This is a genomic window from Paractinoplanes tereljensis (genome assembly GCF_016862435.1).
Classification (GTDB): domain Bacteria; phylum Actinomycetota; class Actinomycetes; order Mycobacteriales; family Micromonosporaceae; genus Actinoplanes; species Actinoplanes tereljensis.
Genome location: NZ_BOMY01000046.1, coordinates 113,542 through 169,909, shown reverse-complemented (window position 1 = coordinate 169,909; position 56,368 = coordinate 113,542). Strand labels below are relative to the sequence as shown.

Sequence of the window (56,368 nt, the reverse complement as noted above, 5' to 3'; positions counted from 1 at the left end):
TGTAGGTATTGGTCCCGTCGCTGGTCAGCTGGTTCTGTTCGTTGTAGGTCGAGGTCACCGACCCGGCTTTGGTGCGGTTCCCGGCGTCGTCGAAGTCGTAGTCGACGGTTCCGGTCGGTGACGTCCACGTCGCAAGACGACCAAGACCGTCATACGTGTACGCGTTGGCCGTACTCCCGGATGCCGTGTAATGCGTCTTGCCGGTGACGTTGTCGTCGCCGTCGTAGGTGTACGCGTCACCGAGCAGCACCCGCGGCGGCAGCCCGACGGTGACCGTCTGCTCCACCCGGTCGGCGGCGAGCCGGTCCAGGTCGTCGTAGGTCAGCACCCGCTTGACCGTCTTGCTGGCCGCCCGGTCGATGACCGAGCCGAGCCGCCCGGCCGTGTCGTAGCCGTAGTCCACGGTCCGCCCGGTGACCGGGTCGCTGAAGCTCAGCGCCCGCCCGGCGTCGTCGTAGGTGAACGACGCGGCGCCGGCCGCATCCGTACGCGTCATCAGATGGCCGTCGCCGGAGAAGCTCTGCGACGTGGTGCCGGCCGGTCCGGAGCTGCCGATCAGGTCGCCGCGGTCGTCATAGGAGTAGTTGATGTCGCTGACCTTGACCGTCCGCCCGTCGGCGTCGTAGCCGAGCGTCCGGTCGGTGGTGCCGACCTCGGCCCCGGTTCCGGACTCCCCGGTGAGCCGCCCCTGCGCGTCGTAGGTCGCGGTGCGGACCACCCCGCCGGGCAGCCGCTGGGTGATCGACTGCCCGGCCTTGTCGTAGGCGAAGGTCCAGGTGCGCTGGGCCGGGTCGGGCGCGGCCGTGGTGGCCGGCTCGATCGTCGACTCGAGCAGGCCCCAGACGTTGTACGTGTAGTCGGTGGCGTGGCTGTTCCCGTCGACGTACCGGGTGGTGTGGCCGGCCGCGTCGTAGCCGGTCTGCACCTTCACGTCGTGTCCGGCCTCGGACGCCGAGGTCTGCGTGACGACGCGGTCGAAGGCGTCGTAGTCGTACGTCGTCTTCCGGCCGGCGCCGGTGGTCGCGGTCCTGGTGTTGCCGTTCGGGTCGAGCTCGGCGGTGGTGCCGCGCAGCACCGTCGTGCCCCGCCGCTGCTCGCCGCCGACCGTCCGGCCGGCCAGGTCGTAGACCGTGGCGGTGGTGAGGCCGGCCGGGTCGGTGCTGGTCAGCTGCCGACCGGCCAGGTCGTACGCGTAGGAGGTCTCCCGGCCGGTGGGATCGGTGACCTTGCTGAGCAGCCCGGACGTGTCGTAGGCCAGCTTGGTCGCGTGCCCCTGCGGGGTGGTCACCTTGGTGGCATGCCCGGCGTCGTCGTACTCGGTGGTGGTGATCAGGTAGCTGGTCGGCGCCGGCTGCCGTTCCACCCGGGTCTTGGTGACCGGGTTGCCCATCTCGTCGTAGGTGGCCAGGGTCTGGCTGCCGCCCGCCGTGGTGGCCGAGACCTCCTCGCCGTTGCGGTCGTAGCGGTACGTGGTGGTGCTGGGCAGAGTGCCGACCGGCGGCAGGGTGACCGAGGTCTGGTTGCCGTACGGGTCGTAGGTGGACGAGGTGACCCGCTGCAGCCCGTCCGTGAACTTCGTGACGTTGCCCTGGTAGTCGTACTCGTACGACGCGGTCGGGGTGATCGCGACGCCGCCGGGCGGCGAGTACGTCGGCTGGGTGATCCCGGAGGCCCGGCCCATCAGGTCGTACGCCGTGGAGGTGACCGCGCCGTTCGGGTCCTTGCGGGCGGTCGCCTCGCCGAACGTGTTGTAGCCGGTCGTGGTGACCGGCCGGACCGACTTGGTCTGCTTACCGGCCACCCAGGTGTCCACGGCCGGGCCCGTCCCGGTGCTCGGCCGGCCGTTCGCGTCGTAGGTGTAATCGCTGGTCAGCACGCGCGGATTGCGCACCGAGCGAGGCAGGCCGCGCTCGTCGTAGGTGGTGACCGTGGACAGCACCGTGCCGCTCGCGGGCTGCTTGTCGGTGCGGGTCAGCTGATTGTCCGGGCCGTAGCCGTACCCGGTGACCTCGCTGCGACCGGGCTGGGCCGCCCCGGTCGCGGTCGCCTGGACGACGTTGCTCTCGGCGTCGTACAGATAGTCGGTGGTCCGGGCGGCACCGCCCGGGTCGACCACCGTGCGGCTCACCGCGCCGGCCGGGTCGTAGGCGTTCGTCGTGGTGAGGCCGTCCTCGACCAGCTGGGTGAGGTTGCCGGCGGCGTCGTAGGTCCGCTTGTCGAGGGTGACGTCGCGGACCGTGCCGTCCGGGGCGTGGTAGCCCTTCCGGACCGACGTGGCCAGCAGGTCGTTGTCGTAGTAGGTGTAGTTGGTGATCCGGCCCATCGCGTCCGAGTAGCTGGTCAGCCGGCCGGCGGGGTCGTAACCACGCCACTCCAGGGTCAGCGCGGTGTTGGCGGTGGGGTTCTGCGGGTCGGCGCCGGGACCGTTGGCGGTGCGGGTGAGCAGCTGCCGCTGGTCGTCGTAGACGCTGGTCCAGGTGATGCCGCCGGCGTCGGCGGTGGTCACGGTCAGGCCGTCGGCGGAGTACGTCGTGCTGTTCGACGTGCCGTCCGCGAACCGGGTGGAGGCCGGCCGGTCGTGCGCGTCGAAGCCGTACAGCGTGGTGCGGGCCGGGTCGCCGCCGGTGGCGTCGGCGTCGGTCACGCTGACCGTGTTGCCGTCACCGTCGTAGCCGTACGTGGTGACCTGCTGGTGGGTGACGCCGGTGATCGGGTTCTTCACCGCCGGGCCGGTCTCGGTCTTCACCAGCGAGCTCGGGGTGTACGTGTACGTGCTGGTGCCGAACGTCGCCCCGCCGTCGTTGCCGGTCGTCCTGGTCGAGACGCGGCCCTGCTCGTCGTACGCGTAAAGGGTGTTGAGGCCGAGCGGGCTGACCTCCCGCGCCAGGTCGCCGGTGTTTCGGTAGGTGTACGAGGTGACCTGGTCGCGGACTCCGGTGTGCTTGACCAGCACCCCGGCCGGAACCGTCCCACCGCCCTCGGCGGCCTCCGACCCGGTGGCGTAGTCCCAGCTCTCGTCCGGCCGGGCGGAGACCCCGGTCGGCTTCGGATAGCTCGCCGTGACCAGCCGCCCGGTCGCGTCGTAGCCGTAGGTGGTCTGGTAGGTCGTATCCGTCGGCCCGCTCGACCGGGCGTCCATCTCCGCGGTGACCTTGTCGTTGCGCGGGTCGAGCGGATCGGCGCTGTTCAGGTAGTACGACGTGTAGCTGGTGTCGCACGCGCCCGGCTGCCGGCAACTCTGTTCGGAGAGCACGTTGCCGCGATCGTCGGTGGTGAACATGGCCGAGTGGTTGTTCGGGTCGGTGATCCTGGCGACGAACCCAGCCGCGTTGTACTCGTAGTACTGCCCGGTGCCGTTGTGGGTCACCGACACCAGCCGCGCGCCGTGGTCGTAGTCGATCGTGTACGTCCAGTCCGGGTACGGACCGTGCAGCGCGATCGTGGCGGTGCCGCCGTTGCGGAACGGCGCGTCCAGCTTCCAGTCGCGGCCCCAGCTGTCCTTGAGCGTGCGCACCCGGTCGGCCGCGTCGTCGTAGGTCAGCGTGGCGAACCGGCGGCCGTCCTGCGGCAGCACCACCCCGGTCAGCACATCGATCTTGGTGGCCGCCGCGTAGTGGTTGGCGACCGCGAGCGCGCTCAGCGGCTGGGTGTAGAGCGCCAGCTCGTCGATCGCGCCGTCGAAGTAGAAGCCCGCGCCGTTGGTGGACGGCCAGTCCTTACCCTGACCGGCGCCGACCGTGTACTGGATCTGGTCGTCGTGGTCGACCGGGCCGACGGCCGCGATCTTCTGGGCGACACCGTCGAGGTACAGCGTCTGGCGGTTGATCGCGGCGGAGAGCACCGCGTGGTGCCAGTTGCCGTCGTTGACCACCGCGTCGCTGACCGCCTGGCGAGGCCCCTCCGGTTTGGGCACCGAGAAGCCGCCGTAGAGCAGGCCGTCGACCCCGACGTAGAGGACCGGGGTCCAGGCGGTGGCGGTGCCCGGGAAGGACTGGCCGTTCTGGTAGCTGAGCAGCGTGCCGGACTCGGTGGTCTTGAACCACAGCTCGGCCGCCGCCGACATGGACGACGTGGTTACCTTGGAGGGCAGGGTGACCCGGCTGCTCACCCCGTCGAAGACGGCGGCGTGCTCACCGGTGCCGCCGATCGCGCCGTCGGCGTTCAGGACCACCCCGGTGTACGTGCCGGCGTCGTCGCCGGGCGAGCGGGCCGTGGTGTTGGCCGCGGTCGAGCCGCTGGTCTCGCCGAAGCGCCAGTAACCGCGCGGCGCGTCGTTGAGTACCGCGCTGCGGTAGTGCGAGGTGTCGCCGTACTCGTAGGTGGTGCAGTTCGGGGCCGGGTCGGGACCACACACCGTGGTCAGGCGATTTCCGGTGTACGTGTAGGTCCAGGCCGGGCCGCCGTTCGCGCGCACCGCGGTGACGTGGGCGCCGGTCCAGGTCAGGCTGAGCTTGCGGTTGCTGACGTTGTTCAGGATCTCGACGACATGGTCACTGGTGTCGTAGCGCAGGGTCTCGGTGAGCCCGTCCGGGTCGATCAGCGTGACGAGCCGGCCGAGCGCGTCGAACACCCAGCGGCTGCCGGAGGCGTCGCGCAGCGTCCAGGTCGCGGTGGTGTCGTTGCGGACCAGGGTGATCGCGTCACCCTGGGGCGGCGCGTAGGACCCGTCCGGGTTCCGACCGAAGCGCACCTGGCGGCCGGTCGGCAGGGTGATCACGGCGCTCGGCGCGGTGCTGGCGCCGGCCACCTTGTCTTCGGCCAGGGCGGTGTCCACCCGGGAGGCCCAGCCGGAGCCGAACGCGTTGGTGCGGCGCGGGTCGAGGCTGTTGTAGGTGCGGGCGATGGTCAGGTCGGGGCCGACCGTGGTGACCGCGGCGTCGGTGACCACGGTTGAGTAGTTGCCGACGCCGGGGTCGACGCCGGGCGCCTGCACGGTGTCCGGCGAGCCGCCCAGGTTCGAGGTGATCTCGGGTTGCGGCACCCGGGTGGTGAGCATGAGCGGGCCGGAGTAGGGACCGGCGCCGATCGTGTCGTGCACCCGGATCCACCAGTAGTAGGTGCTCGACCACTTCAGGGCCGGGGTGGTCCAGGTGTGGCCGGTGAACCCGGAGCTGGTGCAGTTGGTGGGCGCTTCCGGGGTGCCCGAGCAGATCTTGAAGTCGTACTTGAGCTTGGCGCCGGCCGGCCAATTGTCCGGGTCGACGCCCTCGGCGTACAGCGTCGGGGTGATCGACTCGACCTCGGCGCCGGAGCCGGGCTGCTCGAAGTTCGCGGCCGGCAGGACGTTGTTGACCTTGATCGGGAAGGTGGCGATCGGCACGCCGTAGGCGCTGTTGAAGGAGGCGCCGGCCGCGTCGTACATCTGCAGCTCGACCGTGTAGGTGCCGGGCGCCACGGCCGGGATCGGCACCGTGATCGTGCCGGTGGCCAGCGGCGCGACGGCGGCCGACGGCGCGACCTTGGCCCCGGTGGCGACGACGGTCGAGCCGTTCTTGACCACGATGCCGGCCTTGAAGCCGCCGCCCGCGGCCCAGGTGCTCGAGCCCTGATTGGTGACCTTGACGACGGCGTTGCCGGCCGTGGTGTTGGTCGGCAGCAGCACCGAGTCGACGCCGTAGGCGGCGCCCTCGGCGGAGTAGGTGACGCTCAGCCGGGGCGGGTTGGCGCTCTCGGCCGCGGCGAACCGCTTGAACTGGGCGCTCGACTTCTCGTTCGGCGCCCGCAGGCTCAGGCCGTAGAAGGCCTTGCCGTGGGTCCAGGCGGTGGCGTCGTCGGCGTTCAGCGCCAGCGACTCCCAGGCCGGCGCGCAGGAGCCGGAGGCGGCGCCCTGGTGGGCGAAGGACCTGGTCTCGTAGGCCCGGTTGACCGACGCGCCCGGCCAGCGCAGCGACGACGGCGACCAGGACTCGCTGACCTGGAAGACGGTCACCGGGGTGGCCGTGCAGGAGTCGGCCCAGGTCTCGAAGACGGTGAGCGCGGCGCCGTTGACGTACTTGTTCTTCAGCGTCGTCGCGAGGTCGCCGAACTTGAGGTAGGCCCGGCCGATCTGCTTGCCGCCGTCGTCGGTGCCGACCTGCAGGTCGGGCGAGGCGGACTCGTCGCCGTGGCCGGACATCACGAACGTGTCGCCGTCCGTGGTGATCGCCCCGGCGCTGGCCGCGAGCAGCGCGGTCATCGTGCCGTCGGCGTTCTGGTAGAGGTCGGTCTGCGCGTCCGGCTCGGCGACCAGCTTGCTGGTGCGGGCGTCGAAGCCGGCGCGGGCGGCACCGACGGATGTGACCGCCGGCTTGATCCGCGGCGCGGCCGCGGCCGGCTTCGCGCGGGCGGGGACGGTCAGCCGGTCGGGCACGGCACCGGCCGGCCGTACGCCCTTGCCGCCCTTGGCCGGGAGCGACGTGTCGCTCGAACCGGCCGGTAAGTAGTGGCTGCCGCTCGGCGCGGCGCCCGTTCGTTGTCGTGGCGCGGCGTCCGCGGCCCCGGCCGGACGCGCCGGCCGAGGGTCGGCGGCCGAAGCCGGATTGTCAAAACCTGTTACCACCAGCGCGCACGCAAGCGCACACGCCAGCAGTCGACGCCATGTGACCACGGCAATCTCCTAGCTAGTTCCCCCGTGTGGCTGAGAGTTGATCATTGATCGACTCTCAGCAATGGGTAACCTAGCGGAGATCGAGCTACCGCGATGCCCCGCCGAGACGCTCCTCGATCTCGTCGAGAGCCGCCCCGATCGATTTGGCGATCACCACCCGCTCGAGCGCGGCCGACCGCACGAACGCGGTGTCGGCCAGCTGATCGAGCCAGCGCAGCAGGCCGTCGTAGAAGCCGTCCGGGTCGAGCAGCACGATCGGCTTGGCGTGCAGGTCGAGGGTGGCGGTGGTCCACACCTCGAACAGCTCGTCGAGGGTGCCGAGGCCGCCGGGCAGCGTGATGAACGCGTCCGAGCGCTCGATCATGATGTTCTTCCGGACGCCCATGTCGGCCGTGACGACCAGCTCGTCCGAGTTCAGGTCGGCCACCTCGAGGTCGACCAGGGACTGCGGGATGACCCCGAGGGTGTGCGCCCCGCCGGCGCGGGCGCCGTCGGTGACCGCGCCCATCATGCCGACGCAGCCACCGCCGGAGACCAGGCTGTGCCCGCGGGCGGCCAGCTCATTTCCGGTACGGGTGGCCAGGTCGAGCCACTTCGGTTCGAGGGTGCTGGAGGAGGCGCAGAAAACGCAGATCGCGGCCACGTCACCGCTTCCCGGCTTCGGCGAGGGCGGCGTCGGCGTCCACGATGATCTGAACCGCCTCGTCCACGTCGTCGGTCACCTGCAGGAGTTCCAGGTCGGCCTCGCTGACCTTGCCGTCCTTGAGCAGCGTCGTCTTGATCCAGTCGAGCAGGCCGGCCCAGTAGTCGACGCCCATCAGGATCACCGGGAAGCGGGTGACCTTCTTGGTCTGCACCAGGGTGATCGCCTCGAACAACTCGTCGAGCGTGCCGAACCCGCCGGGCAGCACCACGAACGCCTGCGCGTACTTGACGAACATGGTCTTGCGGACGAAGAAGTAGCGGAAGTCGATGCCGACGTCGACCCAGTCGTTGAGGCCCTGCTCGAACGGCAGCTCGATGCCCAGGCCCACGGACATGCCGCCGGCCTCGGTCGCGCCGCGGTTGGCCGCCTCCATCACGCCGGGACCACCGCCGGTGATCACCGCGTAGCCCGCCTCGGCCAGCGCCGCACCGAGGTCGGCGGCCAGCTCGCACTCGGGGCTGTCCGGTGTGCTGCGGGCCGACCCGAAGACGCTTACCGCCGGCGGCAGGTCGGCCAGGGTGTCGAAGCCCTCGACGAACTCGGACAGGATGCGTAGCGCCCGCCAGGCGTCCTTGGTCTTCCACTCACGCCGGTGGTGGGAATCGAGCAACTTCTCGTCAGCGGTGCTCGGCGGGATGGATTCCCGGCGGAGCGTGACCGCTCCGCGATGACGCTCCGGCCCCGTCCGCCGTCGCCCGTTGGTGCTCTCCGTCATGCCACCAAGGTAGTGCGGACGGTCAGTAACTGGTGAATAACCGGTTGGGTTTCGGTAAGAGGATTGCGACCGTCCAACCTTTTTGCCAGATTGAAGCAACGGACGGTAGCTCCGCAGCGTCTGTACAGTTACCAAATCGACGGGGCGACGGGAGCCACCGTGACGAACCGGTACGAACAAATGAAGGCGCAGCGTCGTATGCAGCGGCGCATCCAACTGGTGGTCGAGGAACGCAGGATGGCCCGCGCGGCCCAGATCAGCGATCCGGAACGCACGATCGAGATCCCGCCGCAGGCACTGCGGGCCATCGGCCGGGTGCCGGCGCCGATCATTTGATCCAACGAGCGATCAGTCGGACAGATCGGCGGCGGCCAGCCAGCGGTGCAGCGTCGCGGCCCCGTCGCGGATCTTGCCGATCTCGACGTGCTCGTCCGGGGCGTGCGCCAGCAGCGGATCGCCCGGCCCGTAATTGAGCGCGGGGATGCCGAGCGCCGCGAACCGGGCCACGTCGGTCCAGCCCAGCTTGGCCGCCGGCTCGGCACCGACCGCGGCCAGGAACTCCCGGGCCGGCGCCGCGGTGAGACCGGGCAGCGCGCCGGGCGCCGAGTCGGTCAGCTCCAGATCGAACCCCTCGAAGACCTCGTGCACGTGCTCGAGGGCCTGCTTCTCGGTGCGGTCGGGCGCGAATCGCATGTTGACCTCGACGACGCACTCGTCCGGCACGACATTGCCGGCCACCCCACCCGAGATGCGAACCGCGTTCAGGCCTTCCCGATACGTACAGCCATCGATGGTGACCGTGCGGGGACGGTAATCCGAAAGGCGCCGCAGCACCTCGCCGGCCGCGTGGATCGCGTTGATCCCGCGCCAGGCGCGGGCCGTGTGGGCCCGCCGGCCGGCGGTGCGCACCTGCACCCGCAGCGTGCCCTGGCAGCCGGCCTCGACCACGCCGTAGGTCGGTTCGAGCAGCACCGCGAAGTCGGCGATCAGCCACTCCGGACGGGCCTCCGCGACCAGCGCGAGCCCGTTGTACTTCGACTCGATCTCCTCGGCCTCGTAGAAGAGGTAGGTGATGTCGTAGCCCGGCTCGGGCAGCGTGGCCGCCAGATGCAGGGCCAGGGCGACCCCGGACTTCATGTCGGAGGTGCCGCACCCATAGATAAGGTCATCGACTACAGTCGATGGAAAGTTGTTGTTGATCGGCACCGTGTCGAGGTGGCCGGCCAGCACCACCCGCTGTTCCCGTCCCAGATCAGTGCGCGCCATCACCGTGTTGCCGAGCCGATCCACACTCAGGTGCGGGGCTTCCCGGAGAACCTCTTCGACGTAGTCGGCGAGTTCCTTCTCGTTGCGGGACACGGACTGGACGTCGACCAGGGCGCGGGTGAGCTCCACTGGGTCGACCAATACGTCCGGGGTAAGCGGGTTGGCCATAGGGCGCACCATACCGGGCCAGGGTGAATGGGCTTCACCAGTTACCAGTAGGGTTCCCTCCGTGGACACCGCGACCTCGACCTCGCCCGCGTGGGGCATCGGCCTCGCCACCGTCACCGCCGACAATCAGGTGCTCGACACCTGGTTCCCGGAGGGTTTCCTCGGCCTGGGGGCCGAACCGGCCGAGCTGCCGGTCCTGCCGGCCGGGCTGACCGGCCCGCGCTCGCTGCCGGGCTTGGCCACCATTGAGGTACGCGTCACGATCGGCTCGCTGGCCGACCCGATCAAGGACGCCTCGGATGCCTACCTGCGCCTCCACCTGCTGTCGAACCGGCTGGTCGTGCCCAACTCGATCAACCTGGACGGCATCTTCGGCGCGCTGGCCAACGTCGCCTGGACCTCGGCCGGCCCGAGCCCGGCCGACCGGGTCGACGAGCTGCGCCTGATCGAGCGGGCGGCCGGTCGGCACCTGGCCGTCTACGGCGTCGACAAGTTCCCGCGGATGACCGATTACGTCGTGCCGTCCGGGGTGCGGATCGCCGACGCCGACCGGGTGCGGCTCGGCGCCCACCTGGCCGCCGGCACCACGGTCATGCACGAGGGCTTCGTCAACTTCAACGCCGGCACGCTGGGCACCTCGATGGTCGAGGGCCGCATCGTGCAGGGCGTGGTGGTCGGCGACGGCTCCGACATCGGCGGCGGCTCGTCCATCATGGGCACCCTGTCCGGCGGCGGAAAAGACCGGGTCAGCATCGGCGAGCGCAGCCTGATCGGCGCGAACGCCGGCATCGGCATCTCGCTCGGCGACGACTGCGTGGTGGCGGCCGGCATCTACATCACCGCCGGCACCAAGGTCACCCTGCCGGACGGCCGGGTGGTGAAGGCGCGCGAGCTCTCCGGGCAGAACAACCTGCTCTTCTGGCAGAACTCGGTGACCGGGGCGTTCGAGGTGCGGCCGCGCTCGGGCACCGGCATCGAGCTGAACGCCGCGCTGCACGCTAATTAAGGTGCTCTTCGGCGGCCGCCTTGACCGCCGCGGTCAGGTCGTTGAGCACCGCCGAGTCGATCTTCCAATACTGCCAGTAGAGCGGGACGTCGAGGTATTTGCCCGGAAATATCTCGACGTAGTGGCCTAGTGCGATGTCCTTGCGGGCGATCGGCTCCGGCACCATTCCCCAGCCCAGACCGAATCTGATCGCATCCACGAAAGCCGCCGCGGCGGGCACGTAGTGGATCGGCGGATCGATCTTGCGCCGCACCGAGGCCAGGAAGCGATGCTGAAGGCGGTCCTTGCGGTTGTAGACGATCATCGGCATGGCCGACAGGTCGGTGGACGGGCCGACCGCGAGGTATCGCATCGAACCCAGGGATTCGATCCGGCAACCCTGGACCGGGACCTGCTCGGCGGTCACCGCGGCCATCGCCGTTCCCGATCGCAGCAGGTCAGCGGTGTAATCCTGATCATCGGTGTGCAGCTCATACATCGGCCCGGTCACCGCGGCCAGCGCCGGCAGGAACCACAGGTACAGCGAGTCGGCGTTCACCACGATCGACACCCGGGTGCCGTCGCGCGCCTGGTCGAGGGCCTCCCGCTCGAGCAGCGCCACCTGCCCGGCGAAGCGGACCAGCGCCTCCCCCGCGGTGGTCGCCACGCACGGCTTGGCCCGCCGGACCAGGACCTGACCGACCGCGCTCTCCAGGGCCTTGATCCGCTGACTCACGGCCGAGGGAGTGACGTGCAACTGCCGCGCCGCCGCCTCGAAGCTACCGGTCTCGACCACGGCCTGGAAAGTCGCCAACTGCATCTGATCCACGTAAGAAAATCTAATCCAACGTCAAAATCTTTAGCTGGAGTACGCCGTGAGCAGCGCCTAGCGTCGAACCGTGCTCACCTCCGCGCTCGCCGGCTTCGTCGCCTCGGCCGTCCTGATCATCGCGATCGGCGCCCAGAACGCCTTCGTCCTGCGTCAGGGCCTGCGCCGCGAGCACGTCATCGCGGTGGTGGCCGTCTGCGCGCTCTCCGACCTGTTCCTGATCCTGGCCGGCATCGGCGGGCTGGGCGCGGTCGTCACCGCCCGCCCCGACGCGGTCACGGTGATCCGCTGGGTCGGCGCCGCCTTCCTGACGGCGTACGCCGTGCTGGCCGCGCGCCGGGCGATGCGCCCCGCCCGGCTCAGTCCCACCGAGCGCGCGCCCGCGACGCTCGGCGCGACCGTCCTGACCTGTCTGGCCCTCACCTACCTCAACCCGCACGTCTACCTCGACACCGTGCTGCTGCTCGGGTCGGTCGCGCAGCAGCACCCACACCGCTGGACCTTCGGGATCGGGGCCGCCGCGGCCAGCCTGGTGTGGTTCACCGCGCTCGGCGCGGGCGCGCACCGATTAGCCCCGCTGCTCGCCAAGCCGGCCGCCTGGCGGGTGCTCGACGGCATAATCTCGCTGGTCATGCTGGGGGTGGCGGTTAGCCTCTTGACTCTCTAGCAGGTCGAGACACCACAGTCGGCGGGGTGCGAGGAGTTCTTTACATGCGCGGCATCGGCGAGGTGGCCCGGCTCAGTGGCCTGTCGGTGAGTGCGCTGCGGTTCTACGACGGCGCCGGAGTGCTGGTGCCGGCCGAGGTCGATCCGACGACCGGCTACCGCCGGTATGCCGACGATCAGGTCCGGGCGGCCCGGCTGATCGCCGGGCTGCGCCGGGTGGGCATGCCAGTCGCCGAGATCGCGCAAGCGGTCCGCGACCTGGGTGACCCCGACTCGGTGCGGCGTCGGCTCGACCACCACCGGCGACGGCTCGAGGACGGTCTGGCCGATGCCAAGCGTGAACTCCTCCGCGTCCATGCCCTGCTCGACCTGGAGGAAAAACTGATGACCCGGATCACCCTGCCCGCCGCCGCGCTCGCCGCGAGTCTGAACGCCGTCCGGTTCGCCGCCGCCGACCCGGCCGGCCTGCTGCCCGGCGTGCTCTTCGAGACCGGCGACGGCGAGTTGACCCTGGTGGCGACCGACCGGTTCCGGATGGCCCTGGCCACCGTGCCGGCCGATATCGAGGGACCACCAGCAAGGCTGTCGTTGCCGGTCGACTTCGTCGACGAGTTGCGGTCACCGGCCACCGGCCCGGCGGTTCTCGACCTGGCGCCCGATGCGATCCGGGCCGAGGTGGGCGGCCGGGTCGTCGACGGCAAGCCGCTGCCGGTCGACTTCCCCGACTACCGCCGCCTGACCCAGTTGACCGAGCCGCTCACCCGGGTCACGGTCGACACCGCTGAGCTTCGGTCGATGCTGGCCGCGGCCCCGCCGGTGCAGCGGGAGCACGACGGCTCGGCCTACGAGGTCGCCATCCTCGGCCTCGACCAGGCCGGCAGCGTGCGGCTGGCGGCCGAGAGCGAGTGGGCGGCGGCCACCGAGCAGCACGTCGCGGTAAACCGCGAGTTTCTGCTGGAGGCGCTCGATGCCGGTGGGGCGGGACAACTCGTGCTGGACCTCGACGGCCCGATCAAGCCGCTCGCCCTGCGAGTCCCCGGCGACGACTCGCGCTTCTCGATTCTGATGCCCGTCCGCAACTGATCCGTGACGCGAGCCTCCTCTTGGGGGCTCGCGTCAGCGTGGATGCAATACCGTAACCATGTTTCGGGCTTGAGTCATGTCACATGACTGTCCGGCGCACAGGTCCGCTGGCTACCTTCGTCTGGTGCGCAGCGGGCAGCAGTTCGGCGACCCAGCCGACTCAACCATGACCGCCGCCGCCCTGACCGCCGCCGCCCTGGGCGAGCGAGCTACCGGCTGGGAGTTTGCCTGGCTGGATGGGCGGGCCGGCGGCCCGTCCTGGTCATACCCCGGTCTCGCCCGGGCTCTGCTGCGTCGCGCCGACTCATTACTCGATCTCGACACCGGCAGCGGCGAGTTGCTGGCCGAGTTGGCGCCACTTCCGGCGCACACTGTCGCCGTGGAGAGCTGGGCCCGCAACACCCCGGTCGCTCGCGACCGACTGTCCCCCTTCGGCGTCTCCGTCCGCACCGAGCTGCCCGGCGGCGAGGACGAGTTCGACGTCGTCCTCAGCCGGCACGGGCGGCTGCCCGCCGCCGACATCTTCCGCCTCCTGCGCCCCGGCGGCCGACTGCTCAGCCAGCAGGTCGGCAGCGACGACCTGGCCGGGCTCAACTCCGCGCTCGGCGCACCACCCGCTCATCTGCGGCCGTGGAATGCCGATCTAGCGGTCGCCTCCCTGGAGGCGGCCGGGCTCGAGGTCACCGACGTGCGCGAGGAGCGACCCACGGTCGCCTTCCGCGACGTCGGTGCGGCGGTCCGGCAACTGCGCGACCTGCCCTGGCAGATCAGGGACTTCACCACCCAGCGGTACGCCGAGGCGCTCGACCGCCTCGACACCTTCATCCGCCTGCACGGCGAGCTCACGGTCGCCGCCCATCGCTTCCTGGTCCAAGCAGTCCGCAGTTAGCCCCCGCCCCCCGGAAGAAAGATCGGCCCATGCGCTCCCTGATCATCGCCGTCGCTCAACCGCGAGTCGTAGCCCTCGACGTCGCCACGAACGCGACCATTCACGCCGCCGCCGTCCGCGCGGCCGCGGCCCGGGTGGTGGTCTTTCCCGAGCTGTCCCTGACCGGCTACGAGCTGGACGCGCCGCTGGTCTCGACCGACGACCCCCGACTCGCCCCGCTGGTCGCGGCGTGTGCGGCCACCGACACGATCGCCCTGGTGGGCGCGCCGATCGACGGCCCGTACATCGCGACGCTGGCCGTCGACGGGAACGGGGCCCGAGTGGCCTACCGCAAGCAGTACACGCACTCCAGCGAGGAACGCTTCCGGCCGGGTCCGGGGCCGGAGGTGCTCGAGGTGGACGGGTGGCGGCTCGGCCTGGGGATCTGCCGGGACACCGGCATCCCCGAGCACGTCGCGGAAACCGCCGCGCTGGGCATCGACGCGTACGTGGCCGGCGTGGTCGACTCGCCGGCCGGCGAACTGGTGGCGGCCGAGCGGGCCCGGCGCACCACCACGGAACACTCGGTGTGGGTGGCGTTCTCGTCCTTCGCCGGGCCGACCGGCGGCGGTTACACCGAGACGGCCGGTCGCTCCGGGATCTGGTCGCCGAACGGCACCGTGGCGGCCCGGGCCGGCCGCGCGGCCGGCGAGATCGCGCGGGCCACCATGGTCGCCGAGGAACTGGCCCGGCTCTAGGCCCTATCGCTTTTTACCCAGGACCAGGCTGGTACGCAGGTCCAGGGTGATCTCCCCGCCGAAACTGTCGAGCAGCGCGCCGAGCTCCCGCAGAGCGCGTTGCCGAACCTCCGGCGAGTGCCGCCGGAACGGCGAGAACGTCTGCATCAGGGCCAGATAGCGGTCCCGGTCGAAAACCGGATATCGGTGCCAGCGCCGCTCCTCGACGTCGGACCAGAGGCCGGCCGCGGTCACGTCATCGAGCACCCAGTGCTCCTCCCGCGCCACGACGTCCGGATCGAGCCGGTTGAGCAGCTCGTCGATCGCCGCTTCCTGGGCCGGGTCGGCGTACCCGTACCGGTGGTAGAAGATCGCCAGCGTGCCGCCGTCGCGCAGCGCAACCCACGCCCGGCTGTTCCTCGTCTCCCGGTCCATCCAGTGCCAGGCCATCGCGCAGGCGATCAGGCCGGGTTTCTCGGTGGGTTGCCAGGCTTCGAAGGTGCTGGTCACCACCTCGGCGGCCGGGAAGTTGGCGGCCAGGACGGCGGCCATCCGCGGATCGGGCTCGATCGCGGTGAGCGGCGCACCGAGGCGTAACAGCAGCTCGGTGCCCTTGCCGGTGCCGGCTCCCAGCTCGACGACGCTCGGCGGCGGGCCGCCTGCGTAGTCCAGGATCGCCTGGCGCACCTCGTCCGGATAACCGGGCCGGACGTCGTCGTAGATCGATGCCACCTCGCCGAAGACCAAGGTCATGGCCCGACGGTAGCGGCTAGGCTGCGTCGCATGCAGCACCACATCCGGCCCGCGGGTGCTCCGCCGACCAACGGGTACAGCCACGCGGTGAGCGTCACCGGCACGTTGGTGCTGGTCTCCGGGCAGGTGCCGCTGGATGCCTCGGGCCGGCTGGTCGGTTCGGACGACGCCGGGGAGCAGACCCGGCAGGTGTTCCGCAACATCGTCGCGGTGCTGGCCGACGCGGGCGCCACCATGGCCGACGTGGTGAAGCTGACCGTGTTCCTCACCAACATGTCCGACCTGTCGGCGTTCCGCGCCGCCCGCGACGAGTTCATCGATCCGGAGCGGCCGCCGGCCAGCTCCCTGGTCCAGGTGAGCGGGCTCGTCCACCCGGGTTTCCGGGTCGAGATCGAAGCGGTCGCGGCGCTGCCCGCCTGACAGAGGCTTCAGCCGTACGCATCTTTTTGGCTCGGTAGTGGAAGTTTTTCTTTCCGGCCCATTGGTAATGCGATTAAATCGATCTTAAATTCACGTTGGCGGCCCGGTTTCGACGTTGTTGATCTCAGGATGTCACGGAGGCGTGGCCTTCGACTGCTAGCGCGCGTACCCGCTGGTCAGTGGTGTTGCGGCGCGCGCTTGATCGCTTGAGTGGGCCGATCTTTCCGGCTGATTTTCCTCGTTCGAGGTAATCCGGACGGCCGCTTCGCTTGGCGCTGCGTTTCGAACAGAAGCACGGATGCACTATCGCCGTCCGGTTCGGATTCGGTCATCTTTATCGCAGCGCCGGAACGCCGCCAAGCCCCGGCCACACAATTCTGAAGCCGTAATGCGTTACCTGACCGTTCCTGGAGGAAGTTCCTCATGCGCAAGATGACCAAGCGTTCCGTCGCCACTCTCGCCGGCGTTGCTCTCGCCGTCACCGGCGGCACCGCCGCCTTCGCCTACGCCAGCGGATGGTTCAACGGCGAAGGCAGCACCGTGGCGGCGCAGAGCTCGGAGATCAAGCCGGTACAGGCCATCGCTACCGCGGCTGGCAACCTCTGGCCGAAGCACTCGGTCGACGCCAGCGTGACGGTCGGCAATTACAACGAGTACAAAGTAATTGCCAAGACGGTGAAGGCCGGATCGGTCAAGGTCAAGGCCTACAACACCCCGACCGACACGGTCCCGGTCAACACCTGTAACGAAACGAACGCCGACATCTCCCTCGGCGACCCGACCGACACGACGATCAACCCCACCTCATGGTCGACCCAGGCCGACTGGATCGGCTTCGTCACGATGGGCGAGAACGCCTCTCCGGACTGCGCCAACAAGGTCCTCAAGATCACCTTCACGCTCGACGGTGAACTCCTCCCCTGATCCGCCCGGTGGGGCCGAGTGCGCCCCTGCCAACCGCCTTGGAGTTCGAAGCGTGAAATGGCGAACGTCTCTCACCAGCCTGGTGCTTGTCGGCCTGACCCTCGTCACCGTGGGGCCGCCGTCGCAGGGTGAGTTCGACGCCGCGCAGTTGGTCCTGACCGGCCACGACGGTCGTACTCCGAGCCGCTTCTCGGTCGAGGGCACCCCGATCCAGGGCCTCTTCCCGGGTGCGGTTCGGAGCGTCCGGCTGACCGTCGTCAATCCGGAGCGGTTCGCGCTCCGGATCGAGCGGCTCACCGGCCGGACCGTCGCCACTTCGCGTCGCGGATGTCCGGTATCCGGGCTGCGGGTGACCGGTTATGAAGGGAAACTGCCGGTCCGGGTTCAGGCTCGCGGCCGCACCAGACTGCCGGGGGTACTCGTCGTGACCATGCCGCGGAACACCACACCGAAGTGCGCGGAGACCCGGTTCGTCATCGAGTTCCTGGCCGTCGGCACCCGGGTCGGCCGATGAGGAGGATCGCCACCTACCTGGTCGTCGGCGGCACGGTCGGCGCGCTGGGAGTGGCCGGCACGATGTTCGCGTACGCGAACTGGACCGTCCCGAGTCAGCAGATCACCATTCGGGTCCGCACGGAGAAGATGCCGCGCGGCGTCACCCCGAGCGCGGCCAAGCAGGGCGGCGATGCCGTCGTGAGCTGGAGCGCGCAGGAGATCGACCCCGGCTCGAAGATGGACCACTACATCGTGACGGCGCACAGCGTCGAGGTTCCGCCGCTCCCGGACATCACGCGCACGGTGACCGCAACCGGCGGTGCGGCCGAGACGGTCACCTTCGGTGCCGCCGAGGTGGCCGGGGGCAAGTGGTACTGGACGGTCGTGCCGAAGCTTCACCTCTGGGCGGGCACGGAGAGCGGCAAGAGCCAGCGCCTCAAGTTCCCCGGCACCCCGGCGGCCCCAGCGGCCCGTTCGGCCGGCACGGCGACGACACCGACTACGGCGGCCGGCGAACCGGCTGACGGTGCCGAAGCCCAGCCGGCCGCGACGACCCCACCGGCCGCGACCACGCCGACGACCGCACCGACCGTCGCCGCCGTACCGAGCGAGGCCGCGACAACCACGCCCGCGGCGACGCCGACGACTACCCCACCGGCCGACGGGCCGACACCGACCGAAACGGTAACCACCGGTCCTTGATGGGGGCCGGTGACAGTTCGAGCCTCCGGCGAGGTCCCGCGCCGGGGGCTCGAACCAGGTGTGGCTTCGACAGAGGCATAGAACGCATGCATCTTTCAGGCGGACATCCCGGCGAACGGCTGAGCGGCGGCTGACCACTTAGGACTTTTCCTGACCGAAGACCGCCCCGAACTATTCCTGGAATTCGTGCGTAACCCCAGGTGGGCAACACTTTCCCAGGTATACACATCGATGGTGAACAGTGTCCTAGATCGCCCGAACGGTCATTTCCGGGCGCCTCCGGGGTCGCCTGGGCCGCACGTACGCCCTATCGCGAAGTTATTTCGATTCGACGATGTTGGTGCGCAGCGCCGGACCAGTCGAATGGCGTCCGCTCATCGTCCCGGAGGAACCAGATCATGGGTAAGAACACCAAGCGCTCCGCAGTCGTCGCCGGCGTCGCCGCCGTCCTCATCGGTGGTGGCGCCGCCGCCTGGGCCTTCACCGGCTGGAACGTCGACGGCTCGGGTACGGCCGAGGCCGACGCCGCCCAGATCAAGCCGCTCACCGCCACGGCTTCGCTGGGCGCCAACCTGTACCCGGGCCGCAAGACCAAGATCACCTTGAAGGTCGACAACCCGAACGAGTTCCCGGTCACCCTCACCGGCGCTCTCACCCCGGGATCCTTCGAAGTCAGCAAGGGCGGGACCGTCGAGGCCAACAAGAAGTGCTCCGACGAGCTCAAGACGACCGGCATCAACGTGGTCGAGCCGGTGGTCTTCCCGGGCAAGCCCGCCGTCCCGGCGGAGAAGAGCACGACGGTGGACACCGATATCACCATCAAGGACCTGCCGCAGTCCTGCGCCGGCCTGCACGTCAAGGCGAACTTCACCTTCACCGCCGCTCAGACGGCTGTCTGAGCAGGCCCGGCCGAGGTCTCGACCCGGAGAAACGATGAAGCCCGGCGGGAAACCCCTGGTCATCGCCGTGATCGCGGTGGCCCTCGGTGCAGGCGGCACCGCGTTCGCGTACGCCGGAGGCAGCTGGACGGTCCCCGGCCAGGCGGCGATGACCGCGAAGGTGGCCGGCATGCCGCGCGGCGTGGTTCCGAGCGCCGCCAAGCAGGGCGACCGGGCGGTGATCAGCTGGAGCGCTCAGGAGATCGGGGACGGCGTGCTGATGGATCACTACGTGGTCACCGCGCACCATGTCGGCGAACCGCAGCGGCCGGACATCACCCGGAAGGTGGCGGCGAGCGGTGAGGCGACCGAGGTGGTCACCTTCGGTGCGGCCGAGCTGGTGGGTGGCCGGTGGTACTGGACGATCATGCCGCTCTATCGGGGTTGGACCGGCGCGGTCAGCGGTAGGAGCCAGCGACTCCGGTTCACCGCGGCCCCACCGGCGGATACCGCCGATGCACCGGCGGCCGCGCCGGAACCACCGATGATCACCACCGCACCGGCCACCACCGCGCCGGCCACCGAAGAGCCGATCGTGACCACCCCCGAAACGACGCCGGCCACCACCGAGCCGGCCGAGGCGCCGACGCCTGAGGAAACCGAAACAACTGATTCTTGATCCGGGTAAGAAATGGTCGAGCCCTCGGCGGGTCCCGCGCCGGGGGCTCGATCTATCTGTTCGGCGCGTCCGGATTAGGCCGAGTGGCCGTGGTGGTCTTCGGGCTCATTTTTCGGCGACCCCGGGCCGACGTCGGGCCGGAATGCCTGCCCAACCGATCGTGGAAAGCGTAAGCGCTGGTCAGAGCACACGGGGTGGGTATCCCCCGTTGGAGTTAAGCCGGACAGTCCCACCTGTGCGATGTATGCGCGCACAACGGCGAACGGAATCCCGATCACACGACCAGGGGTCGTCGGGGAACGTTGAACAACCAGTCCCAGCCGGTCTGGAAAGGAGGAACTCGTCCGCATGCGAATGCTCAGCAGACGGCTCGCCACGCTCATTCTTGAGGCAATGTCATGAAACCGTCGGATTCGGCGGTTCGGGAACCAGGCGGCGATCCGTCCGGCCACATCGAATTGCGGCCGGACGATCACGAGGAGCCGACCTGGGAGGTACGCCCGGTCCGCGCTCAGCGACGGCCCCGGCTGAACCGGCGGACCAGGGCGATCCTGTCGGCGGCGGCCGCCGCCGCGGTCGTGGTCAACGCGGGCGCGGCCTGGGTGTATTGGCAGATCACCGGGTCCGAGACCGGGCAAACCGGCGACGGTACGGCGATCGAGCTCGCGCTGCGTGCCCGCTCCGACCTCAACCGGCCGATGCTGCGGGGCCAGGAGGGCAACCTCACCGTGACGGTGACAAACGACTTCGACTTCCCGATCCGGATCACGGCGATCACGGCGGGTGCCGGCAATGTCGTCGCCGACACCGAACATCGGGACGCGGGGTGCCGGGACGCGCGGGTGGAGATCACCCGGGATCGGTTCCCGGTGTCCTGGGAGGTGCCACGCAACACGATCGGCGCGTTCACCATCCCGGGCGCGCTGAGCCTGGCCAGTGATGCGGCCGAGGTCTGCAGCGGCGCGATCTTCACGGTTCCGATCCAGGCTTCGGGGGTACGGCTGGCGGCCACCGACTGAGCTACACCTGGCGGTAGTGCCGGCCGTGCCCACCGGCCGGCAACACGCGGACGTCCTCGTCGACGATCACCGGCGTACGGATCGAGCGACGGTGCCGTCCGTTGGGAACGGGCTCCCGCTCCTCTTCCTCCGGCTGGGGCGACAGCAGCTCGCCGTGCAGCGGGTGGTGATGACGGCCGCCGTGCGCGGTCAGCCTGCGCACCTCCTCGGGCACCACCACCGACATTCGCAGGACCGCGCTGGCCCGCTCGGCCGACTCACGGGCGACCTGCTCGTCGTTGGCCGCGGCCTCGATGCCCTCGGTCACCACCTTCGCCATCGCGGCGCCGTACGTGCGGGCATCCTGGATCCCGCGCTCGTGCAGCAGCGCGGCCTCGTGCTCGGTGCGCCGGGCGATGCGGGCCTCGTTGCGCTCGTACGCGTTGCCGCGGGAGACGAACTTGAGCCCGACCGCCGCGCAGTCCAGCGCGACCAGCAGCAGCGTGATGCCCAGGTAGAAGACGCCGACGCCCCAGAAGTCGCTGGTCACCAGGTGCCACATGGCGGCGGTGCGGGCGCCGAACCCGGCGTCGGACTTGACCGCCTTGTTGTTTGTCGTCCGCTGCTCGCTGATTTGCCGGGTCAGGGCGGCCTGCTCGTCGGCGCGAGCATCGCGGGCCGCGCGCTGGGTGTCGAGCAGCGTCCCGGCCTGCTTGTCGAGGACCGACGCCTGGTCGTCGAGGCCGCGGGAGCGCCGCACTAGCTGATCGCAGTAACCGCCGGCCGGGCAGCCGGTGTTGCGGGACACGCCCTCGCCGGCCGAGTCGTCGACGGCCTGCTGGTAGAGCAGGCGGGCGTCCTGACGTTTCTGCGCGGCCCGGGCGGTGAGATCGCGGACCGCCGCGTCGTCGGCCGAGGTCTCCTGCTTGAGCTGGTTGAGCCGGGTCGTCCAGGTGCCGATCACGCCGTCCGTGTCGATCCGGGTGAGCTGCTGGTTGTGCACCTCGTTGAGGCGGGCGTCGATCTCACCCTGGTAGCGGGCGAGCATCAGCGGCTCGGTGATCAGCACCGCGAAGAGCAGGGCCAGGCCGAGCCGGCCGAGGTACAGGCCGGCGGTGGGCTTGCGCAGGAACTCCTGCGGATCGGCGGATTCCAGCTTCTCGTAGCTGATGCCGACCCGGCCCACGACGGCCCGGTCGTACGCCACCACGCCGGCGGCGATCATCGGGCCGACCAGCCAGCGGTACCACGGTTGCTGGTAGTTTGAGCTGGCGTCGATGAACGCGGCACCGCCGACCGTGGCGTACACGAAGTACAGCAGGATGAATACGCCAACCGCGGAGTAGAGGACCCGGTCGGTGTGCGTGATGACACTTTCCGGATTGACGTTCGCCACCCGCAGCAGAACGTCTCGGCGACCCTTCGGCATGCAGCCGAGTCTTACCGATCATTCCGATGCATGCGGACAAAACCGAATTTTACTTATTTATGCAGACAGGTCGGGATCGGTGATCGTTACCCGGACGATGACTGACGCCTGCACCGTCTGCACCTGTGGATCCAGCTGTAACGCCTCGTCGGTGGCCATCGCCGCCCGGGCCATCATCGGATGGAACCCGCCACCCCCGGCAAGCTCGTCGGAGATCTCCACCAGACGGTCGACCCGGCTGCCGACGGCCGCCGCATATTCCCTCGCCCGGTCCAGGGCGTCGGCGATCGCGGCCCGGCGCACCTCGGCCCCGGCCGTGCTCCCCGGCCGCATCTGCCACCACGGGCCGGACAACGACGCCTGCTCGAGGCCGGCGAGCCGGGGCAGCATCTCGCCGAGCGCCGTGAAGTCGGCGACCGTCACCGTGGTGCCGGTGCTGCCGGTCCAGGCGACCGGACGGTCGCCGGCCTTCTTGAACTCGGGAAAGACCTGCACCGCGGTGGTCTCCCGGCGCTCGATCGCCTCGCCGTAGCCGTCCAGCTCGGCGCGAAGCACCGCCGCGCGCTCGGTGAGGTGGGCCAGGACGGCGTCCTTGTCCCGGCCCCGGGCGGTCACCGTCACGGCGAAGACCGCCAACTCGGGCGGCACCTCGCGGATCGCCTCACCGCGTACCACGATCGTCGGTTGCATGCCCCGACGTTAGCGCCATCAGCACCTCACGCGCGTCGGCCACCAGCCGGTCGGTGTCGGGCACCCCGGTCACCTCGGCCCGGTCGATCCGGCTGCCCCGCACATGCAGGCGAAACAGCCCGTGCGTCCCGGTGATCACCCGCGCGGCGGGCGGCTCCGGATCGGCGTCGGCGATCAGCCGGCTGGCCTCGGCGATCCGGCCCCGGGCCGCGTCGAGGAAGGCAACGTTACCGACCGTATGTTGCTCAACGACAAGTATCGATGACGGAGTGTGACCATGGCGGCGCAGGATCATCGGCACCAGGGCCGCCTTCAACCGGGCCGTCGCCAGCGCCTCGAGGAGCGCGTCGGCCACCCCGGCCGGGCCCAACGCCAGCCACCAGGCCGGATGCAGGCCGATATCGACGAACCGACCGACCTCATCGACCACGGCAAATGCCGTGCCGGTGCGGTCCGGACCGGTGATCCGGTCGAACCGTGGCGGTGGCCCTCCCCCAGGCACCTGCGCCGCCAGCTGTTCGACCTCGGTCATGAATTGATGTGCGTCCCCGATTCGCGCATCGTCACGTTCAGATTGGACAGACGGAAACACCGAAGATCCCCCCGATCTCAGCGGCACTGAGAGTAACGCACGGCGGGCCACCCGTACGACCCTCGGATGCGAACCGTTCGTGCCAAATCTCGGGGTCGATCAGGTGTTTCGGCGGGCCCGCACGATCATGAAGGCGGCCACCGCGAGAATCAGCAGCAGAACGCCGATGGCCACCGTCAGCAGCGGAGGAAACCCCTGGTCAGCAGTGTCCGGAGTGGAGCTGACCGGCTGGGTGACCGGTGCGGCGGCGGACGCGCTCGGCGAGGTGCGCGGGGCGGTGAGGGCCGCGATCAGGTTCAGCTGCCCGTACCCGTAGTAGTCGTCCCGGCCCTTCTCACCACGGTCGGTAGCGGTCGACGTCAGCCGGTCGACCACCTCGGATGCCGGCATGTCCGGGTAGCGGGCCCGGATCAGCGCGGCCGCGCCGGCCACCAGGGCCGCGGACGAACTGGTGCCGTCGGCCACCGCGTACTTCCCGCGCGGCTGGGCCACCGGCAGGCCGGTGCCGTAGGCGACCAGGTCGGTCTCCGGGCCATGATTGGAGTATTTGGCGATCTGGTCGGTCCGGTCGACCGCACCGACCGCGAGCACCCCGCGCAGCGAGGCCGGCTGGCCGACCCCGGTGTTCTCATTGCCGGTGCAGGCCACGACCACCACGTCGGCGGCGACCGCCTCGTCGATCGCCTGCTGCACCGAGCCGGTCGAGTCCAGCTCGAACGACATGTTGATCACCTTGGCGCCGTTCTGGACCGCCCACCGGATGCCCTCGGCCACCAGCACCGCGTCGTAGATCGGCCGGATCGGCATCACCTTGCTCTTCGGCGCGATGCCGAGCAACCCGGCACCGCTGCCGTGGCCACGCCCGGAGATCAGCACCGCGGTACCGGTGCCGTGCCCCTGCGGGTCCAGGTTGTCGTCCGCCTTGTCCAGGGCCATGTTCCGGCCGGGCACGGTGGCGCCGGCCAGGTCGGGATGCCGGGTGTCGACCCCGGTGTCGAGCACCGCCACGATCACGCCGTCGCCGCCCCGGCCCAACTCGGCCGCCTGGGCGGCCTTCATCGGCTCGAGGTACCACTCGGCGTCGCGCTGCGCGTCGGCCCGCGCCGGGACCGCGGTCACCAGGACAGCGAGCAGGGCGGCCGCGAGCGCGGCGACGCTCCGGCGGATCACCCGCGGCGGCCGATCACGTTGGGGCCGGGGTCGTGCCGAGGCTCCTCGGTGGACGGACGAATCACCGGGGCGACGCCCTCGGCGACCTCCCACGGGTTGTCCGGGTCGAAGCCGACGGTGTCGTCGTCGCCGCGGGCCCGGCGGTTGGCCCGGCCGGGTGCGCCGGGCGAGCCGGCTGCGCCGGCGCCGACTCCGGCTCCGGTCCGGCGGTTCGGTCCGACCTCGTCGTCGGACAACCAGGCCGGGCGGGGTACGCCACCCGAACGGCTCCCGCCGCGGGCGCCCCGGATCCCCTCGCCCTCGACGCCCAGCCCGCCGACCCGGCCCGACGTGCGGCCCCGCGCTCCGGCACCGCCACGAGCCCCGCCACCGGGCAGGCCCCGGCCGCCGGCACCACCACCGGATATGCCACGACCGCCCAGACCGCCTGACGCACCTCGGCCGCCGATACCACCGCCGGTCCCGCCCCGACCGGTGGCGGCCTCGCCGATGGTCGCGCCGGACGGCCGCGGGCCGCTGCGCGCGGACCGGCCGCCGCTCGGGGTGATCGGGCCGCCGCCACCGGTGGGCAGCAGGCCGGGGAGCAGCGGATTACCGCCGGTGGACGGCAGCGGGCCACCACCGCCGCCGCCGGGAAGTCCGATCGAGGGGCCGGTGCCGGGCACCACCGGCGGCTGGCCGGGGGTGATCACGCCGGCCAGGTCGGGGCCCCCGCCACCGCCGGTGCTCACACCCGTACCCCCGCCGCTGCCGACTCCGCCGGCGCCGGGTCCGCTGCCGCCACCACCCACGGGGTCGGCAGCGTCGCTGCCGGATGGATCATCCGGGAGCGTGGGATCCTGGCCCGGCAGGGGTGGCACCGGGTCGTGCGGGACCGTGACGTTGAGGCCCCGATCGATTCCGCTGCCGCCCTTGGGCTGGTCGGGCTGGCCGGGCTGGACCACGGCGCTGCGTTCACCCTCGATGATCAGTTCGTACTTCTCCGGGACCTTGAGCTGGGCGACCGCGTCCTCCACCGTCCGCTCGGCGGTGATCATCGCGGCTCGGGCCTTCTCGTCGATCTCGTCCTCGGCGCCGTCCCACCAGCGCGGCACCAGGTCGTCGCTCTTGTCCTTGTACTGCTCCCAGAGCGGCTGGATCTCGCTCTTCGCGGTCTGCAGCGCGTTGAGGATGTTGTCCAGCCCGCTGGCCGTGGTGTCGGCGTCGGCCGAGGCGAGGTCGAGCCGCTTGATCAGGATGTCGAGTTCGTCGAGGAAGGCAGCGGCCGACTCGTTCTCGTCCGGCGGCCAGGCGGCGGCCAGATCGGCGCGGGCGGTCAGCAGCGCCGCCCGCTGGCTGCGCACCGAACCGGCGAGGGTGCGCCAGGCACTGACCTGGGTGCGGCCGGGCCCGTCGTCCTCGTTCATCACCATCGACCACAGCCGGGGCGTGTTGAAAGCTCCCCAGTTGGTGCACCATCCGCTGGTCAGCACGGGTTCGCCGGTCATGCCGCACTCTCCCCGTCGGCCGGGGCGCGCCGCTGCCGGGCCTCGACCACGGCCTGGTCGAGGAGGGTGCGAATCTCGGTGGCGCGCTGGGCGGCCCGGCCGTCGGTCTCGTCCATCGCCTTGGCGACCTTGCCCGCGGCCAGTGCCAGCACCTCGGCGGCATCCAGATAGGCCTGGACGTTGGCGGTCGAGGCCAGCAGGCTGTCCCGGTAGCGCTGCTTGGCGGCGAACACCGCGCCGCTCGCATTGCTGCTGCCGAACTCGACCCCGGTCGAAAGATCCACTCGTGCCCGGGAGTAACCGTTCCCGAGCGTGCTCGTCGTGTCGTTCTGCACCTGGTCGGAGAACTTGGTCAGCCCGTCCGTCTCGACGCGAACCCCGTCAGCCACGATCGCCTCCCCGCAGCGTCGTTCCGTGCCCCGAGGGTAGCGATGCTTGTCGACGTGAGCCAGGCGCTAAGTCGTCAGGCGGGTCACCGCGGCGGCCACCCGTTCATCGGTGGCGGTCAACGCGATGCGCACCTGCTGGGCCGCGGCCGGCCCGTAGAACGCGCCGGGAGCAGCGAGAATGCCACGCTCGGCGAGCCAGTCGACGGTCTGCCAGCACTCCTCGCCACGGGTCGCCCACAGGTAGAGGCCGGCCTCCGAATGGGTGATCTCGAAGCCCGCCTTGACCAGGGCGGTGCGCAGGGTGTCACGCCGCGCCGCGTATCGCTCGCGCTGCTCGTCGACGTGCGTCTCGTCGCCGAGCGCCGCGATCATCGCGGCCTGCACCGGGGCCGGCAGGATCATGCCGGCGTGCTTGCGGACGGCGAGCAGCTCACCGATCAGCGCCGGATCGCCGCCGACGAACCCGGCCCGGTAACCGGCCAGGTTGGAGCGCTTGGACAGCGAGTGCACGGCCAGCACCCCGGTGTAGTCGCCGCCGGTCACCGCGTCGTCGAGCACCGACACCGGCCGGGTCTCCCAGCCCAGTGCCAGATAGCACTCGTCGCTGGCCACCACCGCACCGCGCTCGCGGGCCCAGTCGACCACCTTGCGCAGGTGCTCGGCGGGCAGCACCCGGCCGGTCGGGTTGGACGGCGAGTTGACCCAGACCAGCTTGACCCGGGCCGGACCGACCGCGGTGAGCGAGTCGGAGCGCACCACGGTGCCGCCGGCCAGCAGGACGCCGACCTCGTAGGTCGGGTAGCAGACCGACGGGATCACCACGGTGTCGCCCGGGCCCACGCCGAGCAGCGTGGGCAGCCAGGCGACCAGTTCCTTGGACCCGATGGTGGGCAGCACACCCAGCTCACCGGACGCACCGCAGGACCGGGCCAGCCAGCCGGCGATGGCCGCGCGCAGCGCCGGGGTGCCCGCGGTCAGCGGGTAGCCCGGCGCGTCCGACGCGTCGGCCAGCGCACGGCGGATCAGCGCGGGCACCGGATCGACGGGCGTGCCGACCGAGAGGTCGACGATGCCGTCGGGGTGCGCGCCTGCCTTGGCCTTCGCCGGCTCCAGCAGGTCCCAGGGGAAGTCCGGTAGAGCCGACGCGCGAGCGCTCAGTGGTCGCCCCGGGGCGGCTGCGCGATGATGAATGTGGCGTCCTTGTCGACCTTGCCGAGCTTGGCGGCACCACCGGGCGAACCGAGATCCTCGAAGAACTCGTAGTTCGCGTTGGTGTAGTCCTTCCACTGCTCCGGCACGTCGTCCTCGTAGAAGATCGCCTCGACGGGGCAGACCGGTTCACAGGCCCCGCAGTCGACGCACTCATCGGGGTGGATGTAGAGCATCCGGTTGCCCTCGTAGATGCAGTCGACCGGGCATTCCTCGATGCATGCCTTGTCGAGCACATCGACGCACGGCTCAGCGATGATGTAGGTCACGGGTCTTTCCCTCCAAAGCCACGCCGCAAGAACAGTCGGCGACAGTTGCAGAGCCTAGTATCTCCGCCGAAGGAGGTGACACGTGCTCCGTCGGCAGGATGTGGGACACCGAGTGGTGGTGCGTCGGATTGTAAGCGTTTCCCAGGAGCGAACGCTGTATTCAGATGCACTCGGGGAGCTCGTGGAGCTCACTGAGACTGATCTCACCATCGCCACGTCGAAGGGCACACTCCGGGTCCCCCTGGACGAGGTCCACCGGGCCAAGCGGGTGCCGGTCGCCCGTCGCCCACCGGCCGCCGACGTCGTCGCCCTCGAACTCGCCGCCAACCTGGCGTGGCCCGCCCCGATCCAGTCCCACCTGGGCGGATGGATCCTGCGGGCGGCCGGCAACTGGACCGGCCGGGCCAACTCGGCGCTGGCCGTCGGCGACCCGGACCGCACTCTCGAGGCCGCGATCGACGGAGTCGTCGAGTGGTATTCGGCACACGGCCAGCAACCGCTGATCAACGCGCCGATGCCGCTGGCCGCCCCGGTCAACGCCGCCCTCGACGCCCGCGGCTGGACCGCCCGGCCGCTGACCCTGGTGCAGACCGCCTCGGTGGTGTCGCTGCTCACCACCATCGCGCCCGACGCCGACCTGCCCCCGGTGGAGTTGGCCGACTCCCCCGGCGACGACTGGTACGCGATGGTGACCGAACACAAGGGCGCGCTCCCGCCGATCGCGGTACGCATCCTCACCGGCGTACCGGAAGTGGTCTTCGCGCACGTCCACGACGCCGACGGCAGCCTGCTCGCGGTGGCCCGCGGCGCGATCACCGGCCCGGACCGGTGGCTCGGCGTCTCGCTGCTGCAGACGGCCCCGGCCGCGCGCCGGCGCGGCCTCGCGCAGCAGGTCGTGCGCGGCCTGGCGCAGTGGGCGACGCAGCGCGGCAGCAACCGTGCCTACCTCCAGGTGGAGGAGCGCAACACGGCGGCCGTCGCCCTGTACAACCGGGTCGGCTTCGCCACCCACCACACGTACCTGACGCGCGAAGCGCCGACCGGTTAGCGGCGGACCACCTTGCGCGGCTTGGCCGCGTTGCGCTGGGTAAATGCCTTGAGCGAACGCGAGCGGTAGTCGCGACCCAGCATCATCGCGATCCAGTAACCGAGCAGCGTGCCGACGATCGCGAAGCCGCTGTACAGCCAGATCTGCGCGAAGAAGTCGCCGGCCCCGTTCTTGAACGGCTGACTGCCGCTGAGGAACGGTCCGACCAGGACGGTCAGCAGCAAGCCGCCGACCGCGCCGACCACCAGATCGGGCAACAGCCACTCGCTGGGCCGTTTGCGCTGACTGGCCAGGAACGTCCAGATCGCCAGGACCAGGCCGATCACGCCGAACATGACGATGGTGGCCCGGCTCTCGGCCGAGTCATCGCCGTCGAAACCAAAGCGAATGATCAGGCGGGCTGCCACGTTGATCGCGAACAGCCCGACCGCCAGCGCCGCAGCGGAAAACCAGCGCTGCCTCATGTGTCCTCCCCGGGACAGAACACCAACGCGGCCGCCTTGACTGCGCGCCGCAGACGATTCGTGGCACGGGATCGTAACGCCAGGTGAACTCCGAACGCTCGATCTCCCGGCCATCTTTGCGGATGACGCGCCACGCGTACTGTGCGAAAGCTGGGAGTCTGCTGCTAGTTCGGGCTCAGGGTGGCGACCTCGCCGTGCGGCCAGGCCGCCCGGACCGCGCGCACCGCCCGGTCGACGTCGGCCGGCAGCAACGCCCCGAACCGCTGCTTGTCCACCCGGACCACCGGTTCGACGTCGGCGTTCCCGGCGCTGCGGATCGCCCGCCCGACCGACAGCTCGACGTCGACCCGCACGCCCAGAGCGGCCGGCGGGAACACCACGCGCCGGCCGTCGAGCAGGACCCGCACCGGGTCCGCGGCGTGCTCGGCGACCGGCCGGCGCAGCACCGCCTCGGCCTCGCTTCGGGATAGGCCGCCCAGGTCAACCCCGAGCATCCGGGTGCCGTGCGGCACGTCACCGTTCATCCGGTACGCCACCACGCCGGTCACCGCCAGTACGACCATGGCCAGCACGCCGACCAGGACCGCGCGCCGCACGTCGAACTGCCCAGCGTCGTCCACGACCCGCTCAACGCTGGTCGGGCACCGGTCCGCGCGGGATTCGCCGCAAGATCATTCGATAGGAGTACACCGCGAACGAGAGGCTGCCGACCAGGATCATCACCAGCGCCACCCAGTCGTCCCCGCTGATCAGGTAATCGCCCTCGTTGGTGCGCACGCCCGCCGCGAACAGCATCATCAGCGTCCAGAGCGCCCACGGCGGGGCCAGCGCCCAGCGCTTGCCGGTGGTGCTCACCGCGAACCAGCCGATGGCGTAGTTGGCCACCACCGCGAGCAGGATGGCCAGGCCGATCGGCGGGCCGCTGCCCGAGCCGATCGCGTCCCCCCGCCAGATCGTGACGACGTCGCCGGCCCGCAGCGGGGTCACCAGGATCTCGAGGACCCCGGTAATGAACGCGGCCAGGATCGCGACCACCAGACCGCCGGCCACGATCACCGGCTCCCAGCCCCTCTTCTTCTCCTGCGGGGCGGTCTCGTCGGGTATCGCGGTCTCCGTCGGCGTCATATCGTCTTGACCCCGCTGAACAGGTCGCTCTCCCAGTTGTTCGGACCCTCGCCGGGGCCGCGCTCACCCTTGGCGAGCAGGAAGTATTCGACTCCCATGAACTCGCCACCGAAGTCGCCGGCAATGCCGTACAGCCAGGAGTTGTCGGGGATCTGGGTGGCGTGCGCGCGCATCGCGGCCACCTTCTGGTCGTAGTGGTCGGTGCCGTCCATCCGGGCCGCGATCTCGTCGTCGGTGTGCCCGAACGGCAGGTCCTCCACCTTTTCCACGTCGGCGAACGGGTTGTCGTCCAGCTCGCGGAACGCCTCCATGCCCTCTTTCAGCACACTCAGCGGCATGGCGGTCCAGTAGATCTTCTCCGGGCCCGCGTCGCCGGCCAGCTCGGCCGCCCGCATCGCCACCCGGTGCGCCTGGATGTGATCGGGGTGACCGTAGAAGCCGTTCTCGTCGTACGTGATCATGACCTGCGGCTGGATCTCCTTGATGATCTCCAGCAGCTGATCGGCCGCCTCGTCCAGGTCGGCCTGCCAGAACGCCCGCGGGTGCTCGTTGGTCGGCAGGCCCATCATGCCGGAGTCGCGGTAGCGGCCCGGGCCGCCGAGGAACCGGTGATCGGTGACGCCGAGCGCCGCACACGCCCGGGACAGCTCGACCAGGCGGTAGCCGCCGAGCTGGTCGGCCTGCTTCGCCTCGAGCTGAGCCAGCTCGGGGACGTGGATCTCACCCTCTTCGCCGAGGGTGCAGGTAACGAGGGTCACGTGTGCGCCGGCGGCCACGTAGTGGGCCATCGTGGCGCCGGTGCCGGTGACCTCGTCGTCGGGATGTGCGTGCACCAGCAGCAGGCGGCGCGCGGGCAGGGCGTCAGTCACCCGCGCCACTTTACGCGGCAGTCGCACAAGCTTTCCGGAGCCGGGCTGCGAGTTTGCACGGCGGAACCGACGCTTGATCAGCGATGCTGGACCCGTGGATTACCCCGGACTCGCCGATCGCACCGGTCACTTCAGCTACGGCGCACCACGCGACGTCGCGATCGGCGGCGATGGCTCCCGGGTGGTCTTCCTCCGATCGGCCGGCCCGGAGGACCCGGACGCCGCGCTCTGGGTGCTGACCGTGGCCACGGCCACGGAAACCCAGATCAGCAAAGGCCCGATCGAGGCGTACGCCGTCGACCGTGACGCCCGGATCGCCGCCTTCGCCCGCGACGGCCGGCTCGTCCGCGCCGATCTGATCGGCGGCGAGGTCACCGAGGTGGCCACCGACGAGCCGGTGGAAGATCCGCGACCCGACCCGATCGGCCGCAACATCGGGTACGTGAGCCGGACCGGCGGTTCCGCCTCGCTGCGCGTGGTCGGCCCCGGCGGCGACCGGCTGATCGCCGGCGAACTCGGGAACGCCTGGCGCGAGCACGGCGGGCTGATCTCCTGGGGTGTGCCCGACCCGGCCGCCGTCCAGTTCGGCCGGCGGCGCGGCTGGTGGTGGTCACCCGACGGCCGGCAGATCCTGGCCACCCGCAGCGGCGCCGCGGCCAGCCTGCACCTGCTCGACCTGGACGACGGCTGGGTCGACGTGCACTGGGACCGGGAGACCTATCCCTACGTCGTCAACGTGCGCTGGGCCGACGGCGGCGGACCGCTGATCACCGTGCTGCGCCGGATGCAGCAGCACGGGCTGGTGCTGGCCATCGACCCGCGCACCGGCGAGACCCAGGTGCACGCCGAACTGGCCGACGCCCGCTGGGTGGAACCGGTCGACGGCACCCCGCGGCACCTGCCGGACGGCCGGGTGCTGGTCGGCGGCGAACTGGCCCACGACGGCTTCGACGCCCGCTGCCTGTTCGCCGACGGCAGCCTGCTCACTCCGCCCGGCCTCTACGTGCGGCGGGTGGTCGGCACGCTGCCGCGCACCGGAGCCCCGTCCGGCGCGCCCGACCTCGTGGTCGAGGGGACCGACGGGGACCCGGCCGCGCAGTCGGTCTTCCGGGTGCGTACCTCCCTGGGCGGCGGCGGGGCCGAAGCCCGCAAGATCAGCCTGACCCCGGGCTGGCATCAGGCCTTCGTCGGCGGCGATGTTCTGGTCCTGGACGACACCGTCTGGCGGGGCGACGCCCGCGTCGCCACGCTCGGCAACCTCGCGGCGCCGCTGCCCTACCACCCTCGCCCGGTCCTGGAACGCGTCACCGACCGGCGGCTTCCCGCCGCCGTGCTCTACCCGGCCGGCTTCGTCGGCGGGGCGAAAATCCCCGTGCTGCTCACGCTGGGCGACGGGCCGGGCCATCAGCAGGTGACCTCGGACCCGGCCGCGTGGCAGGAACGGCAGTGGTGGGCCGACGCCGGCTTCGCCGTCGTGAGTGTCGACAGCCGGGGTACGCCGGGGGTGGCGCCCAGCTTCGAGAAAGTGGTGCACCGCCGCCTCGGCGACGTGGCCCTGACCGACCAGGTCGACGCCCTGCACGTGCTGCTCGGCAAGCACCCCGACCTCGACCTGTCGTCGGTGTCGGTGCGCGGCACCGGGCTCGGCGGCTGGCTCGCGGCGCTGGCCGTGCTGCGCCGCCCCGAGGTCTTCCACCGGGCCGTCGCCCGCCAACCGGTGACCGACTGGGCCGAGGTGGCGCCGCCGTTCGCCGAGCGTTACCTGGGCGACCGCCGGGACGCACCCGACGTGTACGCCCACCACAGCCTGCTCGAGGCGGCCGCGCAGTCCGACCACTCGCGCCCGCTGCTGCTGGTCGGCGCCGCCCTGCCGGGCTGTTCCTCGGTCTCGGCGGCCACCCTCGACGAGGAGTTAGCCTTCCTGCGAGGCGCGGCCAAAAAGTAGTCGCTAGGAGAGTTGGCATGAGACTAGTCTTCATGAGAGAGTCTGACCTCGGTCACCAGGGAGACGCCATGACGACAGCCATCTTCAGCGACGGGAAACCGATGTCCGAGGCCGAGTTCCTCGCCATCGGCACGACTCCCGAGCGCATTGAGCTCTTCGATGGGAGCCTCCACGTGACGCCGGCCGCCACTCCCCTGCACCAAAAGATCTCTCGCCGCCTGGCCAACTCCTTCGATCCCGGCGCGAACGCCGTCGGCCTCGCGGTCTGGGAAGCGGTGAACGTACGCCTCAACCCGTCCCGCATTCCCATCCCCGACATCGCCATCACCACGGAGATCGATGAACGCGAAGTCATCGTGGACAGCTCCGCGGTTCGTCTGGTGTGCGAGATCATCTCGCCCGCCAACGCGGCCACCGACCGAGTGCTCAAGATGCACTACTACGCGACCGGCGGCATCCCCTGGTACCTGTTGGTCGATCCCGATGCCCGCACGGTGCTGCTCTATCGCCTCGCCCACGACACCTACGTCGAGGAAGCGGTCGCCACGGTCGGCGACGTTCTCCACCTGACCGAGCCGATCGTTGCCACGATCGATCCGGCCGAGTTGCTTCCTCCGGTCTGAGTTTTGTCGTACCGGTCCCCTAGGGTCGGTGCATGAGCCACTTCGATGAGGCGTACTCGGCGGTGCAAGCCGCGCTGGACGCCGGAGCGCGTTATGCCGACGCGCGGATCATGTTGCGTCGCACCGAGTCGATGAGCGCCCGCAACGGGGACGTCGAGGATCTCAATTCCGACGAGAGTGCCGGCCTCGGTGTCCGGGCCCTGGTCGGTTCGAGCTGGGGTTTCTACGCGGTGCCCGACCTGTCCGACTCGGCGGCCCGGGCCGCCGGCCGGCGGGCCGCGCAGATCGCGGCGGCCAGCGCCACCGTGCCGGGGCCGCCGATCGACCTGGTGCCGGCCGGGGCGGGCGCGGGCAGCTGGACCAGCGAGTGCCGCATCGACCCGCTTGCCGTCCCGCTCGCCGACAAGGGTGACCTGCTGGTGCGGGCCACCCAGGCGGCCAAGGACGCGGGCGCCGACCAGGCCGAGGCCGGCTACGCGATCTGGGACACCCGCAAGTGGTTCGTCTCCAGCGACGGGCATCGCATCGACCAGCACGTCCGCGAGTGTGGCGCCTCGGTGACGGCCAGCGCCCTCGGCGACGGCGAGGTGCAGCGCCGCGGCTGGGGCCATCAGTACGGCACGCGTGGCTGGGAGTTGGTCGAGGAGCTCGACCTGGTCGGCAACGCGCCCCGGATGGCCGAGGAGGCGCGCGCCCTGACCACCGCGCCGCTCTGCCCGTCCGGCGAGACCAACCTGATCCTCGCCGGCGATCAGCTGGCGCTGCAGATCCACGAGTCGGTCGGGCACGCCATCGAGCTCGACCGCATCCTCGGCTGGGAGGCCGCATTCGCCGGCACCAGCTGGCTCGACCTGGAGAAGCTCGGGTCGCTGCGATACGGCTCGGAGCTGATGAACATCACCATCGACCCGACCATCCCGGGTGCACTCGGCAGCTTCGGCTACGACGACGAGGGCACCCCGGCCGGCAAGCGGGACGCGGTCCGCGACGGCATCTGGGTCGGCGTGCTGGCCGGGCGCGACTCGGCCGCCGTGGCCGGCCTCGACTACGCGGGCAGCGTCCGCTCCGACGGCTGGGCCCGGCTGCCGATGGTCCGGATGACCAACGTCGGTCTCGAGCCCGGCCCGCACAGCCTCGACGAGATCATCGCGGCCACCGACGACGGCATCTACATGGAGACCAACCGGTCCTGGTCGATCGACGACCGCCGGCTGAACTTCCAGTTCGGGTGTGAGATCGGCTACGAGATCAAGAACGGCAAGCGCGGCCGGATGCTGCGCAACCCGACCTACACCGGCATCGGCCCGCGGTTCTGGCAGTCGATGGACATGCTCTCCGCCGAGACCGTGCCCTACGGCATTCCGAACTGCGGCAAGGGCCAGCCCGGCCAGGTGGGGCACACCGCGCACTCCGCGGCGCCGGCCCGGTTCAGCAACGTACGCGTGGGGGTGCACGGATGAGCATCGACATCGCCCGGACAGGCGCCGAACTCGAACTGGCCGCTCGCGTGATCGAGCTGGTCCGGGCGGCGGCCGGCCCGGCCGCCCAGGCCGAGGTGATGGTGCAGCACAACGCCGAGGCGCTGACCCGGTTCGCCAACTCGGCCATCCACCAGAACGTCGCCGAGGCGACCACCTCGGTGCGGCTACGGCTACACCTCGACGGTCGCACGGCCGGTGGCTCCACCACCCTGACCAGCGCCGACGGTTTACGCGCGCTGGTCGAGCGCACGATCGCGGCGGTCCGGGTCAGCCCGGCCGACGCGGCTTGGCCGGGCCTGACCGCACCCGCGCCGCTGCACCACTCGGCCGGCTATCACGGTTCCGGCGCGCACTCCGGCCTCGACTTCGGCTTCGACGAGGCGACCGCGCGGGCCACCCCGGCCGAGCGGGCCGCCCTGGTGGGCGACTTCGTCCGGGCGGCCGGCGGCCTCGAGACGGCCGGTTTCTGCCGCACGGTCTACTGCTCGGCCGCGTTCGCCAACAGCGCCGGCCAGTCCGCCGAGGGGCGGACGGCCGAGGCGGCGATGGACGGCATCGCCCGGCTGAGCGGCTCCGACGGCGTGGCCCGGCGGGCGGCCGGACGCCTCGGCGACCTCGATGGCGCGGTGCTGGGCGCGCGGGCCGCGGCCAAGGCACGAGCCGGGGAACGCCCGGTGGAGTTGCCGCCCGGCCGCTACGAGGTGGTGCTCGAGCCGGAAGCGGTCGCCGACGTGCTGAGCAACCTCTCGTTCTTCGGGTTCAACGGCAAGACGTTCGCGCAGCGGCAGTCCTTCGCCGAGCTGGGTGCCGAACAGTTCGACCCGTCGGTGACCATCGTGGACGATCCGCTGGGCAGCCGCGGCGAGCCGGCCGCCGGCCTGCCGTTCGACGTCGAGGGCACGCCCCGGGAGTCGCTGGTGCTGGTGCGCGACGGGGTGACCAAGGCGGTGGCGCACGACCGGCGGTCGGCCGCCGAGGTGGGCGCCGAGTCGACCGGCCACGCGTCCGGGAGCTCCCGCACCTGGGGGCCGATGGCCACGCACATGCGGCTCGAGGCGGCGCCGGCCGCGACCGAGCCGGTACTGCCGGCCGACCCGGGCGGCCCGACCGCCGAGTCGGCCCGGCCGCTGGTGGCCCGGATGGAGCGCGGGCTGCTCATCACCGACTTCTGGTACACCCGGGTCCTCGACCAGAAGAGCCTGGTCATCACCGGCCTGACCCGCAACGGCGTGTGGCTGGTCGAGGACGGCGAGGTGACCGCGGCGGTGAGCAACATGCGCTTCACCCAGTCCTATCCGCAGGCGCTGGGCATCGGCGCGGTGCGCGGCATCGGCAGCGAGACGGTCCTGCTGCCCGACAGCTGGTCCGGCGTGCGATACGCGGCACCGGCCCTGCATCTGGCCAGCTGGAACCTGACCGGTAACGCCTCCGGCTGACGGTCGCGCGGGGCGGCGACGCATTGACCCGCGTGCTTCACTGGGCCGGTGAGCGACACGGATCGCGAGCCGGATCACGACGACGCCCCGACCAGCCGGATTCCGGCGCAGCGGGGCGGAAACGAGCCTGCCGAGCCGGTGACCGGAGCCCCGGCGGGCTCGTCCGATGTGTCCGAGCCGGACGACTGGGTGGGCCCGGCCGGGCGGAAGCGGCCGGTCCGGCCCGGCCCGGCCGCTGATACCGGTGCCGACGACGATGCTGCGCCTCGGGGCGCGGCCAGCAGCGGACTGGGCAGCGCTTCTTCCTCCGCCTCCGCGGCCACGGCGCCGGGACGCGGTGGCCGCGGGCGGGTCTGGCGGGTCTGGCGGCTCGGGCCGATCAACGGCGAGCCGATGAGCGAGCGCAAGCGGCGCCAGCGGCGATGGTTCGTGGCCGGCATCGCGGTGGCGGCGGCCGTCGTCGTGGTGGCGCTGTGCGCCGGGGCGCTCTCGGTCGTCTCGACCGTCGACGACGTGCGGGATCGGGCGGCCGACGCGCAGGAGACCCGGGTGCTGCGCGAGACCGACTGCCTCGACCTGGAACGACGGCTCAATCAGCTCGGCCCGCCCGGGGCGACCGGGGATCCGGCCGCCCGGGCCACCGCGATCCGGAACGAGAACATCGCCGTCCGGCTCTATCTCGACCAGCTGGACGATCAGCGGGACGAGGACGCGTGGCGGCAGCTCCTGGACGCCCGCACGGTCTTCGCGGACGCACTCGACCGGCAGGCCAAGTCCCGTACGCCCGCGTTTTATGTCGCTCCCCGGACCACCGACGGCCGGGCCGTGACCGACCTGCTGATGCAGTGGTCTCCGGCGCCGTGCGCCGGACCGGTCCGGCGATTGGCCGTTCCCGAACTCTGACCTCAAGATCCACTATCCCGTTTGTCCGCGTCGATGCGAGCGGGGCTCGAATTTGTGACCTAGACCCCATCCCTGAGCCGCAAACCGTCTGACCCCCGGCGTAACGTGTGCCCCACATCACGCAGGCATGGCGGCTGGTGGGCCTCGCCCGTTAACAGCCGGGTCACATGACAGGCACGTCAGGGAGAACGAATGACGACGACGGCAACGAGGCCGGACGCTGGACGCGCACGCGCAGCGATCGCGGCGAAGACGTTGCGTACTGACCGGTGGTGGTTCCCCCCACTCATCACCTTTGTGGGGCTAGCGGCATGGGTCACCTACGCGACCGTCCGCGTCTTCATGCACAAGTGGTATTACGTCGACGAGTTCCACTACCTCACGCCGTTCTACTCACCGTGCATCACCGACCGATGCGTGGAGGGGTCGGCCGAGTTCGGCACCCCACTGCCGTCGTTCTGGTTGATTCCGGAAGCGGCGTTCACCCTGCCGTTCCTGCTGCTGTTCCGCCTTACCTGCTATTACTACCGCAAGGCCTATTACCGGGCGTTCTGGTTGTCGCCGCCGGCCTGTGCCGTGCCCGATGCGCACCAGAAATACTCGGGTGAGACCCGCTTCCCGCTGATCTTCCAGAACATCCACCGCTACGCGTTCTACGCGGCCGGGATCATCTCGCTGATCAACACGTGGGACGCGATTCGCGCGTTCCACAGCGGTAACGGGTTCGGCTTCGGGCTCGGCAACATCGTCCTGGTCGGCAACGTGGTGATGCTCTGGCTCTACACGCTGTCCTGCCACTCGTGCCGGCACATCGCCGGCGGGCGGCTCAAGCACTTCTCCGCCCACCCGGTGCGCTACCGCTTCTGGACCTTCGTGTCCAAGCTGAACACCCGGCACATGCTGCTGGCCTGGATCACTCTGGGCACGCTCGCGCTGACCGATTTCTACGTCATGGCGGTTGCCGCCGACTGGTTCCCCGACCTGCGGTTCGTGGGCTGAAAGGGAGCTGAGCGATGACCACCCGAATCGAACGACACCACTATGACGTCGTCGTGATCGGTGCCGGCGGCGCCGGCCTGCGCGCGGCGATCGAAGCCCGGCTCGCCGGAAAGCGGACGGCGATCATCTCGAAGTCGCTGTTCGGCAAGGCGCACACGGTGATGGCCGAGGGCGGCGCGGCTGCCGCGATGGGCAACGTGAACTCCAAAGACAACTGGATGGTGCACTTCCGGGACACCATGCGCGGCGGCAAGTTCCTGAACAATTTCCGGATGGCCGAGCTGCACGCCAAGGAGGCGCCGGAACGCATCTGGGAGCTGGAGACCTACGGTGCGCTGTTCGACCGCACCAAGGACGGCAAGATCTCGCAGCGCAACTTCGGCGGCCACGAGTACCCGCGGCTCGCGCACGTCGGCGACCGCACCGGCCTCGAGCTGATCCGCACCCTGCAGCAGAAGATCGTCTCGCTCCAGCAGGAAGACTTCGCCGAGACCGGCAGCTACGACGCGAAGATCAAGGTCTTCGCCGAGACCACCATCACCGAGCTGCTGCTCGACGGTGACCAGGTGGCCGGCGCGTTCGGCTACTACCGCGAGTCCGGTGAGTTCCTGCTGCTCGAGGCGCCCGCCGTGGTGCTCGCGACCGGCGGCGTCGGCCGCAGCTACAAGGTGACCTCGAACTCCTGGGAGTACACCGGGGACGGCCACGCGCTCGCGCTGCGGGCCGGCGCCACGCTGATCAACATGGAGTTCCTGCAGTTCCACCCGACCGGCATGGTGTGGCCGCCCAGCGTCAAGGGCATCCTGGTCACCGAGTCGGTCCGGGGCGACGGCGGCGTGCTGCGCAACTCCGACGGCAAGCGGTTCATGTTCAACTACGTCCCCGACGTCTTCCGCAAGCAGTACGCGGATACCGAGGAGGAAGCCGACCGGTGGTACGACGATCCCGACAACAACCGTCGCCCGCCTGAGCTGCTCCCCCGCGACGAGGTCGCCCGCGCGATCAACAACGAGGTCAAGGAGGGCCGCGGCACCAAGGCCGGCGGCGTCTACCTGGACGTCTCGACCCGGATGCCGGCCGAGAAGATCATCAAGCGGTTGCCGTCGATGCACCACCAGTTCAAGGAACTGGCCGACGTCGACATCACCAAGCAGCCGATGGAGGTCGGCCCGACCTGTCACTACGTGATGGGTGGCGTCGAGGTCGACCCCGACTCGGCGGCCGCGTCCGGCACGGTGACCGGCCTGTTCGCGGCCGGTGAGGTGTCCGGCGGCATGCACGGCTCCAACCGGCTCGGCGGCAACTCGCTCTCCGACCTGCTGGTCTTCGGCAAGCGGGCCGGCGAGCACGCGTCCGCCTATGTCGACGCGCTGGCCAAGCGGCCCAAGGTCGCCACGGCCGACGTCGAGGCCGCACTCGACGTGGCGCTGGCTCCGCTCAACCGGCAGAGCGGCGAAAACCCGTACACATTGCAGCAGGACCTGCAGGCGGTGATGGGCGACCTGGTCGGCATCATCCGGCGGGCCGGCGAGCTGACCGACGCCCTCAAGCGGCTCCAAGAGATCAAGCAGCGGGTCACCAACGTCGGCGCGGTCGGCGGCCGGCGCTACAACCCGGGCTGGCATCTCGCTCTCGACCTGCGCAACATGCTTGTCGTCTCGGAGTGCACGGCCAAGGCCGCGCTGGAGCGCGAGGAATCGCGCGGCGGCCACACCCGGGAAGACTTCCCGGGGATGAACCCGCAATGGCGGAAGGTCAACCTGGTCTGCTCGCTCGACAAGTCCGGCGACGTGCACCTGGAGCGCAAGCCGCTGCCGAAGATGCGCGGCGAGCTGATCTCCCTGTTCGAGCGCACCGAGTTGTCGAAATACCTGACCGACGATGAGCTGACCGAGTTCGACGCGCTGGAGGCGAAGTAATGGGCACCAAACGTCACTTCCGGGTCTGGCGCGGCGACGAGTCGGGCGGCGACATCCAGGACTACGACGTCGAGGTCAACGAGGGCGAGGTCGTGCTCGACATCATCCACCGGCTGCAGGCCACCCAGACACCCGACCTGGCCTGCCGGTGGAACTGCAAGGCCGGCAAGTGCGGCTCCTGCTCGATGGAGATCAACGGTAAGCCGAAGCTCGGCTGCATGACCCGGATGTCCACGTTCGAAGAGGACGAGACGGTCACCATCACGCCGCTGCGGACCTTCCCGATCATCCGCGACCTGGTCACCGACGTCAGCTTCAACTATGAGAAGGCGCGCGAGACCCCGGCGTTCGCCCCGCCGGCCGGGGTGGCCCCGGGTCAATACCGGATGAAGCAGGTCGACGTCGAGCGCTCGCAGGAGTTCCGCAAGTGCATCGAGTGCTTCCTCTGCCAGAACACCTGCCACGTGGTGCGCGACCACGAGGAGAACAAGGCGGCCTTCTCCGGTCCGCGGTTCTTCATCCGGGCCGCCGAGCTCGACATGCATCCGCTCGACGCGCGCACCGACCGCAAGGATTACGCACAGGCCGAGCAGGGTCTCGGATTCTGCAACATCACCAAGTGCTGCACCGAGGTCTGCCCCGAGCACATCAAGATCACTGACAACGCGATCATCCCGATGAAGGAACGCGTCGTCGACCGCCGCTACGACCCGCTGGTCTGGCTCGGCCGCAAGATCTTCCGGCGCGACCAGCTGGACGAGCCGGCCCACGCCGGCGCCGTGCCGTCGGTGCACACCGCGGGCACACCGTTCACCCAGGCCCGTCCGGCCGAGGGCGCGCGGGTCCGCGACGACGGCCGGATGGACGTCGCCGAGCTTGCCCTGCCGACGCAGGGTGGCCCGTCGCCGTTCGGTGACGACCAGGAGTTCCCGCTCCCGCTCGACCACCTCAACTACACCCCGCCGCCCACCGAAAAGGCCACGGAGAAAGACACCAAGGGCCACTGATCGGCAACGACCCACCCGTCAGCGCGGCTCGACGGGTGGGTCCTCGCCGGTGGCCAGATCCAGCTGGCTGATGGCGACGTCGTGCCAGGCGCCGTGCTTGAAACCGATCCGGCGATGCACGCCGACCGGCTGGAAACCCAGCGCGGCGTGCAGGCCCTCGCTCGCCGGGTTGGGCAGCGTCATCTTGGCCACCGCGACCCGGAACCCACGCTCGGCGAGGCGACCGAGCAGCACGCGGTAGAGAGATCGGCCGAGGCCGGTGCGATGCCGGGCCGACGACAGGTAGACGCTGGTCTCGCACGACCAGCGGTAGGCCTCGCGGGCCGCGAACGGCCGGGCGTAGGCGTAACCCGCGACCTCGCCGTCCACCTCGGCGACCAGCCAGGCGTGTGTGCTTGCCGCCTCCCGGATCCGGTCGGCCATTTCCGACTCGGACGGCGGCTCGAGCTCGAAGCTGACGGCGGTGCCCAAAACGTACGGCCGGTAGATGGCCGCGCAGGCGGCCGCATCGTGCTCGCCGGCGTCGCGGATGATCACTTTCAGGCCGGCTTTCCGGCGGCCAGCCACGTTTCCAGGCCGTCGAGAATCCGTTCCAGTCCGAAGGCGAAGCTGTCGCTCCACATCGTGTCCGGATCGGCGATCACCACATTTTCCTTGCGCCACTTGTCGTAGCGCGGGTTGTCAGCACTGAGCCGCTCGAGCATCGGCTCCAGTTCGTCGGCCATCTGCTCGAACGTGCGGCCGGCTTTTTTCGTCGCGGTCGCGACCGCGGCCTGGGTGGTGGCCGAGCCGAGCGCGTGCGCGTGGATCACCGAGCTGACGTAGGAGACCTCCATGCCGGTGAAGCCGGCCGCGGTGAGCAGCGCGACGCTGCGCTCGCCCATCCGCATGGCGTTGGGCCCGAGGGTGGGTTTCGTGCCGAGCAGGCCGATCACCCAGGAGTGCCGCAGGATCGCGGTGCGCATGCCGTTGGCCAGCACCGACAAGGCCATCCGCCAGTCGGTGTCGCCGGGCTCGGGGACGTAGATCTCGCCCAGCACCTCGTCGATGGCGAGCTCGAGCAGGTCGTCCTTGTTCGCCACGTGCCAGTAGAGCGAGGTGGCGCCGGCACCGAGGTGGGTGCCGAGGCGGCGCATGCTCAGGCCGGCCGGGCCGTCGGCGTCGAGCAGCTCCATCGCGGCTCGCACGATCTGGTCACGGTCGAGCGTGGGCTGACCGGCCCGCTTGCGCGTTGGTGGACGCAGCCACACCGAGTCGAAAAAGAGCTCCGCCATGGCGTCAGTCTATCGAGGGTCGTACAGCGTGCGACGTCGATGGTACGGTGTGCGAGTCACTCGAACAGCGTACGAGGGAAGCCCCCATGCCTGATCGGAATCCGCGCCGCTGGTTGATCCTCGGCGTGCTGTGCCTGAGCCTCCTCGTCGTCGTCATCGACAACATGGTGCTCAACATCGCCATCCCGTCGCTGATCCGCGATCTGGGCGCCAGTTCGTCCGACATCCAATGGATCATCGACTCCTACATCCTGGTTTTCGCCGGCGTGCTGCTCATCGCCGGCAGCCTCTCCGACCGCTTCGGCCGGCGCCGCGGCCTGGTCATCGGCCTGATCGTGTTCGGTGGCGCCTCGGTGCTCGCCACCCTCAGCCAGACCTCCGGTCAGCTGATCGCGGTCCGCGGCCTGATGGGCGTCGGCGCCGCGTTCCTGATGCCGGGCACGCTCTCGATCCTCACCACGGTCTTCGACGACGAGGAGCGCAAGAAGGCCATCGCCATCTGGACCTCGGTGCTGATGCTCGGCGCGCTCGGCGGCCCGGCCGCCGGTGGTCTGCTGCTGCAGCACTTCTGGTGGGGTTCGGTCTTCCTGATGAACATCCCGATCGCCGTGCTCGGCATCGTGGCGGCGCTGCTGATCATTCCGGAGTCGCGAGGCCCGGCCGGCCGGCCCGACGTGCTCGGTGCGCTGCTCTCGATGGTCGGCACGACCGCCCTGGTCTGGGGTGTCATCAACTCAGCCAAGGAGGGCTGGTCCTCCGCCCAGACCGTCGGCGGGTTCGTCGTGGCCGTGATCGCGCTGACCGCGTTCGCCCTCTGGGAGCGGCGGGTGGCCGAGCCGATGCTGCCGCTCAGCCTGTTCCGCAACCGCAACTTCGCCGGTGCCAGCCTCTCGGTCGTGCTGTTGTCCTTCTCGGCCGGCGGCATGCTGCTCGCCCTCACGCAATATCTACAGTTCGTCCTCGGCTACGAACCGGCGAAGGCCGGCCTCGCCTTCATCCCGATGATCGTCACCACGATGATCTGCAACGGCCTCGGCGTGGTCGTCGACAAGAAGTTCGGTGCCCGCGCCGCGCTTGCCAGCGGCCTGCTGCTGATGGCGGCCGGGTTCGGGGTGATCGCCATGCTCGAGCCGGGCGACGGCTTCGCCCACCTGGCCGTCGCGATGGTCGTGATGGGCGCCGGCAGCGGCGTGGCCGGGCCGGCCGCGGTCGGCACGCTGCTCGGCGCGTTGCCACCGGAGCGGGCCGGGGTCGGCTCGGCCGTCAACGACACCGTCCAGCAGGTCGGTGCGGCACTGAGCGTGGCCGTGCTGGGCAGCGTGCTCGCCACGGCATATCGGGCGTCGATGCCGTCCGACGTCGTCGGGCAGGCGCGGGAGTCGATCGGTGACGCCCTGCGGATCGCGGCCCAGACCGGCGACGCCGCCCTGGCCCAGCTCGCCCGGAATGCCTTTGTGGACGCTCTCTCGATGACCGCGCTGGTCGGAGTGGTGGGCGGGGTCGCGGCGGCCATCGTCGCGGTGTCGATCCTGCGGCCGACCGCCACTCCCGCCCCCGCCACCTCCCTGGCCGAGTCGCCGGTGGTGCCGGATGATGAGCCGGCGGTTCACTGACGCCGAGCTTCCGGTCGGCCGGGAGTCAATCCCAACCGGCCGGAAGTCCAGACCCGGAAGCCCAGACCCGGAAGCCCTGGTTCAGGAGACGGTGAAGGAACCGGTCAGCGGCAGGTCACGGGAACTGGCCCCGACCTGCACCTGGTAACCACCGGCGGCGGTGTCCCAGGCGTGCCCGGCGGTGTTCCAGAAGCTCAGCGGCCGGTCCGGCGAGGTCGCGTCGATCGTCAGCTGCACCCGGGTGCTCTGCCCCGGCCGCAGCGTGACCTGGTCATATCCGACGAGGCGCTTGCCCGGTTCGCCGGTGGCCGACGGCAGCGTGAGATACAGCTGCGGGGTCGCGGTTCCGGTGCGGGCACCGGTGTTGCGCACGTCGAAGGTGACCGACACCGTGCCGCGCTTGCCCTTCAGGTGCGGGGTGACCCGCAGGTTCTGGTAGGCGAAGCTGGTGTAGGACAACCCGTAGCCGAACGGGAAGAGCGGCTCGATCGCCTGCGAGTCGTACCACTTGTAGCCGACCTTGAGCCCCTCGCTGTAACTGACCTGCCGGATCTCGGTGCTGCCGGCCGGCCGGGTGGTGGAACCGTTGGCGAACGTGCCGGGGTACTGCGCCGGAGTGTTCGTCGGGGTGTCGGCCAGCGACTTCGGGAAGGTCATCGGGAGCCGGCCGGTGAAGTCGGTGTCGCCGTAAAGCAACCGGGCCAGGGCGGTGCCCTGCTGGTCACCGGGGTACCACGCCTGCACGACACCCTTGACGCTCGCGAGCCACGGCATCGTGGTCGCGGTGCCGGTCTCCAGCACGACGACCGTGTTCGGGTTCGCGGCCGCCACCGCGGCGATCAGGTCGTCGCCGTTGCCGTCCAGCGCCAGGGTCGTGCGGTCGGCGAACTCGCCCTGCTTGGCGTAACCGAACACCACCGCGACGTCCGCGCCGCGCGCGATCGACGCCGCCGTGGCCGGGTCGGCCCCGCTGTCGTAGGAGACCGTCTGGCCCGCCGCGGCGGCCCGGCCGGTGATCGCGTCGAGCGGCGCCACCGGGTTGGGGCAGGCCGCCGACGTGCCGCGCCCCTCGGCACAGACCGTGCCGGCGCTGACCCCACCGGTCGGCGTGTTCGAGGCGGTCGGCCCGATCACCGCGATCTTCTTGCCGCTACCGGCCAGCGGCAGGATCGATCCGCCGTTCTTCAGCAGCACCGAACCGCGCTCGGCGACGGTCTGCGCGATCGCCTTGTTGGCCGGGGTGGAGGTGCTTGTCGACGGGGTGGCCGGCAGCGGGTGATCGAAGAGACCGGCCGCAAGGTAAGCGCGCACCACTCGCAGCGCCGCCGCGTCGATCTGTGCCACCGAGACCTGGCCGGCGTCCAGCGCGGCCTCGATGTTGGCCGGAGTGTAGAAACGCGGCCGGTTCAGCTCCTGGTCGAGGCCGCCGACCAGGGACGGGCCGGTCGAGTGCACCGAGCCGAAGTCGGAGACGATGTAACCGTCGAAGCCGGCCTCGGTCTTGAGCAGGTTGTTCTGGATCTGGTTCTCGCAGGCCCAGATCCCGTTGACCTGGTTGAACGAGCACATGATGCCGCCCGGCTCGCTCTTCGCGACGGCGATCGCGAACGGCAGGTCGTAGACCTCGCGCAGCGTGCGGCCGTCGATGTTCGACGAACTGGTCTGCCGGTCGAGCTCCTGTTCGTTGGCGATGTAGTGCTTGAGCACCGCCATCACCGGCTGCTTCGAGTTGCCCTCCTGGATGCCGTTGGTCTGTGCGGCGGCCAGGTTGCCGCTGAGCAGCGAGTCCTCCCCGAGGTACTCCGGGGTGCGGCCGGCCAGCGGGGTACGCGAGCTGGAGACGCCCGGCGCGAGCAGGACGTTCTTGCCGGCCCGGAAGGCCTCGTCGGCCTGGGCCTTGCCCTTGTCGTAGGCGAGGTCGTCGCTCCACGCGGCGGCGAGGGCGAGCTGCGCCGGGAAGACGGTCACCCCGGCCGGTCCGCGCACGTAATCGGGCCCGTCGGCGTAAACGACGGTCGGCGTGCAGGCGACCTGGACGGGATAGATGACGCCGCTGAACGTGGTCTGGGTGGGTGAGTTGGCGGCCTGTTCGTCGAGCCAGCGCAGCTTCTGTCCGAGGGTGCTGCGTGCCAGCAGGAGCTTGGCGCGCTGGTCCGGGCTCTTGCGGGTGTCCATCCAGGGACAGGCGGACGAGGGGTTGGCGCCGCTGGTCCGGGGCAGGCCGGCCGCCGGGACGCCGGTTCCGGTGGCGAGCAGGGTGCCTAGCGCCACGGCTATGCCAAACGCGGTTCTGAAACGATTCACTTGCCAGCCTCCTAATCGGACCCCGTGGGGTATGCGAACGAGAGAGGAGATGGTTCGGAACGCGACCCGCTAAGCCGCGGATCAACGCGATGTCATCGGCCTGTTTCGAAACGATGAACTGGCCCGATCATGCGTCCGCCCGAACCGCCGGACCTAGTCCAATGTGAACCGGCGTTAGCACGAAATAGACCTCGGCCACGTCGGCGCGAACTTGAAGCTCGGCATTTCCACAGGTGGATAGCGCTCCGCAGCGCCGCCGCCAAGGTCGGGAAACGCGCCGCCTGGTCGATCTTCGAACGGATGTACTAACATCACCCCATGACCAGCAACTACCAGCCGTCCATGCTTGATCTCGTGGCCGGGCCGGTGCCGTCGCTCGAGCCGTTCGCCGGCCGGCTCGTCCGGCATCGGCTGACCGTCGGGGCGTGGGTCGACGTGCTGCCCGGCTGGCTGCAGGGGTCCGACGAGGTCTTCGAGACGTTGCTCGGCATCGACTGGCGGGCCGACCGCCGCCAGATGTTCGACAACGTCGTCGACGTCCCCAGGCTGCTGCGCTGGTTCGGCGGCGACGAGCAGCTGCCGCACCCCGTGCTCACCGAGGCGCGCGAGACGCTCTCCGCCCACTATGCCGACGAGCTGGGCGAACCGTTCGTCACCGCCGGCATGTGCCTCTATCGCGACGGCCGCGACAGCGTCGCCTGGCACGGCGACACGCTGGGCCGCTCGGCCCGCCACGACACCATGGTCGCCATCCTGTCGCTGGGCTCCCCACGCCAGCTCTCACTGCGCCCACGCGCGGGCGGCCACGACACGTTGCGCTTCCCGCTGGGCCACGGCGACCTGATCGTGATGGGCGGCTCCTGCCAGCGCACGTGGGAGCACGCCATCCTCAAGACCGCCAAACCGGTGGGCCCCCGCATCAGCGTCCAGTTCCGCCCGTTCAACGTGGCCTGACCCGCGGGTCAGTCGGTGGGGAGGCCGAACTCCTCGCGCCAGGACTCCGGGCCCACGTCGTTGGCCCAGAGGACCGATCGGCCGCCGGCCGCGGCGATGGTGGCCACGGTCCGGATGAAGGACAGGCTGGTCGCGGGCCTGCTCTCGCCGGCGGCGGCCGCCGCCGCGGTCATCGCGGCGAACGTCGGTGGGTAACGGGGCAGGGGCAGGCGGTTCAGGGTGGCGGCCAGTTCGGCGGTTTCGGCCACCGTCAGCCAGCCGTGGATGCCCTCGGTTACGCCGTACTGATGACCCAGGGCCGCTCCCCTGGTGGCCAGCGCGTCCAGCAAGCCGCGCACCGGGTCGGCGGCCGGCACCTCCAGGCGTTCCAGCAGCGGGACGTAGTAGTCGGGGGTGATGGTGCGACCCAGGAACACCGACGGGCCCAGGCACCGGGACGCGACCAAAGCCTCGTGCAACACGTTCAGGGACTCGGCGCCGGCCGGGTCGCTGTCGCGGTGGAACGGGCATCGCGTGCGTTCGGGGCAGGACGGCGCATCGCAGCGGACCCGCTTGCCCACCGAGCGGTCGACCCGGGTGGGGCCCGCGTAGCGCAGGTCGGAGCCCAGCCACGTGCAGTGCCGGGCCAGGTCCACCGGCTCGGCCCGGTAGCGGTCGGCCAGGCGCGGCCATGCCTGGTCGTAGCCGTGTTCGGCCCGGGTGAACAGGTCGGCCAGCCACGACGCCGGTAAGCCCGTGCGCAGCAGAGCGGTCAGCACGGGGACGACCTCGCCCCGGTAGCGCTCGTAATCGAACACGAAGATTTCGGCGTCGGCGCCCACGATCACATCGTCGTCCGTCGAACGACCGGAGGGAAGCAAGTTACGGAGTAGTAACGAGACCATTGACGCCGGGGCCGAAAAAGTTACACTCCCAGTGTAAATAGTTGACCTTCAAACCCTCCACTCAGGACATCCACCGGTCCGGCCATGAGGTGATCATGTCAACGCACGCTGACCAGGGCCTTTCCCTCCATAACATCACCGTCCGCTTCGGTGGGCTGCTCGCTCTCGACGACGTCTCGCTCCGGGTTTCGCCCGGGCGGGTGGTCGGAGTGATCGGACCCAACGGCGCCGGCAAAACGACGCTCTTCAATGTAATCTGCGGGTTCGCCGCGCCGCAGTCGGGCGCGATCACGTTGGACGGCAAGCCGTTCAAGCCGCGGCCGCACCACCTCAACCGGCACGGCATCGCCCGCACCCTGCAGGGTGTCGGCCAGTTCAACGGCATGACCGTGCTGGAGAACGTGCTCACCGGCATCCGCACCGGCAAACCCACCGAAAAAGACGCCTACGCGGCGCTGGAGCAGACCGGGGTCGCCGAGCACGCGAACGCGTACCCGGCCATGCTGCCCTACGCCAAGCGCAAGCGGGTCGAGCTGGCCCGGGCCCTCGTCTCCCGCCCGCGCATCCTGATGCTGGACGAGCCGGCCGGCGGCCTGGACGCCGACGAGATCGACTGGCTGGCCGAGCTGATCAAGAACCTGGACACCACGGTGCTGCTTGTCGAGCACCACATGGACCTGGTGATGTCGGTCTGCGACGAGATCCTGGTGCTCGACTTCGGCAAACCGATCGCGCTCGGCTCCCCCGGCGAGATCCGGAACAACGAAAAAGTCACCGAGGCCTACCTGGGAACGGCCGCGTGAGCGCGCTGCTCGAGGTCCACGAACTCACCGTTGGGTACGGCGCGGCGCCGGTGCTGCACGACGTGTCGCTCACCGTGGACGCCGGGCAGATCGTCGCGGTGCTCGGGGCCAACGGTGCCGGCAAGACGACCCTCCTTCGTACCCTCTCCGGGCAGTTGAAGAGCGAAGCCGGCCGCATCACCCTGGACGACCAGGATCTCCGCGGGGTGAAGGTCGAGCGGATGGTCCGGCACGGCATCGCGCACGTCCCGGAGGGACGCGGCGTGGTCACCGAGCTGACCGTGGACGAGAACCTGCGGCTGGGCGGCCTGTGGCGGAAGCAGAAACCGAAGCTCGACGGCATCTACGACCTCTTCCCGGCGCTGGCCCAGCGCCGCAGCCACCTCGGCCACCAGCTGTCCGGCGGCGAACGGCAGATGCTGGCGATCGGCCGCGCGCTGGTCGCCGAGCCGCGGCTGCTGCTGCTCGACGAGCCGTCGCTCGGGCTGGCTCCGAAGATCACCGCGCAGATCATGGCGCTGCTGCGCGACCTGCGGGATCGCACCGGCCTGGCGGTACTGCTGGTCGAGCAGAACGTGCGCAGCGCGCTGTCCGTCGCCGATCAGGGTCTGGTGCTGTCGCTCGGGCGGGTGGTCACCCGCAACGACGCGGCCGCGCTGGCCGGCGACGCCGATCTCCGGCACGTCTACCTGGGGTTTTAAATGGACCGATTCCTTTATCTGACCTTTGACGGGCTCAGCCGGGGCGCGGTCTACGCGGCATTCGCGCTGGCCCTGGTGCTGATCTGGCGGGCTGCCCGGATCGTCAACTTCGCCCAGGGCGCGATGGCGGTGGCGACCGCCTACGCCGGCTACTCGGTGACCAACGCGACCGGCTCGTACTGGCTCGGTTTCATCGTCGCGATCGTCGGTGGGCTGGTGCTCGGTGCGCTTGTCGAGCGGGTGGTGATGCGGTTCGTCGACCACTCGTCGCCGCTGAACGGGGTGGTGGTGGCGCTCGGTCTGGTGCTGATCATCCAGGGCGTGCTCGGGATGATCTACGGCAACGAGTTCCGGCCGGCCCCGGCGCCGTTCAGCCGGGACGCCTTCCAGTTCGGCGGCGTCGCCCTGCTGTCGCGGTACGACCTGTTCGTCTTCGCCGCGGTGGGCGCGGTGGTCGTCCTGCTCACGCTTCTTTTTACCCGTACGCCTACCGGGTTGCGCATGCGCGCGGCGGCCTTTGCGCCGGATGTCTCGCGGCTGCTCGGCGTGCCGGTCAGCGGCATGCTGACCCTGGGCTGGGCGCTCGCCGCGGCGGTCGGTTCGCTGGCCGGGATGCTTGTCGTCCCCACCGAGCTGGGCCTGCATCCGAACGCGATGGACCTGCTGTTCATCTCGGCGTTCACGGCCGCGGTGCTGGGCGGCCTGGACAGCCCGGTCGGCGCGGTGGTCGGCGGCCTGGTCGTCGGCCTTCTGCTGACCTACGTGAGTGGCTATCTGGGTGCCACCGTCGCCCCGATGGCGGTCCTGATCCTGCTCGTGGTGGTGCTGCTGGGCCGGCCCGACGGGCTGTTCTCGAGAGCGAAGGCGAGGACCGCATGACGACCATCGAGGCACCCGAAAAAGTCACCACAAATCACCCAAAGACCAAAAGGCTGAGCCCGCTGCTGTACGTCGTCCCGGCCGCGATCCTGATCCTCGCCCTGACCTACACACTGCCGCCGTTCCGGAACTACCAGCTGGCGACCGTCGGCGCCTACCTCTGCGTCACGGCCGGGCTGACCATCCTCACCGGACTCAACGGACAGCTCTCGCTGGGCCACGGTGCCCTCATGGCGACCGGTGCCTACACCCTCGCCCTGATGCAGAACCGCTTCAACGTTCTCGCGCTCGGCATCCTTGCCGCGGTCCTGGTCACCACGGTGGCGGGCGGGGTCATCGGCCTGGCCGCGGCCCGCCTGCGAGGCCCCTATCTCGCCGGTCTCACGCTGGCGGTCGCGGTCGTCGTTCCGTCGATCGCCAGCACGTTCGACGAGACGTTCAACAGCGATCAGGGGCTGACCGTCGCCCTCGAGCCGCCGCCCGACGCGGTCACCGTCGAGCAGTGGCAGGCCTGGGTCTGCTGGGCGGGCGCACTGGTTACGGTGCTCGTCCTCGCGTACCTGGCCCGGGGTCGTTTTGGCCGGGACATGAAGGCCGTACGCGACGATGAGACCGCGGCCAAGCTCGCCGGGATCGGCGTCGCCCGTACCCAAGTCCTGGCCTTTGTCGTCTCCGCGGCCTGCGCCGGCCTGGCCGGCGCCCTCTTCGCCGTGCTGGCCCAAAGCGTCTCGCCGGGTGCCTTCCCGCTGACGCTGTCGCTGTTCCTGGTGATGGCCGTCGTGATCGGCGGCCTGGGCCGGCTCAGCGGCGCGCTGATCGGCGCGGTGCTGCTGGTGGCGCTGCCGGAGATCGCCCACTCGATCGCCGAGGACGCCGGCTCGCAGCGACTGGAAGGCAATCTCGCACTCACCTTCTTCGGCGTCGTCCTCGTCGCCGTCATGCTGGCCGCCCCCGGCGGCCTGGCCTCCCTCCGATGGAAACGCAACAAGCAGAAAGGCCGCACATGAGACGCACCGCGATCGTCCTGACCGCCGTGCTGCTGGCCGCAGGCTGCAGCAGCAACGGAAATGGCAATAGCAGTAGTGGAAGCAGCGATACACCCGGAGTAACCGACACCGAGATCACGGTCGGTACGCACATGCCGCTGACCGGCCCGGCCGCGGCCGGCTACTCGAAGATCGCGCCGGCCACCAAGGCGTACTTCGACTACGTCAACTCCAAGGGCGGCATCAACGGCCGCAAGATCACTTACAAGATCATGGATGACGGCTACAACCCGGCGAACACCCAGCAGGTCGTCCGGCAGCTGGTGCTGCAGGACAAGGTGTTCGCGATCCTGAACGGCCTGGGCACGCCCACGCACACCGGCGTGCTCGACTTCCTCAAGACCAACCGGGTGCCCGACCTGTTCGTGGCCAGCGGCAGCCGCAGCTGGAACCAGCCCGACAAATACCCCGGAACGTTCGGATTCAACCCGGACTACACGGTCGAGGGCAAGGTCCTCGGGACCTACGTGAAGGAGACCTACCCCGGCAAGAAGATCTGCTTCCTCGGGCAGGACGACGACTTCGGCCGGGACAGCCTGGCCGGCATCGAGAAGATCCTCGGACCGGTCACCGCCAAGCAGTCCTACGTGACCAGCAACCCCAACGTGGGCCCGCAGATCGGCGCGCTCAAGGCCGCTGCCTGCGACGTCGTCATGCTGGCCACCATCCCCGGCTTCACCGCGCTGTCGATCGGCACCGCCGCGAAGATCGGCTACAAGCCGCAGTTCGTGGTGAGCAACGTCGGCTCCGACCCGACCACCCTCACCAAGACGCTGGGCGCGGCCGCGCCGCTGCTGGAGGGCGTGGTGGCGGCCAACTACCTGCCGCTGGCGACCGACGACGCGAACCCGTGGATCCAGCTCTACAAGAAGATCAACACCGACTTCAACAGCAACGCCGAGTTCGACAACAACGTCGTCTACGGCATGTCGGTCGGCTACCTGTTCGTGCAGTCGCTGCAGGCCGCGGGCAAGGATCTGACTCGGGACAACCTGATCGCCGCGGTCGAAAAGGGCGGTTTCACCGGGCCTGGGCTGGTGCCGGTGCGCTTCTCGGCGAAAGATCATTCGGGGTACGGCGGTGAGCAGTTGACCAAGCTCACCGGCGGCAAAGCTACCTATTTCGGGACGCCGTACCAGACTGATGACGGGGATGGAGCGGTGGCCGCTTACACCGGATCGGCCGTCGCACCTCCCCAGGACGGAATCCCTACGGCACAGTAGCTTCTGGGGTACCGCAATATATTTTGTATTCGAGCAGAGGGAGCGGCGATGGCGGACCAAGTGGCGATCGTGACCGGGGCCAGCAGGGGAATCGGATTCGCCATCGCGCAACGCTTCGTAGCCGAGGGCTACAAGGTGGCGATCACCGGGCGTAACGCGGAGGCCCTGGACCAGGCGGCCAAGGACCTCGGCGGCGCCGACGTCGCGATCGGCATCGCCGGCAAGGGCGACGACGCCGACCACCGGGCCCAGGTGATCGACACCGTCCTCGGTCAGTACGGGCCGATCACCACGCTGGTCAACAACATCGGCATCAACCCGGCGTACGGTCCGCTCGGCTCGCTCGACCTCGGCGCCGCCCGCAAGATGATCGACGTGAACGTCCTCGGCACGCTCGGCTGGGTGCAGGAAGCCCTGCGCGGCGGGCTGGCCGAGGGCGGCTCGATCGTCAACATCTCGTCGGTCTCCGGCGTGCGACCGGCACCGGGGATCGCGTTCTACGGCGTCACCAAGGCCGCGCTGATCCACCTCACCGAGGAACTGGCCGTCGAGTTGGCGCCGAAGGTGCGGGTCAACGCGGTCGCCCCGGCCGTGGTCAAGACCAAGTTCGCCACCGCGCTCTACGAGGGGCGCGAGGCCGAGGTCTCGGCGTCCTACCCGCTCCAGCGGCTCGGCGTGCCCGAGGACGTGGCCGGCACGGTCGCGTTCCTGTGCGGGCCGGACGCCGCCTGGATCACCGGGCAGACCGTCATCATCGACGGCGGGCTGCTGCTCACCGGGGCGGTGCAATGAGCAGGCGGGTCGTCGTCACCGGCGCCGGCGGCGGGATCGGGGCGGCCCTGGCCCGCCGGTTCGCGGCCGACGGCGCCCAGGTGATCGTGAGCGACCTGGACGCCGCCGCGGCCTCGGCGGTCGCCGCCGAGATCGACGGGCTGGCCGTCCCGGCCGACGCCGCGAACGAGGACGACACCCGCCGGCTGATCGAGGTCGCCTGGGCCGAGCTCGGCGGGGTCGACCTGTTTTGCTCCAACGCCGGGGTGCTCACGGCCGGCGACGAGAACACCCCCGACGCGGCCTGGACCAGGGACTTCTCGGTCAACGTGCTGTCCCACGTGTACGTCAGCCGGCATCTGCTGCCGCGCTGGCTCGACCAGGGCGAGCCGAAGCGGCTGCTGATCACGGTCAGCGCGGCCGGGCTGCTGTCCATCCTCGGCAGCGCGTCCTACGCGGTCACGAAACACGGCGCCCTCGCGTACGCGGAGTGGCTTCGGGCGACGTACGCCCACCGGGGTCTGGTTGTTCAGGCTCTTTGCCCGCAGGGCGTGCGCACCGACATGCTGACCCGCGGCAACGAGGGTGGCAGCGCGGCGGCCGCGTTGCTGGCCGAGGGAGCGCTCGAACCGGCCGAGGTCGCCGAGGTCGCCGCCAAGGCGATCGAGGGCGAGAGCTTCCTGATCCTGCCGCACCCCGAGGTGGCCGATTACTACAAGTTGCGGGCCACCGACACCGATCGATGGCTTGGCGGGATGAACAAACTGCAGCGGGCGTACGAGGGGAGTCCTCGATGAAAGGACTCGACCTCGCTGCCCTGAAGCAATACCTCGGGTCCACCCGGGAACTGACCGGCAGCATGTTCGCCGGTGGGCGTTCCAACCTCACCTATGCGATCACCGACGGTGAGCAGCGGTGGGTGTTGCGGCGGCCGCCGCTCGGGCATGTGCTGCCGACCGCGCACGACATGGTTCGTGAGCATCGCGTGCTGGAGGCGCTGTCCAAGGCCGGCTTCCCGGCTCCGCGGCCAGTGCTGTTGTGCACCGATGTCGATGTGATCGGGGCGCCTTTTTACCTGATGGAGTACGTCGACGGGCGGATTTATCGGGACTCGTTGGACCTGGCCGCGCTGGGTGAGGACGGCCTGCACACCCTGGTGCTTTCCCTGGTGGACACCCTCGCCGACCTCCACGCGCTGGACCCGGCCGCCATCGGGCTCGCCGACTTCGGCCGGCCGGACGGCTTCAACCAGCGGCAGGTCTCCCGGTGGAAGAAGCAGCTCGACGCGTCGCACAGCCGGGACGTGCCCGGCATCGCCGAGCTGCACGCGCGGCTGGCCGTGGACGTCCCGACCGGCGGGCCCGGCACGGTGGTGCACGGCGACTTCCGGCTCGACAACGCGCTGATCGGGGACGACCTCAACGTGCGGGCGGTGCTCGACTGGGAGATGTCGACACTCGGCGATCCGCTCAGTGATGTGGCCCTGATGCTCGTCTATGCCGGTCTGCCCCTGCAGGTCAGTGACGGGCGGGCCACCGTACCGCTGAAGGTGCCCGGTCATCCCAGCCTGCGCGAAATGAGCGACCGCTACGCGCAGCGGAGCGGTCGCGATGTCAGCGACCTGCATTGGTACGTGGCGTTCGCCGCATTCAAACTCGCCGTGATCCTCGAGGGCGTGCACTACCGATACGTTCAGGGGCAGACGGTCGGTGACGGTTTCGATTCGATCGGCACCCTGGTGGGCCCGCTGGTGATGCGCGGCCACGAGGCGCTGGAGGGGAACTGATGGACTTCGAGTTCGACGCCAAGACCGAGGACTACCGCAAGCGGCTGCTCGCCTTCATGGACGAGTACGTCTACCCGGCGGAGCCGTCCCTCGCCTCGCACGACGGCTGGGAACCACCGGCGGCCCTGGGTGATTTGAAGACCGCCGCTCGCGCCGCCGGACTGTGGAACCTCTTCCTGCCGGGCTCCAACGGCGCCGGGCTGACCAACCTCCAGTACGCGCCGCTGGCCGAGATCACCGGCCGCAGCCCGTCGCTGGCGCCGGCCGCGCTGAACTGCGCCGCGCCCGACACCGGGAACATGGAGGTGCTCAACGAGTTCGGGTCCGCGTCGCAGCAGGAACAGTGGCTGCAGCCGTTGCTGGACGGTTCGATCCGGTCCGCGTTCGCGATGACCGAGCCCGAGGTGGCCTCGTCGGACGCCACCAACATCGGCACCCGCATCGTGCGCGACGGCGATTCCTATGTGATCAACGGCCGCAAGTTCTACATCAGCGGCGCGATGAACCCGAACTGCAAGATTTTCATCGTGATGGGCAAGACCGACCCGACCGCCGCCCGGCACGTGCAGCAGAGCATGATCCTGGTCCCCCGCGACACACCTGGCCTGCGGGTCGAGC

55 protein-coding genes (2 of these 55 running past the window's edge) are annotated in these 56,368 nt (G+C 70.1%); 33 read left to right on the top strand and 22 right to left on the bottom strand.

Annotated features, from left to right (window positions below):
* From Ate02nite_RS36360 to Ate02nite_RS36350, 3 genes are all read right to left on the bottom strand, one after another.
* Positions 1-6,586, bottom strand: the 5' portion of a protein-coding gene (locus Ate02nite_RS36360; protein WP_203812440.1) for an RHS repeat-associated core domain-containing protein. The gene continues 1,688 nt to the left of window position 1, outside the view; the window shows 6,586 of its 8,274 coding nt (coding positions 1-6,586); it begins with the start codon at positions 6,584-6,586; the stop codon falls past the left edge of the window.
* 85 nt (positions 6,587-6,671) lie between these two features.
* Complete coding sequence (locus Ate02nite_RS36355; protein ID WP_203812439.1) at positions 6,672-7,229, bottom strand: LOG family protein; 558 nt, start codon at positions 7,227-7,229, stop codon at positions 6,672-6,674.
* Between the two features lies 1 nt (position 7,230).
* Positions 7,231-8,007: an LOG family protein gene (locus tag Ate02nite_RS36350; RefSeq protein WP_203812438.1), complete on the bottom strand. Its 777-nt coding sequence runs from the start codon at positions 8,005-8,007 to the stop codon at positions 7,231-7,233.
* A 159-nt stretch (positions 8,008-8,166) separates the two neighbouring features.
* Between Ate02nite_RS36350 and Ate02nite_RS36345 the strand changes: the two genes are divergently transcribed.
* Positions 8,167-8,343, top strand: a complete 177-nt coding sequence (locus Ate02nite_RS36345) for a hypothetical protein (protein WP_203812437.1) — start codon at positions 8,167-8,169, stop codon at positions 8,341-8,343.
* A 12-nt stretch (positions 8,344-8,355) separates the two neighbouring features.
* Here Ate02nite_RS36345 and dapE read toward each other — a convergent pair whose 3' ends face one another.
* The gene (gene dapE / locus Ate02nite_RS36340) at positions 8,356-9,441 is read right to left on the bottom strand and encodes a succinyl-diaminopimelate desuccinylase (RefSeq protein WP_203812436.1); all 1,086 of its coding nucleotides are present in this window, start codon (positions 9,439-9,441) and stop codon (positions 8,356-8,358) included.
* Between the two features lie 61 nt (positions 9,442-9,502).
* Here dapE and dapD point away from each other — a divergent pair, with 61 nt between their 5' ends.
* Positions 9,503-10,447, top strand: coding sequence for a 2,3,4,5-tetrahydropyridine-2,6-dicarboxylate N-succinyltransferase (dapD, locus tag Ate02nite_RS36335; protein ID WP_203812435.1), 945 nt, complete (start codon positions 9,503-9,505; stop codon positions 10,445-10,447).
* On the opposite strand, the gene Ate02nite_RS36330 is transcribed toward dapD, so the two are convergent.
* Positions 10,440-11,246: a LysR family transcriptional regulator ArgP gene (locus tag Ate02nite_RS36330; RefSeq protein WP_203812508.1), complete on the bottom strand. Its 807-nt coding sequence runs from the start codon at positions 11,244-11,246 to the stop codon at positions 10,440-10,442. The two genes, dapD and Ate02nite_RS36330, sit on opposite strands and share 8 nt — an antisense overlap.
* A 79-nt stretch (positions 11,247-11,325) precedes the next feature.
* Here Ate02nite_RS36330 and Ate02nite_RS36325 point away from each other — a divergent pair, with 79 nt between their 5' ends.
* From Ate02nite_RS36325 to Ate02nite_RS36310, 4 genes are all read left to right on the top strand, one after another.
* Positions 11,326-11,922, top strand: a complete 597-nt coding sequence (locus Ate02nite_RS36325) for a LysE/ArgO family amino acid transporter (RefSeq protein WP_203812434.1) — start codon at positions 11,326-11,328, stop codon at positions 11,920-11,922.
* A 44-nt stretch (positions 11,923-11,966) separates the two neighbouring features.
* Positions 11,967-13,004 carry a DNA polymerase III subunit beta family protein gene (locus tag Ate02nite_RS36320; protein ID WP_203812507.1) on the top strand — a complete coding sequence of 346 codons (1,038 nt, stop codon included), beginning with the start codon at positions 11,967-11,969 and terminating at the stop codon, positions 13,002-13,004.
* A gap of 124 nt (positions 13,005-13,128) precedes the next feature.
* A complete protein-coding gene (locus Ate02nite_RS36315) occupies positions 13,129-13,893 on the top strand; it encodes a class I SAM-dependent methyltransferase (protein WP_239147964.1) in 765 nt (254 codons plus the stop codon).
* Positions 13,894-13,922: 29 nt separating this feature from the next.
* Entirely contained in the window at positions 13,923-14,630 is a 708-nt protein-coding gene (locus tag Ate02nite_RS36310) for a carbon-nitrogen hydrolase family protein (RefSeq protein WP_203812433.1), read from the top strand.
* Positions 14,631-14,633: 3 nt separating this feature from the next.
* Here the strand turns inward: Ate02nite_RS36310 and Ate02nite_RS36305 are convergent, their stop codons facing one another.
* A complete protein-coding gene (locus tag Ate02nite_RS36305; protein WP_203812432.1) occupies positions 14,634-15,362 on the bottom strand; it encodes a class I SAM-dependent methyltransferase in 729 nt (242 codons plus the stop codon).
* Positions 15,363-15,392: 30 nt separating this feature from the next.
* On the opposite strand from Ate02nite_RS36305, the gene Ate02nite_RS36300 reads away from it, so the two are divergent.
* From Ate02nite_RS36300 to Ate02nite_RS36270, 7 genes are all read left to right on the top strand, one after another.
* Positions 15,393-15,782 (top strand): RidA family protein, encoded by a 390-nt coding sequence (locus Ate02nite_RS36300; RefSeq protein WP_203812431.1) that lies wholly within the window; start codon positions 15,393-15,395, stop codon positions 15,780-15,782.
* A 432-nt stretch (positions 15,783-16,214) separates the two neighbouring features.
* Positions 16,215-16,706: a hypothetical protein gene (locus Ate02nite_RS36295; protein ID WP_203812430.1), complete on the top strand. Its 492-nt coding sequence runs from the start codon at positions 16,215-16,217 to the stop codon at positions 16,704-16,706.
* A gap of 52 nt (positions 16,707-16,758) precedes the next feature.
* Complete coding sequence (locus Ate02nite_RS36290) at positions 16,759-17,220, top strand: hypothetical protein (protein WP_203812429.1); 462 nt, start codon at positions 16,759-16,761, stop codon at positions 17,218-17,220.
* Complete coding sequence (locus tag Ate02nite_RS36285; protein ID WP_203812428.1) at positions 17,217-17,903, top strand: hypothetical protein; 687 nt, start codon at positions 17,217-17,219, stop codon at positions 17,901-17,903. Before Ate02nite_RS36290 ends, Ate02nite_RS36285 begins: the two co-directional genes overlap by 4 nt.
* Positions 17,904-18,301: 398 nt before the next feature.
* Positions 18,302-18,802, top strand: a complete 501-nt coding sequence (locus Ate02nite_RS36280; protein ID WP_203812427.1) for a hypothetical protein — start codon at positions 18,302-18,304, stop codon at positions 18,800-18,802.
* A 34-nt stretch (positions 18,803-18,836) separates the two neighbouring features.
* Entirely contained in the window at positions 18,837-19,460 is a 624-nt protein-coding gene (locus Ate02nite_RS36275; protein ID WP_203812426.1) for a hypothetical protein, read from the top strand.
* Between the two features lie 398 nt (positions 19,461-19,858).
* Complete coding sequence (locus Ate02nite_RS36270; RefSeq protein WP_203812425.1) at positions 19,859-20,479, top strand: hypothetical protein; 621 nt, start codon at positions 19,859-19,861, stop codon at positions 20,477-20,479.
* A 1-nt stretch (position 20,480) separates the two neighbouring features.
* On the opposite strand, the gene Ate02nite_RS36265 is transcribed toward Ate02nite_RS36270, so the two are convergent.
* From Ate02nite_RS36265 to fdxA, 8 genes are all read right to left on the bottom strand, one after another.
* Positions 20,481-21,887, bottom strand: a complete 1,407-nt coding sequence (locus tag Ate02nite_RS36265; protein ID WP_203812424.1) for a DUF4407 domain-containing protein — start codon at positions 21,885-21,887, stop codon at positions 20,481-20,483.
* Positions 21,888-21,944: 57 nt separating this feature from the next.
* The gene (locus Ate02nite_RS36260; RefSeq protein ID WP_203812423.1) at positions 21,945-22,577 is read right to left on the bottom strand and encodes an SIMPL domain-containing protein; all 633 of its coding nucleotides are present in this window, start codon (positions 22,575-22,577) and stop codon (positions 21,945-21,947) included.
* On the bottom strand, positions 22,549-23,109 hold the full coding sequence (locus Ate02nite_RS36255; RefSeq protein WP_203812422.1) for a hypothetical protein: 561 nt from the start codon (positions 23,107-23,109) through the stop codon (positions 22,549-22,551). Before Ate02nite_RS36255 ends, Ate02nite_RS36260 begins: the two co-directional genes overlap by 29 nt.
* Positions 23,110-23,268: 159 nt before the next feature.
* Positions 23,269-24,339 (bottom strand): S8 family serine peptidase, encoded by a 1,071-nt coding sequence (locus tag Ate02nite_RS36250; RefSeq protein ID WP_203812421.1) that lies wholly within the window; start codon positions 24,337-24,339, stop codon positions 23,269-23,271.
* Entirely contained in the window at positions 24,336-25,826 is a 1,491-nt protein-coding gene (locus Ate02nite_RS36245; protein WP_203812420.1) for a hypothetical protein, read from the bottom strand. Before Ate02nite_RS36245 ends, Ate02nite_RS36250 begins: the two co-directional genes overlap by 4 nt.
* Positions 25,823-26,215, bottom strand: coding sequence for a hypothetical protein (locus Ate02nite_RS36240; RefSeq protein ID WP_203812419.1), 393 nt, complete (start codon positions 26,213-26,215; stop codon positions 25,823-25,825). The genes Ate02nite_RS36245 and Ate02nite_RS36240 overlap by 4 nt, the downstream gene beginning before the upstream one ends.
* A 66-nt stretch (positions 26,216-26,281) precedes the next feature.
* Positions 26,282-27,373 carry a succinyldiaminopimelate transaminase gene (dapC, locus tag Ate02nite_RS36235; protein WP_239147969.1) on the bottom strand — a complete coding sequence of 364 codons (1,092 nt, stop codon included), beginning with the start codon at positions 27,371-27,373 and terminating at the stop codon, positions 26,282-26,284.
* Positions 27,370-27,693, bottom strand: coding sequence for a ferredoxin (fdxA, locus tag Ate02nite_RS49190; protein WP_239147963.1), 324 nt, complete (start codon positions 27,691-27,693; stop codon positions 27,370-27,372). Before fdxA ends, dapC begins: the two co-directional genes overlap by 4 nt.
* A gap of 82 nt (positions 27,694-27,775) precedes the next feature.
* Between fdxA and Ate02nite_RS36230 the strand changes: the two genes are divergently transcribed.
* On the top strand, positions 27,776-28,741 hold the full coding sequence (locus tag Ate02nite_RS36230) for a GNAT family N-acetyltransferase (protein WP_203812417.1): 966 nt from the start codon (positions 27,776-27,778) through the stop codon (positions 28,739-28,741).
* On the opposite strand, the gene Ate02nite_RS36225 is transcribed toward Ate02nite_RS36230, so the two are convergent.
* The 4 genes from Ate02nite_RS36225 to mshB all read right to left on the bottom strand — a co-directional run bounded on the left by Ate02nite_RS36225 (position 28,738) and on the right by mshB (position 31,199).
* A complete protein-coding gene (locus Ate02nite_RS36225; RefSeq protein WP_203812416.1) occupies positions 28,738-29,205 on the bottom strand; it encodes a hypothetical protein in 468 nt (155 codons plus the stop codon). The genes Ate02nite_RS36230 and Ate02nite_RS36225 overlap by 4 nt on opposite strands.
* A 164-nt stretch (positions 29,206-29,369) precedes the next feature.
* Positions 29,370-29,825: a hypothetical protein gene (locus Ate02nite_RS36220; protein ID WP_203812415.1), complete on the bottom strand. Its 456-nt coding sequence runs from the start codon at positions 29,823-29,825 to the stop codon at positions 29,370-29,372.
* A 7-nt stretch (positions 29,826-29,832) separates the two neighbouring features.
* Positions 29,833-30,330 carry a hypothetical protein gene (locus Ate02nite_RS36215; protein WP_203812414.1) on the bottom strand — a complete coding sequence of 166 codons (498 nt, stop codon included), beginning with the start codon at positions 30,328-30,330 and terminating at the stop codon, positions 29,833-29,835.
* Entirely contained in the window at positions 30,327-31,199 is an 873-nt protein-coding gene (gene mshB / locus Ate02nite_RS36210) for an N-acetyl-1-D-myo-inositol-2-amino-2-deoxy-alpha-D-glucopyranoside deacetylase (protein ID WP_239147962.1), read from the bottom strand. Before mshB ends, Ate02nite_RS36215 begins: the two co-directional genes overlap by 4 nt.
* Positions 31,200-31,359: 160 nt before the next feature.
* Here mshB and Ate02nite_RS36205 point away from each other — a divergent pair, with 160 nt between their 5' ends.
* The 8 genes from Ate02nite_RS36205 (at position 31,360) to Ate02nite_RS36170 (ending at position 41,512) form a co-directional block, all read left to right on the top strand.
* Positions 31,360-33,144, top strand: coding sequence for a prolyl oligopeptidase family serine peptidase (locus tag Ate02nite_RS36205; RefSeq protein ID WP_438871300.1), 1,785 nt, complete (start codon positions 31,360-31,362; stop codon positions 33,142-33,144).
* A 68-nt stretch (positions 33,145-33,212) separates the two neighbouring features.
* A complete protein-coding gene (locus tag Ate02nite_RS36200) occupies positions 33,213-33,767 on the top strand; it encodes a Uma2 family endonuclease (RefSeq protein WP_203812411.1) in 555 nt (184 codons plus the stop codon).
* Between the two features lie 32 nt (positions 33,768-33,799).
* The gene (locus tag Ate02nite_RS36195; RefSeq protein ID WP_203812410.1) at positions 33,800-35,227 is read left to right on the top strand and encodes a TldD/PmbA family protein; all 1,428 of its coding nucleotides are present in this window, start codon (positions 33,800-33,802) and stop codon (positions 35,225-35,227) included.
* A complete protein-coding gene (locus Ate02nite_RS36190; RefSeq protein WP_203812409.1) occupies positions 35,224-36,684 on the top strand; it encodes a TldD/PmbA family protein in 1,461 nt (486 codons plus the stop codon). The genes Ate02nite_RS36195 and Ate02nite_RS36190 overlap by 4 nt, the downstream gene beginning before the upstream one ends.
* A 48-nt stretch (positions 36,685-36,732) precedes the next feature.
* Entirely contained in the window at positions 36,733-37,587 is an 855-nt protein-coding gene (locus Ate02nite_RS36185) for a hypothetical protein (protein ID WP_203812408.1), read from the top strand.
* Between the two features lie 192 nt (positions 37,588-37,779).
* Complete coding sequence (gene sdhC, locus Ate02nite_RS36180; RefSeq protein ID WP_203812407.1) at positions 37,780-38,586, top strand: succinate dehydrogenase subunit SdhC; 807 nt, start codon at positions 37,780-37,782, stop codon at positions 38,584-38,586.
* 14 nt (positions 38,587-38,600) lie between these two features.
* Positions 38,601-40,505 (top strand): fumarate reductase/succinate dehydrogenase flavoprotein subunit, encoded by a 1,905-nt coding sequence (locus Ate02nite_RS36175; RefSeq protein ID WP_203812406.1) that lies wholly within the window; start codon positions 38,601-38,603, stop codon positions 40,503-40,505.
* Positions 40,505-41,512: a succinate dehydrogenase/fumarate reductase iron-sulfur subunit gene (locus Ate02nite_RS36170; RefSeq protein WP_203812405.1), complete on the top strand. Its 1,008-nt coding sequence runs from the start codon at positions 40,505-40,507 to the stop codon at positions 41,510-41,512. Before Ate02nite_RS36175 ends, Ate02nite_RS36170 begins: the two co-directional genes overlap by 1 nt.
* Before the next feature lie 18 nt (positions 41,513-41,530).
* Here the strand turns inward: Ate02nite_RS36170 and Ate02nite_RS36165 are convergent, their stop codons facing one another.
* A complete protein-coding gene (locus Ate02nite_RS36165) occupies positions 41,531-42,049 on the bottom strand; it encodes a GNAT family N-acetyltransferase (RefSeq protein ID WP_239147961.1) in 519 nt (172 codons plus the stop codon).
* Between the two features lie 2 nt (positions 42,050-42,051).
* On the bottom strand, positions 42,052-42,786 hold the full coding sequence (locus Ate02nite_RS36160; protein WP_203812404.1) for a TetR/AcrR family transcriptional regulator C-terminal domain-containing protein: 735 nt from the start codon (positions 42,784-42,786) through the stop codon (positions 42,052-42,054).
* Positions 42,787-42,872: 86 nt separating this feature from the next.
* On the opposite strand from Ate02nite_RS36160, the gene Ate02nite_RS36155 reads away from it, so the two are divergent.
* Positions 42,873-44,399: an MFS transporter gene (locus Ate02nite_RS36155; protein WP_203812403.1), complete on the top strand. Its 1,527-nt coding sequence runs from the start codon at positions 42,873-42,875 to the stop codon at positions 44,397-44,399.
* An 81-nt stretch (positions 44,400-44,480) separates the two neighbouring features.
* Here the strand turns inward: Ate02nite_RS36155 and Ate02nite_RS36150 are convergent, their stop codons facing one another.
* Complete coding sequence (locus tag Ate02nite_RS36150) at positions 44,481-46,703, bottom strand: beta-glucosidase (RefSeq protein WP_239147960.1); 2,223 nt, start codon at positions 46,701-46,703, stop codon at positions 44,481-44,483.
* 318 nt (positions 46,704-47,021) lie between these two features.
* Between Ate02nite_RS36150 and Ate02nite_RS36145 the strand changes: the two genes are divergently transcribed.
* Entirely contained in the window at positions 47,022-47,657 is a 636-nt protein-coding gene (locus tag Ate02nite_RS36145) for an alpha-ketoglutarate-dependent dioxygenase AlkB (RefSeq protein WP_203812402.1), read from the top strand.
* Positions 47,658-47,665: 8 nt separating this feature from the next.
* On the opposite strand, the gene Ate02nite_RS36140 is transcribed toward Ate02nite_RS36145, so the two are convergent.
* Entirely contained in the window at positions 47,666-48,478 is an 813-nt protein-coding gene (locus tag Ate02nite_RS36140; RefSeq protein ID WP_203812401.1) for a hypothetical protein, read from the bottom strand.
* Between the two features lie 158 nt (positions 48,479-48,636).
* Between Ate02nite_RS36140 and Ate02nite_RS36135 the strand changes: the two genes are divergently transcribed.
* The 9 genes in view from Ate02nite_RS36135 to Ate02nite_RS36095 are tightly spaced (at most 48 nt apart) and all read left to right on the top strand, a layout consistent with a single transcriptional unit that may run on beyond the window.
* Positions 48,637-49,344: an ABC transporter ATP-binding protein gene (locus tag Ate02nite_RS36135; RefSeq protein WP_203812400.1), complete on the top strand. Its 708-nt coding sequence runs from the start codon at positions 48,637-48,639 to the stop codon at positions 49,342-49,344.
* Entirely contained in the window at positions 49,341-50,045 is a 705-nt protein-coding gene (locus Ate02nite_RS36130; protein WP_203812399.1) for an ABC transporter ATP-binding protein, read from the top strand. Before Ate02nite_RS36135 ends, Ate02nite_RS36130 begins: the two co-directional genes overlap by 4 nt.
* Complete coding sequence (locus Ate02nite_RS36125; protein WP_203812398.1) at positions 50,046-50,924, top strand: branched-chain amino acid ABC transporter permease; 879 nt, start codon at positions 50,046-50,048, stop codon at positions 50,922-50,924.
* Positions 50,921-51,931: a branched-chain amino acid ABC transporter permease gene (locus tag Ate02nite_RS36120; RefSeq protein ID WP_203812397.1), complete on the top strand. Its 1,011-nt coding sequence runs from the start codon at positions 50,921-50,923 to the stop codon at positions 51,929-51,931. Before Ate02nite_RS36125 ends, Ate02nite_RS36120 begins: the two co-directional genes overlap by 4 nt.
* Positions 51,928-53,193 (top strand): ABC transporter substrate-binding protein, encoded by a 1,266-nt coding sequence (locus Ate02nite_RS36115; protein ID WP_203812396.1) that lies wholly within the window; start codon positions 51,928-51,930, stop codon positions 53,191-53,193. The genes Ate02nite_RS36120 and Ate02nite_RS36115 overlap by 4 nt, the downstream gene beginning before the upstream one ends.
* Before the next feature lie 48 nt (positions 53,194-53,241).
* Positions 53,242-53,985, top strand: coding sequence for an SDR family oxidoreductase (locus Ate02nite_RS36110; protein WP_203812395.1), 744 nt, complete (start codon positions 53,242-53,244; stop codon positions 53,983-53,985).
* Positions 53,982-54,761: an SDR family NAD(P)-dependent oxidoreductase gene (locus Ate02nite_RS36105; protein WP_203812394.1), complete on the top strand. Its 780-nt coding sequence runs from the start codon at positions 53,982-53,984 to the stop codon at positions 54,759-54,761. The genes Ate02nite_RS36110 and Ate02nite_RS36105 overlap by 4 nt, the downstream gene beginning before the upstream one ends.
* Positions 54,758-55,750, top strand: a complete 993-nt coding sequence (locus Ate02nite_RS36100) for a phosphotransferase family protein (protein ID WP_203812393.1) — start codon at positions 54,758-54,760, stop codon at positions 55,748-55,750. Before Ate02nite_RS36105 ends, Ate02nite_RS36100 begins: the two co-directional genes overlap by 4 nt.
* Positions 55,750-56,368, top strand: partial view of an acyl-CoA dehydrogenase family protein gene (locus tag Ate02nite_RS36095; RefSeq protein ID WP_203812392.1) — the 5' portion only. Its footprint extends 584 nt past the window's final position; only the first 619 of its 1,203 coding nucleotides appear in the window; its start codon is at positions 55,750-55,752; its stop codon lies off the right edge, out of view. Before Ate02nite_RS36100 ends, Ate02nite_RS36095 begins: the two co-directional genes overlap by 1 nt.

Excerpts from the sequence above, each read along its gene's own strand:
- Ate02nite_RS36350 (WP_203812438.1), bottom strand. The coding sequence starts at position 8,007 with ATGACGGAGAGCACCAACGGGCGACGGCGGACGGGGCCGGAGCGTCAT.
- dapE (WP_203812436.1), bottom strand. The coding sequence starts at position 9,441 with ATGGCCAACCCGCTTACCCCGGACGTATTGGTCGACCCAGTGGAGCTC.
- Ate02nite_RS36330 (WP_203812508.1), bottom strand. The coding sequence starts at position 11,246 with ATGCAGTTGGCGACTTTCCAGGCCGTGGTCGAGACCGGTAGCTTCGAG.
- Ate02nite_RS36320 (WP_203812507.1), top strand. The coding sequence starts at position 11,967 with ATGCGCGGCATCGGCGAGGTGGCCCGGCTCAGTGGCCTGTCGGTGAGT.
- Ate02nite_RS36310 (WP_203812433.1), top strand. The coding sequence starts at position 13,923 with ATGCGCTCCCTGATCATCGCCGTCGCTCAACCGCGAGTCGTAGCCCTC.
- Ate02nite_RS36305 (WP_203812432.1), bottom strand. The coding sequence starts at position 15,362 with ATGACCTTGGTCTTCGGCGAGGTGGCATCGATCTACGACGACGTCCGG.
- Ate02nite_RS36300 (WP_203812431.1), top strand. The coding sequence starts at position 15,393 with ATGCAGCACCACATCCGGCCCGCGGGTGCTCCGCCGACCAACGGGTAC.
- Ate02nite_RS36295 (WP_203812430.1), top strand. The coding sequence starts at position 16,215 with ATGACCAAGCGTTCCGTCGCCACTCTCGCCGGCGTTGCTCTCGCCGTC.
- Ate02nite_RS36285 (WP_203812428.1), top strand. The coding sequence starts at position 17,217 with ATGAGGAGGATCGCCACCTACCTGGTCGTCGGCGGCACGGTCGGCGCG.
- Ate02nite_RS36280 (WP_203812427.1), top strand. The coding sequence starts at position 18,302 with ATGGGTAAGAACACCAAGCGCTCCGCAGTCGTCGCCGGCGTCGCCGCC.
- Ate02nite_RS36275 (WP_203812426.1), top strand. The coding sequence starts at position 18,837 with ATGAAGCCCGGCGGGAAACCCCTGGTCATCGCCGTGATCGCGGTGGCC.
- Ate02nite_RS36270 (WP_203812425.1), top strand. The coding sequence starts at position 19,859 with ATGAAACCGTCGGATTCGGCGGTTCGGGAACCAGGCGGCGATCCGTCC.
- Ate02nite_RS36265 (WP_203812424.1), bottom strand. The coding sequence starts at position 21,887 with ATGCCGAAGGGTCGCCGAGACGTTCTGCTGCGGGTGGCGAACGTCAAT.
- Ate02nite_RS36260 (WP_203812423.1), bottom strand. The coding sequence starts at position 22,577 with ATGCAACCGACGATCGTGGTACGCGGTGAGGCGATCCGCGAGGTGCCG.
- Ate02nite_RS36255 (WP_203812422.1), bottom strand. The coding sequence starts at position 23,109 with ATGACCGAGGTCGAACAGCTGGCGGCGCAGGTGCCTGGGGGAGGGCCA.
- Ate02nite_RS36245 (WP_203812420.1), bottom strand. The coding sequence starts at position 25,826 with ATGACCGGCGAACCCGTGCTGACCAGCGGATGGTGCACCAACTGGGGA.
- Ate02nite_RS36225 (WP_203812416.1), bottom strand. The coding sequence starts at position 29,205 with ATGAGGCAGCGCTGGTTTTCCGCTGCGGCGCTGGCGGTCGGGCTGTTC.
- Ate02nite_RS36215 (WP_203812414.1), bottom strand. The coding sequence starts at position 30,330 with ATGACGCCGACGGAGACCGCGATACCCGACGAGACCGCCCCGCAGGAG.
- Ate02nite_RS36200 (WP_203812411.1), top strand. The coding sequence starts at position 33,213 with ATGACGACAGCCATCTTCAGCGACGGGAAACCGATGTCCGAGGCCGAG.
- Ate02nite_RS36195 (WP_203812410.1), top strand. The coding sequence starts at position 33,800 with ATGAGCCACTTCGATGAGGCGTACTCGGCGGTGCAAGCCGCGCTGGAC.
- Ate02nite_RS36190 (WP_203812409.1), top strand. The coding sequence starts at position 35,224 with ATGAGCATCGACATCGCCCGGACAGGCGCCGAACTCGAACTGGCCGCT.
- sdhC (WP_203812407.1), top strand. The coding sequence starts at position 37,780 with ATGACGACGACGGCAACGAGGCCGGACGCTGGACGCGCACGCGCAGCG.
- Ate02nite_RS36175 (WP_203812406.1), top strand. The coding sequence starts at position 38,601 with ATGACCACCCGAATCGAACGACACCACTATGACGTCGTCGTGATCGGT.
- Ate02nite_RS36170 (WP_203812405.1), top strand. The coding sequence starts at position 40,505 with ATGGGCACCAAACGTCACTTCCGGGTCTGGCGCGGCGACGAGTCGGGC.
- Ate02nite_RS36160 (WP_203812404.1), bottom strand. The coding sequence starts at position 42,786 with ATGGCGGAGCTCTTTTTCGACTCGGTGTGGCTGCGTCCACCAACGCGC.
- Ate02nite_RS36155 (WP_203812403.1), top strand. The coding sequence starts at position 42,873 with ATGCCTGATCGGAATCCGCGCCGCTGGTTGATCCTCGGCGTGCTGTGC.
- Ate02nite_RS36145 (WP_203812402.1), top strand. The coding sequence starts at position 47,022 with ATGACCAGCAACTACCAGCCGTCCATGCTTGATCTCGTGGCCGGGCCG.
- Ate02nite_RS36135 (WP_203812400.1), top strand. The coding sequence starts at position 48,637 with ATGTCAACGCACGCTGACCAGGGCCTTTCCCTCCATAACATCACCGTC.
- Ate02nite_RS36125 (WP_203812398.1), top strand. The coding sequence starts at position 50,046 with ATGGACCGATTCCTTTATCTGACCTTTGACGGGCTCAGCCGGGGCGCG.
- Ate02nite_RS36120 (WP_203812397.1), top strand. The coding sequence starts at position 50,921 with ATGACGACCATCGAGGCACCCGAAAAAGTCACCACAAATCACCCAAAG.
- Ate02nite_RS36115 (WP_203812396.1), top strand. The coding sequence starts at position 51,928 with ATGAGACGCACCGCGATCGTCCTGACCGCCGTGCTGCTGGCCGCAGGC.
- Ate02nite_RS36110 (WP_203812395.1), top strand. The coding sequence starts at position 53,242 with ATGGCGGACCAAGTGGCGATCGTGACCGGGGCCAGCAGGGGAATCGGA.
- Ate02nite_RS36105 (WP_203812394.1), top strand. The coding sequence starts at position 53,982 with ATGAGCAGGCGGGTCGTCGTCACCGGCGCCGGCGGCGGGATCGGGGCG.
- Ate02nite_RS36100 (WP_203812393.1), top strand. The coding sequence starts at position 54,758 with ATGAAAGGACTCGACCTCGCTGCCCTGAAGCAATACCTCGGGTCCACC.